Raw genomic sequence first — 51,144 nt, forward strand, 5'->3', positions numbered from 1 at the left:
AGAGCTAAGCAAGGAGCTTAAAAAGTCTACTCAAAGTAAGTTTTCAAAGGCGGCAGCGCGTTATAACACCCATGCAAATGTACAAAAACACGCAGCGAGCGATCTATTTGCGCTCATAAAACCAGGTATTAATAAAAATAAGCTTTGTGTTGATTTAGGCGCAGGCCCACTTGTTAATACACATACCTTACAAAGCGTATTTGCAAGCGTTGTGGCAATGGATTTAAGCTTAAACATGTTGCAAAGTAGTGATTTAACCGTACCTAAAATATGTGCAGATATGGATAATTTACCGCTGCAAGCAAACAGTGTTGATGTTATTTACAGTAACTTTGCCGTGCAGTGGTCTGCAAATTTTTCGGCTTTAATGCAATCGCTTTACAACATATTAAAACCAGGCGGGCAGGCGTACATAAGCACTGTGGTAGAGGGCTCACTAAACGAAATAAAAACAGCTTTTGCAGCGCTTGATTCTAACAGCCATATAAATACCTTTAATAGTGAACAGTATATAAACCAATCAGTCCAAAAAGCAGGCTTTACTATTAATAGTGCTAAAAAACGTATTTACACCGATGAATACACAACACCTTTAAAAGCTATTGCCTCAATTAAGGCTATTGGGGCTACTACGCAAAATCATACCAATACGCGCCAAGGGTTACTTACTAAATCGGCGCTACAAAAAGTATGCAGTGCGTATCCGCTTATAAATAACAAAGCATGTGTGTCTTATCATGTGGTGCTGTTATCATTGGAAAAACACTAAATAAGCCCAAAGACATTAAAGGCAACGCATGAAAGAATTTTTTATAACAGGCACCGACACCGATGCCGGAAAAACCCACGTTACCAGCTTGCTATTAAAGTTACTTGCCCAACACAAAAAACAAGCCATTGGTTTTAAGCCTCTAGCTGCTGGCTGCGAAATGGCATTCGATCAGCTAGTAAACGCCGATGCCCTTATACTAATGGAAAGCGCAACAGTGAGCGCTAAATACGACGTAGTAAATCCGTTTTCGTTTGCACCGCCTATTGCGCCGCACATAGCCGCTGAGCAAGTTGGGGTTAGTATTACTGTAGATAAACTAAGTGATGCTTATAAAAACGTAAAACAACAGGGCGCTGACATTATACTTACCGAAGGTGCTGGTGGTTGGGCATTACCTATTAATAAAAACGATTATTTATACGACTGGGTTAAAGCAGAGCAACTTCCGGTAATACTCGTTGTTGGCATGAAGCTGGGTTGCTTAAATCATGCGTTACTAACCGCTGCGCATATGCAAAGTATGGGAATAAACTGCGTTGGCTGGATTGCAAACCAAGTAGATAAAAACATGGACGAGTACCAAGCAAACCTTGATTCACTTAAAGCACGTTTACCGTTTCCAATACTTGCTATAAGCCCATACAGCGAGCAAACTCCTAAGTTACAAATATACAAAAGCTTGCTTAGTGCGTTATCTATAAACACTTAAGTGGTTTTTAAAAAAAAGTTACTTTTTTAGGTAAATCTTGAAATAGTCAGCCTTAGTACACATATAAACATTTATAAATACATAGCTTGCTTAAAGACAATGTTACTAAGGACATAACGACTATATGACGCACCCATTTATTGAAAACTACGCCCCAGATGCGCACGTAAGCGCTGAGCCAAAAGCACTAAACTATGGCTTACCTAAAAAACGCGTAGGTATAATAGGTGGAGGCACAGCTGGCGCCACAATAGCCATTAGACTTGCTGCGTTAGGGTTAGAGACTTATGTGCTTGAAAAGAAAAAGTCGTTAATTGATGGCCCTCCAATGTGCCATTTGCATGCAGGTGGCAACTTATATCGTGAAATACCCGATGAAGACTGCATAGATTTACTCAAGCAATGTATAGACATTGCGCGCCTTTATCCTCACACCATAGATGTCCGCCCCACAGTATTTGCCGTACCCAAGCGCGATGACGACTCACCGGAGGATTTATTTCCGCGTTTAAATAAATTAGTAAAAGCCTACAGCGAGCTTGTAGAGCAAGATAGCGCTAACAAAGTATTAGGCGAGCCTGAGCATTATTATCAGTTATATAGTTATGAGCATATGCTAAAGCTTGCTAAGCAAAAACAAGTAGCCAAACCCACGTCATTAGATGAGTGGATGATACCCGTTGCTAAGCATTTAGATTTAGATAAGTTAAAGTTTCCGCTTATTGTTGCACAAGAATATGGTTGGAATATATTTCGTTTATCGGCCAGTGCACAACTCGCCCTTGCACAGTACAAACACGCTCATGTTTTAACAAGCACCAGTGTTAAAAACGTATCGCCAGTTATAAATACCAATAATGATAAGCAAACACTTAAATGGCACATTGAATACCAATCAGAGCCAAGCCTTGATGAACAACCTGATACACAAGCCGATTCACAAACCATTGAGGTAGATTACCTAATAAATGCGTGTGGTTTTCAAACCGGTATTATTGACGACCTCGTTGGGGTCGATGTAAAACGCATGGTTGAATTTAAAGCCTCTTACATTACTCATTGGCAAGGTGCTGGTGGGCAAATACCCGAAATAATTATTTATGGTAACCGTGGTACGCCAGAGGGCATGGCGCAGTTAACGCCTTACCCTAACGGGTATTTTCAAATACATGGCATGACTAAAAACATTACATTGTTTAATGATGGCTTAGCTGATGCCACGCCAATGAGCGCACAACCTAAACTTCCCAATAAATACCTTCATTATATTAAAGATGGGTGGGACAAAGCTGCATTGCAAACACGTACCCAAACAGCAATTGATTATGTAGCCGAGTTTGTGCCTGCATTTAAAACTGCTAGCACACAAAATAATGCCTTGTATGGCGGGCAACAAATCCCGGGTGATGACGACACTTTGCGCGTAGCCGATGTAAGTTTATATTCGCATATTAGTTACGCACGGGCCGAAAATGTTAAAGCATCGTCAACGTTAATAGCGGCAGATCAAATAGTGGGTGAGTTTATAAAATTAGGAATAATAAGTAGCGATCCTGCTGTAAATCATCACCGCAGTACCCACCAATGGTCGTATCTTAAACATAATAGCAGCGAAAAAATTGACGAAGTTGCACGCATATTGGCACACGAGCGTGGGTTTCCGATTGATATGGCAGAGCTTAATAACAGCTTGTAAAAAGCTGATCTATAAGTAAACCTCATACTTAAATTTGCTGTAAAACCCTTCTTAAAAAAATTATCAATAAACACATAAATAACACTTGTGTTATGACATAGTTTGTCACAGAATAGCGTTAACGTTATGACATAGTGTGTCATAACGCAGTGATTGCTTTAACCTAATTTAATTTTATGTTCGGTGATCAAACCTATTTTTGTGAGGACAATATGAAACGTATATTTTTGTTTTTATTAACTAACCTAGCGGTTATGTTGGTATTAGGTGTAGTGCTTTCAATAATAATGAGTGCGCTGGGCTTAAGCCATCGTAGCCTTGGCGGAATTTTACTTATAGCCACCGTATTTGGTTTTGGTGGATCGTTTATTTCGTTATTTATGTCGAAATGGATCGCTAAAAAATCAACAGGCGCGCATGTAATTACGCAGCCTCGAAACGAAACCGAACATTGGCTTGTACAAACGGTATGTGCGCAAGCACAAAAAGCAGGCATTAAAATGCCAGAAGTGGCTATTTACGACAGCCCAGAAATGAACGCGTTTGCAACGGGCCCAAGTAAAAACAATTCTTTAGTGGCAGTAAGCACAGGCTTAATGCACAACATGACCAAAGATCAGGCCGAAGCCGTACTTGCCCACGAAGTATCGCACGTGGCTAACGGCGACATGGTAACGCTTACGCTAATACAAGGCGTGGTAAATACCTTTGTAATATTTGCCGCAAAAGTACTGGCAGGCATTGTAGATAACTTTATTAATAGCGATGAAGAAGAGGGCGGTAGTAGCTGGACATACTTCTTATTCGATATGTTATTCCAAGTATTATTTGGCGTGCTAGCAAGCATAGTGGTTGCAAGTTACAGCCGTAAACGTGAATTTGCAGCCGACAGCGGCGCAGCAAAACTAGTTGGTGCTGATAAAATGCGTTCCGCCCTTGAGCGATTAAAGCAAAACCATCCTTCGCAATTAGAAGGCTCAATGATGGCCTTTGGTATTGCAAGTGGCAAAGGTGTTGCTGAGCTGTTTTCATCGCACCCACCGCTTGATGCGCGAATAGACGCACTACGCAAGTAACGATGTAAGTTAGTAAATATTCTAAGCCAGCTTAACTGCTGGCTTTTTTATGTTTACGTTAAAATGCTAAAATCGCATACACTGTATTTATATACAGTGTATTATGTTGCTTTATAAAATCGTTACTTTTTTAAGCTATATGTGTTTACGGGGTTACTAGGTACGAGTAAACTAAAATACCTCAAAGCCAGCAATGCAGCTGGTTTTAATACTTAACATTTAATACTTAACAAGGACGGTTATTGTAGTGGAAAAGGTGCAACACACTAAAGAATGCATTATGTGCTTTAGCGCTATAGATTCACGGGCTAAAAAATGCCCGCAATGCACCTCACTTCAAGCTAAATATTCTAACTTAGAAAACAATCCCATTATTATTGGTGCATTAGCACTTAGTATTGTTGGTATTTTTGGGTTTATTTTTTATCAAAATATTTATGTAGCAGGGCTTGAAGACCAAGCACAAAAAAACTTAATCGCTAATGTAAGCCAAATTCATACTAAAAATGAAAACGATGCATTGTATGTTGCATGCATAGGGCAGGTAAAAAACGTATCAAACTTCGCCTTTAAAAATATAAAGTTTAAGGTCGATTTTTTAACAGATCAAAACACGCTAGTCGATACGTTATCAATAACCGACGAAGACCTAATTATACTTCCTAATGACTCAACAAACTTTAGAGTAAGAGGTATTGCGCAAAAACAAGCGGCCAGTTATAACAATTGCCAAGTAACAATAACCGATGCCTGGGCTTATAAATAAGCTATAAATCACTTACAAATTAATTATTAGCAGTTAGCTAAACCACTCGCTTTTTCGTATGTAATATTAGTTATTAACTTAAAGCCACTAATTCCAAAATTTATATAAGCCATTTTCCTAGAGCGATTAAGAATATGGATGATTTATTACTTTAGCAATCATTTATACACTCCTTGCAACTTGCAAGTGAGGGATCGAAAATGAGCTTGATTGATGAAAGTACAAAGGATTTTGGAAGCATGAGCGTGTTGCTTCACAGCGTAGGAACTGATTGCTACCGCATTGAGTGGAATAGCAGAATGACAGGAGCCTCAATAAGCTTAATTCGTGTTAAAAAAAACGAATACATAGTTGTGCGAAAATGGGCAACCGCCCGAAATATAGATGACGTATCAGCAGAGTTTGATCGGGCTAACCAAGCACTAATTCATTTTTTAAATAATGTAGATGTGATTAAAAGTAAAAACGAAAGTATTGTTGCAGCTAAAGAGCATTGCATAAACTTATTTACCTCAGCTGAGGGCTTAAAACCAATTAGCCATCCGAGCTTACCTACGCCACGCTTACAAGAAGCCATAGGCAAAGAAGTCATTGTAAAATCAAGTTTAGGCAACTACCTAATATCAAAAGGAATGCTATTACAGCTATTAGGTAATCAAGCCGAGATCCAAGTTAATCCCGACCACCTTGACGAAGGCCAATTAAGGCAAAAATTTTATACCAAACAAGTTCATGTTTGCTAGTTAATTGCGCTATCAAAACTCAAAGGCAGCTTTACTTTAATGGTAAAGCCATTTTGTTTAAACACCTTAAAAGTTCCGCCTAATGCCGTAGTGCGCTCATCTATAAATGCTAAACCGTAGTGACCTGAGTTATCTGTTGGGGTTACTAAAGTCCCGTTATCGCTAATTGTTAACTCAATAAATTCGTCGCTGTTTATTATATTTATAACCAGTTTGCTAGCATTGCTGTGCTTCATACAATTGGTTACTGCTTCTTGGCAAATTCGGTAAATAGCTATTTCGTGATCTTTTGAAAGGCTATTATCTAACTTAAATTGTGGCTGATACTTAATATTTGCCTTGTACAGTAAGTTTTTTAGTCGCCCTTGTGTTATTGCCTTTTCTAAACCGAGTTCATCTAACTCACGCGGGCGAAGATAATGCATTAATTGATAAACAGAGTCATACATCGAATTAGCATTGTTTTTTAATGTAGTCACAAACGATTGGGTATCATCGTTACTAAGGTGCGACAAAATAGCTAAATCTGTTTTTAATGCTGTTAGGTTTTGCCCTAATTCGTCATGCAACTCTTGCGAAAGATGCTTTCGCTCGTTTTCTTGCACCGACACCATTTTGGCAGCAAGCGCCGTGTTTTGAGTTAGCTGCTCTTTAAGCTCTTTATTGGTTTGCTTTAACTCGTTGTTTTTACGTTTAAGCTCAGTAATTGCAGCGCCTAAAACCATACTGGTAATTGCGTTTGCTAAAATAAATAACTGGCTAATGTAGGTATTGCTAGGCTCGTGCGTAATGCTTGCTTCAACAATTATTAACGCGTTAATTAGCGCTGCACTGCTTACAGCCCCTAACGAGCCATACTTATACGAAAACCAAATTATAGGTAATAACGATGCAAGCCGTAATAGCGGGTAGGTATCTGGGCGAACCGCATAGACAAAAAATACAATTAATATAAAACACACTAAAGTGGCTACTAGGCCAAATAATTTAGTGAGCCTGACTGTGTTAAAACTGTATTTAGAATCGTAAATTAACATAATAAAAGGGGCAATTAACAACGAGCCAGTAATATCGCCTAAGCACATGTTTAACTGATACTGCAGTAGCTCTTTTGCAACCAATACATTTGTAAATTCAAATGCACTGGCAAACAAAAACCACTTTATAGATGTACTTGCAACACAAAGCAGTATTAACGAAAGTATACCTAGGCTGTCGTTAATGCTTGGCGGCCAACGGCTATTTTTAAACACATAAACAAGCGCTATAAAGCAAAGTTCCTGCCAAAAGCCATGAAATAAATCAAACTCCCAAACCCCACTGTATGTTAAACCAAGCTGCGCAGCTAAAGCGCGTGACACAACCCATAAGGTGAGCCAATAGCGTGTTGGAGTGAGTAAGTAAAACGCAATTTTTACGCCTGCGGGAATAAATATCGCGCTGCTCTCGGGTACGGTTTCAAGGTTTTGGCTAACCCAAAAAGCGGCGAGTGAAGCAATAAAGTAAATTAGCCCCACCAATAACTGTTTAACTACCTCTTTGTATGTGGTAGTAAAACTAACATTAGATAAAGAAGAAGCGTTAGGTAAGTTCATCTAACTGTATTACTCCCGCATCAATTGCAATTTTTAGCAGTTCAAACGAGGTAGTAACATTAAGTTTGCTGTATATGTTTGCTTTGTGTACATGTGCTGTTTTAGGCATTATTTCGAGTATTTGCGCCACTTGTTTAGCGTTTAATCCCTTAGAAAATAACGGAAGGGCTTCAAGCTCTCTGTTAGTAAGCACCGTTAATGCTAAATTTTCGCTACTCATCGAAAAATTTACGTCTTCACTAATGTACCTTTTACCTAAAGCGACCGCTTTAACTGCATCTATTAGTTCATCAGAGGCAGAACGCTTAGACACATAACCCAAAGCGCCTAATCGCAAAGCATTGCTTACATAAGGTTCGTGGTCGTGCATGGAGGCAACAATACTTTTAATATGCGGGAAAAACTCTTCAAGGTACGATAAAAAAGAAAGGCCGGTTTCAGTGCCATTAAGCGATATATCAACAATAAATATATCAGGTTGTTCAAGCTCTACAGCCAGCTTGGCTTCTGTTACGCTGCAGGCTTCAATAATTACTTTCCAATCTGGTTGTAACTCTAAAAGCTTTTTAAAGCTGTCTCTTACTAATTGATGATCTTCTATGATGCCAATGAGCATTTAAATCTCCTTTTATGCTTAAAATACAGCGGGGCGGGTAACTAATTACCTAAAACGTTTTAAATGGGTTACCTCACTTAAAAGCAAGGTAACAAAACCAGTGGTTCTAAATTGGTAATTAGTTGCTGGTGGAGATTACAACTAAGATCTTTTTACAGCAGCTTATTATTACTGAGAAAGAATAATATCAGTAATACCTTCGGCAGATAGTATTTCAATCCAGTAGCCGTCAGGGTCTTTAATAAATGCTAAGCCTTTCATTGAGCCATCATCTGGTTTTTTAACAAACTCAACATCGTATTTTGCAAAGCGCTCACAGGCTTCGTAAACATCCGGTACGCTAATACCAATATGCCCAAATCCTTTAGGTTCTTGGTTACCACTGTGGTAGCCCTCAAAGCTGTCGTCGGTTTCGGTGCCCCAGTTATGGGTTAACTCAATTAGCGCAGGGCGACGAAACACCCATTCTGCTTTAGTTTTATCATCACCTTGTGGCAATTCTTGCTCGTAGCCTAAAAAGTAAAGCGTAAACTTCATACCAGGAAAATCATACTTACCTAACAGCTTCATACCTAATACATTTTGGTAAAATTCAAGCGACGGCTTTGGATCTTTAATACGTAACATAGTTTGTTGCATAACAAAGCCCTGAGTGGCCTGTTCAACTTGTTCTGGAGATTCGTTATAATTAGACATGGTGATCCTTTCAAAAATGATAAAGCGTAAATAAAGATATAATGCTTAAACCATCATAATCAACCGTAGTTTAAATTTAAACTGTCTAGGTCAAATCATATAATAAAAAACAAGGAATTTTATGGCTATAACTATAACCACAGGCACCATTGATGATGTAACCGCAGTGAGTGAATATATCCCTGAACTGCTAACAACCATTGATAGTGACACTTTACGTAACCGTTTAGAAAACAAAAAAGCATTGATATTAGTAGCACATAAAGAAGATACATTAGTTGGTTTTAAAATTGGCTATGAGCTATCTAATACACAATTTTATAGTTGGCTTGGCGGAGTGCATTTTAACTATCGTAGATTAGGTGTTGCTAAAAAATTACTTTTTCAACAAGAAAAGTGGGCTTATGAACAAGGCTTTACCAATATACACGTTAAATCAATGAACCGGTTTCCTCAAATGCTGACTATGCTAATCACAAATGGTTATCACGTTTGTGGCTACGTTGATAAACAAAGCACAGAGCTAAGCAAAATTAAGTTTGTAAAACAACTCACAAAGTAAATGCAGGCACTTTATTCATCGTTATTTAACTTAGTGCCATGTAGGGTTATAAGCAAAAGCTAATTGCCAACTTTAATAGCAAGGAACCACTATGTTTTATGATGATATGCAGGGGTTATTACGTGTACTTACAATAGGTGTACTGGGTTATATTGCACTGGTGTTTTGGCTGCGTATATCGGGTAAACGTACGCTTTCAAAGTGGAACGTGTTCGACTTTATAGTCACCATTGCGCTGGGCTCTATATTAGCCTCGGTGATCATTTCAAAAAGTGTTCCGTTAGCTGAGGGCATACTTGCCTTTGTAGTATTAATAGGGCTGCAATATATTATTACGTGGCTTAGTGTGCGCTCGTCAAAATTTGCAGCGCTTATAAAAGCAGAACCCACGTTATTACTGAGTGATGGTGAATACTGCACGGCTGCACTTAAATCACAGCGCGTAACAAAGTCAGAAATTCGCGCCGCTATTCGTGGCGCTGGTATACTAGCCATAGAAGATGTAGCCGCAGTAGTGCTAGAAACTGATGGCAGTTTTAGTGTACTTAAGCAAAATAACAGCGGGTTAAAAACCGCGTTAAGTGATGTAAGCGGGCATTAAATTAATACGCTAATAGTTATATTAACTAAGGCAGGTATATTACCTGCCTTATTTTGCATTAAAGCTTATTTTTATTTAGCGTGCTGCTCTAATAAACTAAAGGTAGGTAAGCGCCATTTAAAGCGTATTGAGGCCATACGTATTAAGTAGCCTGCAACAAGGCTTACAATAATGCTGATGTTGTCGTCAATATTGTAATGGTGTAGCGCTAAGTACAAGCACGCTACAAGTAACGATACACTCGCGTATAGCTCGTTATGTAATACCAACGGCGCTTGGCGACATATTAAATCACGCAGTAATCCACCAAATACGCCAGTAACAACGGCTGCCACTACACAAATACCGTAATGTAAGCCCATATTTAGCCCCACTTGGCAGCCAATAATACTAAAGGCAGCTAAACCTAGGGCATCTAAGCGCATAAAAATGCCTTTAAATTTAACTACCCATTTAGCAAGCCACGTAGTAACAATACCGGCAATACAGGTAATTAATAAATACTCTGGGTGTTGTACCCACGTAAGCGGGTAATTGCCTAGTAATATATCTCGTACGCTACCACCGCCAATTGCCGTGGCGCTGGCTACTAGCACTACGCCAAACCAATCCATTTTCATTCGTCCTGCGCTAAGTGCGCCGGTCATGGCTTCTGCGGTAATACCAATAATATAAACAACGGTTAGTAACATGAGATAATCACTTAAAATACGTGCGTAAAAATAAGGTGTGGATTGTATAGATAAATTAAGTAAATAACGAATGAAAAATCGTACTAAAAACGGTTAATTCAGATAGAAATAGCTAATGACAAAACCTAGTGTAAACAAGCTGTTAAGCTAGTGGGCGAGTGTGTAATGGTTGGCATGAATTAAAGGACATTTGGCCGTAAATTATAAATAAAATAAGTTGAGGTTTAGTTATTTTATCACGTTTATTTTTGAGTTTATTTTATTAGGTAAAGCGTAAAAATTAACGCAATATGAATATTTGGTTGCATGGTTTTAATTTAGGAACGTATAATAACAAGTGTTAATTAAATGGAATTTGCGTAAAACGCAGCTTAAGCAAAATAGGCGGATACATGCACAAAGGATTGTTAAAGACGTGGAAAACCGACAAAGGTTTTGGTTTTATTAAATCAGACACCCTAGAACACGACACGTTTATACACATATCAGCGCTCAAACACATGAGCCGCAAGCCAAAAGTTGGCGACACCATTTACTTTGAAGTTGCTACACAGCCCGACGGTAAAACCAAAGCAATTAACTGCCGTATAGAAGGCGTTGCAGAGCTTAAAGCCCCTTATCAAAAACACAATCAACAGCCATATCGTATGGCCAAATCTAATTTTGCCAGTAGCTTTTTGGGCAAAGTCGCCTCGATTAGCATTATCGCTGTGCTTGGCTTCATCGCAGTAAATAAATACAACCATTATAAAACTAGCGAGCAATTTAATAACCACACACCTGTTATTACTAACGCCGATTTAGCCACCTTTGATGAACAATACCCAAAAACCGTGATTCCAAAAAACACACAAAACTTTACCTGTGACGGCAGGCAGCATTGTAGCCAAATGAATTCGCGAGCCGAAGCTGTATTTTTTATTAATAACTGCCCGAATACAAAAATGGATGGCGATAGAGATGGTGACCCTTGTGAGAGGGATTCACGGTTTTAAAATGAGTGGTAATTTTAGAAATCGATTAGTCAAAGGTTAAGTTTAAAATAGGTTTTACTGTATGCTGTATATAAATACAGTGTTGTGCAATTTATCCCATAACATTATTAAAATGGGTTATAGGGTTAAATGATAAAGGCTACTGAATGGCAATTGTTATTGTCTAATTATAAACGAGTTGTTTGGTGTAATTATCAATAAATTATTAGATGCCGTTTTGGTACGTTAAATAAGTTATTCTGCCTATTCCATCATAAGGAGATGTAATGAAGTCTAGAGATCTAAAAACTATTCACGATTTAATTGTCAGTGATTATAAAATTGAACCAATCGGTAATGGAAAATTCGTTCACTCCTTTAAACCTGCCACAACAAAAACTGTGTACCAGTTTGAGGCAAACGGTACACCTGAAGTCAAAGAAGGTGAACGGTATAATATTGGCTATTATGATGACGAACATGGTAATAAAATAATAGAAACATCATGTTTATCAAAAAACACCGAAGTTAACCCTATGCTTAGTTACTTATATGCAACTAAGCTATCTGAAGGCAAGCATGAAGTTAATAAAGGTAAAAATGATGACCGTGTCAGCCATACTGCACAGGACGGCTATTATTGGGGTAAAAAGTATGCTTGGCGCGAGTTTGGTTTAGTAATATCTAAAGATGCTTTTTTTGCATATTTAAAAGAAATAAATCATCCTAGAGTAGAGTGTATTACTCGAAACCCTGATATGGGGTTTAGTAATATTGGTGAGCCTTCAACTGCGTATAAAGAAGAAGGTTTAGCTGAAGCTATAAGTGCTTTAATTTCTTCTGCAGTTAAAATGACTAAAGTTCGCTTTAAGTCTCCTTTATATTCCAAGCAATTTGTAATTAAGGGTATTGAAGCAATTACGGATAAAAAATAAACATAATATGCGTTTAGAGCGGCACAAAGGACTGTTGGTTAATTCCGCTTTACTTCATATATTATGGTTTCCGAACGCAGAACCGAATTCTTTAAAAGCTTAGCGTTGATTTAAGAAGATAGTTTAGTGATTTAGGATGATGTAGTTGTTCTACAGCCTAGTTTATTACAATGTGCCTTCTGCTAAAGTTTATATTAATTATTTTAAGGGCAAGTGAGTTATGGATTGGAAGAGTGCATTGAAAATCGCAGGACCATCAGCGATAGCCGCTTGGGTTTTTGTTGAACTGATTAAAAGCTATTTATCTACTTCTGAAATTTTTAAAACGAGTATGTATTTAAATTTCACGCTCCTTATTATCATATTTTCTTTTTGTGTAATTATGGGGTGGTTATGGATACGTAGTAGTAATGAAAAAAATAAGGTAGAACCAACAGAGAAGAAGATTGAAAGGAATGAAATTTGTGATAATGAAGTAGGTAATGATTTATCAGTTGGTAGTATAGATACGAGTATTGTCGACAGCAAAATTTCTAAAAACAAGGTAGAAGGCTCTATAAACATTGGTAGTAAATAATGAGTATACAAGACCAAAATAGATCATTAACTCCAATTTATTCTAAAGATATTTCTGGTAATGAAATTAAAGATAATGATATTGGTGGAGACTTAAATATTGGAAGTACGGTGGTTAAAATTCCATCATATAACATTTCAGTGGGAGCAGAGTCTCTTAAGGTATTAATAAATGAACATGAAAAATTGAAAGAAGAAAGCCTCATTTATCTTTATGTTCTTGAAGAGCTTGAAAGTAAAATTACAGATAGCGAGTCTAGAGAAGTAATTGGGCTAGAAAACAAATTAATCAAAGCAAATAAAGCTGTTTTTCTTGATGAGGCCCTTATATCTAGTCAGAAAGCTTCAAAAATGATTTTAAAGTTTCAGAACATAAAGTCATATCAAATTATATTCAATCATGTTTTAAGCCTTATTATAACAAGGTTTCGCTCACATATAGCCCCTTTGATTAAAGATGGTGTAGACGATTTAACTATTAAAACGATGATTAATACCGTTATTGTTGAGCCCTTAAATCAAGAGGTAAGCTTAGCTGGCGGCTATATCACTACTGAGTTAATTGAAGGGATGTTGTATTTCCTTACAGAAAAGTGTCATGTGGAGTGGGTATAATGATTATTTATCATCCAGCTCACGATGTAAATCATTGTTCTTATAGAATATTGAATATCTTATATGGGGCGAAGAATAATAAAGTACATTGTGACATGCTAAAAATTGTTAGTTTTTATTATGTATACCCTCATCTATTAAAACGCATGGAAAGCTTTCCAAGACCATTAAACTATCAAGCAAAAAAAATTAGTAATATAAGTGATTCATTTGAGTTAACACCAAGCCCAACTAGTCTGTTTTTTGAAATGCATTCAACACACGAAGCAGCAATTTTTTCTTTGTATCAGAGATCTTTAATTAATATTGAACGCAATATTGTAAGTCTCGAAAAACAAAACCTTCCAAATGAACTAATTCAGGAATTTAAAAAAGATAAACTTACAAAGAGTGATCTTTTTAAAATCCTTGTTGAGTGTTTACCTAAAGTTAAATTGGATGGGGATAATGGCCTTAAGGCAAAAAGTGGATTAATGGAATATAAATATGATTAGGTCAAATTTTTTTGTAGAGCGCCTAGTAATCATAAAGTCAGGAAGTAGTGTTTATGATGAAGAGTTTCACCAAGGAATAAATGTTATTAGGGGTGATCACTCTGTTGGAAAAACAACAATATTAGAACTTTTATTTTATGTTCTAGGCGGAGAAATTAAAGACAATCAATGGCTCTATCCTGCAGATCACTGTGATGAAATATATTGTCAGATTAATATTAATGGAACTTCCTTTACAATAAAAAGAGATATTGAAAAGGGTAAAATTCCCCCAATACGAATCCAAGATGGTTCTTATGATGTTACGAGCTTAGATAATCTAGGTTGGAAAAAATTTGGCCCGAGAAGAAGTGAATCTGGTGAACGAGTTTCTTTTTCACAACAAATGTTTGATTTGTTAGGCTGGGACAATCATAAGTCTGATGATTATGCCAATTTGACAATGCACCAAATTCTTAGATTCCTATATGTAGATCAAGAAACTGGATCTACAAAAATTTTCCGTGCAGAAGATAATCCTCGTGGTGATAGTGAAGGTATACGAACTGCAATTGCTGAATTTTTATTGGGCTTAGATAATCTTGACACGCATAAATTGAGACAACAACTTATTTTGGCAGAAAGAGAATTTGATAAGGTAGCTGCTGATTTAAATGCAATGTATAAAGTATTAGGAAGTGATTCAGGTTTAACTCTTGATGTTTTAAATGCACAAGTAATAAATATTTCTGATGAGATTGTATCTTTACAGGATAAAGGCGTTGACTTAAAAGCAACTACTGAAATTGAAGTCGATTCTGCATCTAATTACAAGGATCTAGAAAAGAAAGTCGACCTATTTAGCCGACAACTTCAGTCTTTAAATATTGAAATACAAGCAACAACTGGTGAAATAGTTGATTGTGAACTATTTGGAGACTCACTTGATTTTAGAAAAAAATCATTGCTAGAATCAAAATCTGCTTTTGATTGCATAGGTGCAATGAAGTACACACACTGTCCTTGCTGTTTGGAAGAGATTAATTCTTCTAATGATGATACTTGCCACTTATGTAATGCCCCAAATAAAGCGTCTAATCATTCGAATAATTATATGCAAATTTTGACAGAGCTTGATTTTCAAATTAAAAGCAATGCTAAAGTTTTAGGTGATTACAAAAGTCATTTAAAAGGTCTGAAATCTGCACGTATAATTGCAGAGTCTCACCTAAAAAATTCTCAAAGTGAGTTACAGTCAAGTTCAAAAACTGTAGATATAGAAACTCATGGGTTGATTAAAAGATCAAAGAAGATTGGGTATTTAGAGTCTGAAATTAAAAATATTGAAAAACAAATCAAAATAATCAGCGATTTAGATAAATATAAATCTAAGAAATCCGAGCTAAATATCACAATTACAGATCTCCGTGAAAAAATTGTAGCCGCTGCCGTCTCTAGCAAGAGTAGAAGAGATAAGGTTAATCTAGGAATCTGTGAAAATATGTTACCTATTCTTCACTCCGATTTACGAGATAATGGAAAGCCTTATGAAGAAGTTTTCGCGGCTGCGGGGAGTAATGATATTGAAATTGATTTTTCAAGAGATAGAACATTAATAGATGGAAGGGTGAAATTTTCAGGTAGCTCTAACTATATAAAAAAGAACGCTTTTTATCTTTCTGCTTTACTAGAGTCATTGTCAGATCCGCTTTACAGACTACCGAGATTTCTAATGCTGGATGCCATTGAAAATGGTGGCATGAAAGCTTTTAGAAGTCATAACTTTCAACGTTCCATCGTAGAAATGTTTAAAGATAAAAAAGACTTTCAAATAATACTTTGTACCTCAATGGCTTTAGATGATTTAAATAATGATGAATATGGTGTTGGTCCTTATTACGTGGGGAACGTAATTAATGTTTAACATTTTCACATGAAATACTCACTAAAGACAGCGGGGCCAAATCTTGACTTCATACATCAAAGTTTAATCTAGAAATTAACAAGACACCCATCTTAAATTATTAAAAATAAAGATGGGTGTAAGTCTAAATGAATTGAATGTGTGTCATCCCAATTCTCGTCATAAATAAAGGGGTTTGAGTTTTCCCCATAACATTATTAAAAGGCGTTATGGGGTTAAATAACAAAGGCTACTGGGTAGCAATTGTTATTGTCTGATTATAAACGAGTTGTTTGGTGTGATTTTCAAGCAACGTAAGATACGCCGTTTTGGGGTGTTATAACTCACCAAAGTGGTGTTCGATAAGCTATTAATTTGCACAGGGATATATGAATACGCCTCAAATTTCATTGGAACATGGATATACCATTTTGCTACTTGTAATAATTAACAATGACACCCATCTTAAATTTCAGCTAAGTCAGCAGTGCAGAGCAAGTTTTCGGAGTATTAAAAAATGGACTTTGTTATATGCTTAATTTTATTTTTATTGTTCTATATTTTAGTCAATTATATCCAAAGCATTATTGGGTATTACCCTAAACTAGCTAGAGAATATAAAACGGATTTAATTATTTCTGATTCCTCACTTTTAAAATCAAGCAGTATGTACTTGACGAATGTGGCAGATATTTCTCGTGAGAAAAACAGTGAATATCGGACTTGGCTAAATATCAAATCATTTCAGCAAGGTATATTTATAAGCCAAAAACGGATGTTGATTCTACTATTTCCCAGGAGTTTTTTAATACCATGGGAGCAAATTAGTTTAATAAAAGAAAAAACTAATTTTCTTAAAAATCAATATCTTTATAAAGTCGAATGTAAAAAAGAACCTGTTTATATCATTACGAAATTCGATTTATTAAAAAGCGTAAGTAACAAGAATTTACGAGAATAAATGAAGTCAAATCTTGACTTCATACACCAAAGCTTAACTGAGTTAAATCGCTTTGATATAAGCCATTATCCCCTTTAAAAGCGAAGTGCCTCATAGCCTCTTTGTGAATTAACTTTAGATTACTAAGAGGGAACAAACTAGGGATGCGCTAAGCGTATACATTAAACGCAAAACATCGGCGAATTAGCATCTCTAATACACGCCGATGTTTATAACTTATTTAAATGAGCACATTATTTGTAAGCTATTAAGCCTTAGTCTGCTTTACGGTTAAGGCTTATTAAACATATCGCTAAAAGTAACGTTGCAATCATGCCTGATGCGCCAGCAACACCTGATGGAAGGAATCCATCACGACCAAAGGTAATTAAAATACCATTGGCTAACATTGCAGCTGCGCCTGCAAGGGCTGTAAGGCCGCCAATGGCTTTGCCACCTTTAGCTAAGTAAGACAGGCCAAAAACAAGTGCTGCTAACCCTAATAATACTTTAGCTGCGTAGTAAATCATGAATGATAGAGACACCACGCCACCAATTAAAGGTTGTGCGCCTTCTACTGTGCCTGCAACTTTACCAAATGTAGAAAACAAAGTAAGTCCAACGCTTACCTGCACTATGTTAAGTACTGCACTAAACGCGATAGCCGACCAGCCTAGTTGAGCGTTTTTTGCTTGCACCATAGCTGTGCCTGCAAAGGCAACTAATAAAGTAAATACCAGTGCTTCTAGTCCCCAAGCAACCTGCCTTGAAAAACTAATTTCAGCACTGTAAAGGGCTGAATAAATACCCTGTGATATCGCCAATACCAACAATAACGATGCTGTAATTAGGGTGGTGCGTTTATGTGTAAATTCCATTATGGACCTCTTTTGATTTTATATTTGACGCTTTCAACAGCTGTTGCGGATTTGAATGTATCAAACTGCTTAGTATTTGTATTAAATAGCGTTTATCGTTGTAGGTATAAGACAGGTAAAGCGAGTAAATTATTTCACTTAAACCTATAAAAGTATTAATTAATAACAAACAGGCTCAGGCTTTTAATTAAACCTAAATTTGCAAAGCTGCTTTGGTTTAGCCATGCATGTATCTAAAAGCGCAGTGCCTCATGCCCTCTTAGTAAATCAACATTTGATTACCAAGAGGGAACACATTTTGAGTATGTGGTTAAACGGCTTATTACTTAAAGCGTTAAGATAAAAACGTAAAATGAGACCAGTCACTTAACGCTGTAATAGTTTGTTCTGTGGGAGGGGCAACATAGATTAAACCTGCAATGGCAATAATTGAAGCTAGTGTAATTAACTTATTATCAAAGTCAGCTATTTTTAAAGCGGTGCCGAAAGAGCGTTTAATTCTGACATTACTTAAATCTACACTGTAAATTTCATCCAGCAATAAATGAATTAATCCACCTAATAAAATAAACCCACCCGTTAACCAGGCAAAGACAGCTGCTTGTGTGGTTGATTGGTCATTCAGTTTCCATGTTACTTGAGTCGTTAATAGCGCGCATAACAGTATAAATAGTAAAGAGTGGCAACTACCTCTATGTACTGTGATCCATTCAAAAATTGGTCTAATAATATATTTCATAAACCCGTACACCAATAACGGTACTACGATTAACTCGATAAAGCTAATTTCAATAATGAGCTCGGTGGTTATGTAATGCAGTACCAGTAATACAGCGCTGAGTGCGAATAAGTTAAAAATAGTATCGAGTGATGTTGAGTTATCTGAATCTATGTCGGGTAATAAGCCGCCGATTGAGCCTAAAAACCATAACCAGAGTGCGCCCTTTAATTCAATATGTCCTGCAGATAATAAGGTGGCTGAGGCTAAGCCTGTGATGATTACGGCAGTATTAAGATGAGTATTGAAGTTTGCCATTGTATCTCTTGATGGGAAAAAGTAGGGCATTCTATCAATTGAAAAGTTTATTGTTCAATGTTCTTTAAAAATTGGGCTTAAATAACCTTGGCTCTGCTTATAAATCACTCTCTAGTAGCCATTTTTAGTGCTAACTACGTTGAAAGAGCTCAATTAACCATCTTACTTTTTAAACTCGTCATAAAATGCAATTTGCCCTCGACCTGTTTCTTTTACGTGGTAGAGCATTTTGTCACCATTGATCATTAATTCGAGTAGTTCATCACCATCATTAGGGCCTACTGCAATACCAATGCTTGCACCCACGGCGCATGTTTTATTTTGTGAAATATAAATGTCTTGTTGTAACTTGTTTAGCAAAGCGATTGATTGCTCACGCGTTGCTGCTTTGTTGTAGGTATTAACCTGCCTTGCAACAATAAACTCGTCACCGCCTAGGCGGATGCATATGTCGGTTTCTTGGTTAAAGTGCTTTTTAAATCGGTGTGCTATTTCAATAAGTACTTTATCACCTGCTTCGTGGCCGTAGGTGTCGTTAATGGGTTTAAACTTATCTAAATCAATCATCATTAGTACTAGGTGCTGATTGTGTTTAATGCACTCGCGCAGCGCTTTTTTAAGGCGTTTTTCACCGGCTCGGCGATTAAGTAGGTCGGTAAGTGGGTCGTGATCGGCTTCAAAGCGGGTTTGCTGTTCGCGTTCTGCGCGCTCGGTTACATCGTGTAAAATTACTTCTACTAGCTGCTCTTGTTTGGGGTTTCGTTTGGTATCTCTTTGGTCTGTTAACCTTACAAATAAACAATGAAACCATACCGTTTTATAGCCAACTTTACACTCTACATCTAAGGTGGTTTGTGGTGGGTTTTTAGCAGAGCGAATATCTGCCAGTAGGCTTTGTAATTCGTCTACATTGCTAAGTAACTCAGGAAAATGCAAGGTTGGTAATTCTTCTTCGCCGGGTACGGTAAAGTAATGTTTAAATGCAGGGTTAAAGGTGGTGATAATGTTTTTGTCATCGAGTAAGCAAATACCTGCGCTGGCTTGTTCAAAAATAAGTCTAAACTTAGCTTCTAGCTCTTGAGTTTTTTTACGCAGTGTTTGCTCATTACTAATAGTTAAATGTAGCTCGTGCATTAAGGCATTTATACCTTGGGTTAAACGGCTTATTTCGTCCCGTTTGCCTTGCTTGAAGGTTAGCATTTTTAGGGTTTCTGGCTCGCTTGGATTTATTTTAGCAAAGCTGTCGGTTAGGTTTTGAATTGGCTGTGTAAGCCAGCGCTGAACTACCAGCGATACAAAAAATGCGATAACAATGGATTGAATCAGCATTAAGATAAATTCTTTTATAAGCGCTGACTGTGCTTGTTGTTCAATAAAGTTATCGTCTGGGTATATGGCGAGTACACCTATAAAAGTGTCTTCTATAAAAGGGTGAACTAATTTAATTAAAACAGCTTCATTTTTTTTGTTAGTAGATCCTTTTGCTATAAATAAATCCATCTCTCCTTTAGGGTTTACTTCTCCTTCTAGGCTTGCGCCTTGCACTAAGTCGTTACTGAGTAGGCCGTTAATAATTTCTTGGCTTAATTCTTTGTCATTTAAGTAAGCGGCAATAGCGGCTGTTTTTTTCATTGTTTGCGCTAACTGTTGAACGAGTAGGTAATTTGTGTTTTTTTTCTCTTTAAAGCCTGAGTAATAAGAGAGCATAGACGAGACTAAAGAGACAACAATAGCAACTAACGCAATTGATATAGCGACGCGTATGTAGAGTTTTTGGCTAATAATTTTAATCAAATGTGTATACCACTTTTACTGCATCTGTAACTTGCGATAGCGGAATATAGCCAATTGCAAATTGTGATGCTGCTATTTTATTTATTGCGTCTTCTACCGATGTTGAAGGCGTGGGTGGCTTTGCGCGCCCTGAAAATAAAAGCCTTGCCCAATACGCATTTATTTTTTGCTCGTCTTTATTAACCAGTTTTAAGTAAAAGTCGTTTTTTAATGTTGATTGCGCGGGCAAATCAAGCGGTTTTGAGGTTTCACCATCAGGGAAAGTTAAATACCGGCCCATGTATATATCAATAATTTCTCGTTTTGATAATGCGTTAATCGCATTGCTTTTATTAACCACGACTACAAACTCTGTAGATTTAGCATAAAAGCTCATAAAAAGCAGGCACAAAGGCAGCAATGCAGTTATAAAAAAGTTGCGAGAGCTCATCATTAAAACACCATACTAGCATTTAGACTAAGTATATGTACTTTGTGGCCCTCATCAACATCTGAAGGGTTGCTAAGACTCCATAAGCCAGCGCCTTGAGGCTTAATATCAAAGCGGTCTAACTGGGCTTTTAATGCTATGCGTTCAGACAGTTGCCATTTTACGCCTACGTTAATTGAGTGTTGGTGAACATTGGTAACTTTAACAGCAGACTGACTGGCAACTGCGAGTTGTTGTATAGGCACTGAAAATTGCTCGGGAGTGCTTGGCGGAAAAGCAGGATCGTTTACTTTTATTACGTCATGTCGGTGTTTAGCCGCTGTAAAACCTGTATAAAATATTGCGTTATCTACACGGTAACCTGCACTAATGTAGCCACTAAGAACTGACGGAGCAACTATCCAATCGGATTCTGAAATACCCATCTCAGATTGGATTAGCCAATTGTTGTGATCGTAAGTAAGCCCAAACGCGGCGTATTCTATACTGTTACCTTTGGTGTTAAATTTGTTTGATATTTTTTGCGCTTGCGGCCATATACTTTGTGGTATTGAGTTGAGTGCGGCTAAATACTCATCTAAAGAGGTTAACTTATAATCTCCAAAGTCTGACTTTGATAATGAAAAACGCATAGTCCAAGCATCTAAAGAGTAGGTTGCGCTAAAAGTTGTTAAGTTATCAAAATCAATAAAAAAGTCGTCATTATAGGCTTGTAGCTTGGCTGTTGTACTACCATAAGCAAGTTTTAAACGTAAAAAACCGTCGTTAATTGCTTTGCTGTATTCCACATCTACACCATCGAAATTTCCTGCAATGTTTGCAAACGAGTAGTGCGAATGAGGCGGGCGCACCCATAAATAGGCATATCCTACGTAAGGGTATTCCGATAGTAAGTAAAGGTCGCTATTTAACCTGCCTGCACGAATAGCCCAATGACGGGTAGGGCGATAACGCGCAAAGGCGAGCTCTAAAAAATTATCAAAGCTTTTAAAGGCATGATCTTGAATAACTACTTGAAACACAGAGTCCCAATTTTTTGAGAGTGATATATTAGCCTGCCCACCTAAAATTGAATCTCGCGTTGCCGAAAAACCAGATTCGTTGACATTTGAATAACTCGATGCAAAGCCAATATCTGAATCGTCCGTGTAGCTGAGTGTTAAGGATGCAAAACCGCTAAATTGCACGTCTATGTCGTTTGCATAGGTTTTATTAGCAGCAGAAATTGCCAATATTGCTATGGCAATTGTACCTCGGAACAACATGTTAGCTCGTATTTTTATAAGGTAGATAGTAAAAAGATAGCACAATTTATTAAATTACCAACTTAAGCATTACAGTGGCTTATCAATTAAATACAAAAAAATATGAGACCCCCCCTAAATTTTGTACTATGTTAAGCGAAGTACTGGGACATAAGAAAATCAAGGCGGAAAATTTGTGTTATCTATTGTTATAAGTGGCGACAATATAGATCATGAATAGGGCGGTTTTTTGATATTACTAAACTTAAAACGTGTTGGTTACTGGATGAGCTTTATTTTTATAAGGCTGCTTAAATTAGGCAGCCATTTGTATTTAAAACGTTAAAAGCGCTGACTTAAAACGGTGCATAGCCATCATTTGGTTTATTTGGGTTAGTCCAGCGCTGTTTAGCATCAACAGGAATGCGTGGTGCACCTTGTGCTGGTAATCTACCGCGCTCCCCATACAACCACAATACAAAGTTAGTTCGCTCGCCACTGGTAATAGGCTTGGAAGCGTGTGCAATATTGCCTCGATGTAACATGGCAGTACCAGGCTTAAAGGTAAGTGATTTAATGTCACCTGTGTACGGGTGATAAAAGTCCACTTGTGACCCTGTAAACTCTTCGCCTGGTAAGTTTAAGTTAATGTTAAGCATTACAGCTGATGCGTCGGTATGTGGGCGAATTGACGAATCTGTATTTGGCTCATAATAAATTGAAAAGCCAAATGTTTGTGTATCAAACCCCATAACTTCCGGGAACAGCATACGTGAAATAGGGCGCATATAAGTGTTTAGTATTTCGTTATAAAATGCTTGAAAGCTTGGCGCGGCTAAATAACCTTCTGATCGGCTATCAAGCATGGCACCACGGCGATTTAACACTATGCCGTATGGTGGGCGCATAGGAATTTGCGAATTCCATATTTGTTCTAAATATCCGCGTAATACTGCTAGGCGCTCAGGATCAAAAAATTGAAATTGAAACACATCAGGCGCGACTTCATGTAACAACGCTTTTACGGCTAGCTCTTTTGATGGATCTTCCCATGCTTGTTTTACTGCTTCACGCAGGTTTTTATCAAGTAGTGTGTCGTCTAGCGTAAACGTTGAGCTATCTGTTGATGTTGCTTCCCATTCGCTCCACGCGTTTGTAATTAGGTCAGTGTTGTTTATCCAAAAGTTTTGTACTGCTGGTTCACGGTAAAGCATGGCTTGTCGTGTTGGTAACTCTAGAGCACGCGCTAGTTGTAATTGGTTGCAAACATTTTGTGTAACTCCAGTTGTTGAATTTCGTTTATATCAATCTAGGAGTGCAATTTATTGTATTTGATTTAGTAGATAAACAGCCTGCTTTAGGAAACAGAATATACTATTTATTGATAATGAATCCTAAAACTTAGTATCTTAAGTCAAGCAGTGCTGTCCACTTAAAAGCGAAGTACCACGTATCCTATTTTCTATTTAAGCACTTAGCTTAATTACAAAGGCTTTATGAAATAGACGGTGTATAAATAAACCTTTATTATAAATCCCCTATTTTGGCTATGTTATAGCTAGGAATTAATAGCAATATAAAATGGAGATTAATTGTGGAAGATAAATTAAAAGAAAAAAGTGTGACACAGAAATTTTTTGGTGAATATTCTTGGATGTATCAAGTTTCAGCGTTTCTTGCTTTTATTATGGTTATTTACATTAGCTTTAATGGAGAAGGAAATGTTTGGACACAGCTTGTGAGAGGTGATTTTAATTCTGCTTTGCTTATTAGCATTGTGGGTTACTTATCTGAATTTAGATATCGATTTATTAAAGAATCTCGCAATAACTAAAATATTAAAAAGCTGATAATTAAATCAGCCTTTTAATATTTTACAGTGGATCACCTGATTAAACGCGATTAATGGGTTGTTCTGTCGCCCCAAATTTCTTCTAGGCGGCTGTCGCGACCACAACGCCAACGATAGGTGTTGTATCGGATTGGATTGTTTTTGTAATAATCTTGATGAAAGCTTTCCCTCCCTTTTATAGGGTAAAAGGTGCTTGCGTTTAGTATAGGTGTAACCACAGTTTGGTTAGGAAACTCGGCAGCTACTGCTGCTTTTGTTTTTTCGGCTAATTTACGTTGTTCGTCGTTTTGTACAAATATAGCGCTTAAGTAACTAGGGCCTTTATCACAAAATTGGCCTTTGGCATCAAAAGGATCAATATTAACCCAGTAATGATCAAGTATACCCTGATAGCTTACTATTGCTGGATCGTATGTGATTTCTACGGCCTCGTAATGGCCTTTATGATTACCATTGTATGTCGGGTTTTTAAGTTTACCGCCAGTAAAGCCCGATATTACATCGGTTACGCCTTCGAGCTTTTCAAAGTCACTTTCCATACACCAAAAACAACCTCCAGCTAGAACGGCTTTTTCGGTTTTTTCTGCATGGGAAAATGTACTAAACAAAATAACGGCAGATGTTAATGCAAGCGTAAGTGATTTTTTCATAAAATTATCCATCTGTACTATGAGTTTATAAATACTTATAAAGTTAGACCCGCTAAGTGCTAATACAATTTCATTGTAGAGGGCTGGCCAACTTATCTATGGTGAAAAATATTGTGCTTTGACAAGTTTTATAGGGATAAGGCTAGTAACAAGATCACTATTTAAGTTAGTAGCACGGTTTAATTGGGTTAGCCAAGTATGCGTTATTTAATGGGGTGTTGAATTATGCTTACGTGTTCATTAAAGTGACAACATTCGTGATATAAATTAGCAGGTGATAAATGAACCAGTTAACAGAAACATCAATAAGCTGCCCTTATTGTGGAGAAAGTATAGAAGTATTACTTGATGCAGCAGATATTGATGAGCAATACATAGAAGACTGCCAAGTATGCTGTAAGCCTATTTCGTTTGTGGTATTTGAAAATGATGACGAGCTAAACGTTAATGTTTACAGCGAAGACGATGCATTTTAACTCGTTAATTAGATAGTAGGCTGCAAAATTGCAGCCTTTTTACTGTGTATGTGTTTGGTTAGCTATTTTGCTCACGCGCTAATTGGTTAGGAAGAAGTTCTTCTACTATTTCGCGTGCTGGAAGTGTATAGCGTGTGCCGTCAAACATTACTGAGGTAAACTCGTTAATATTAGTAATGCCTGTTAAGGTCCAGCCTTCGCCGCGCTTTGGGCAATATACTGTGGTAGTGGGTTGTATTACTTTAAAATCGTCACTCATTACGTTATCCACTCTTTTTGCTAAAGATAATGCTTGTTAATAGGGTATGGTAAGTTAATAATGCGTGCCCATAAAGAGCTAATTTAACTAACCACTTAAATAAAATGTTTAACACCACAAAGCTTGAGCGCGTTACGCTACGTTTAGTTACCCACAAACACGCAGCGTGTTTATTTAATATTTTAAATCACCCGCACGTGTCAGAATTTAACGACTACGAAACACCACTTAGCAAAACGCAAATCAAGCAATTAATACAAGATGATATTAGTGCATATTACGAAGGCGAAGTGATTAGAGTCGCAATTGAACATAATATATCTGGAAAGTTAATGGGTACTTGTGGGCTTTATAATTTAACCCCGTGTAAAAGTAGTGCGTTTATAGGATTTGAGCTGCATCCTGACTTTTGGGATAAGGGCGTAATGTTTGAAGTGGTGACCGGTTTTATTGAAACCCTAGTTAAGCATATTCCGCTTAAACATTTGTCTGCTGAGGTGAGTGCACATAATGCACGTTCCCATAATTTACTTATGAAGCTAGGTTTTAGTTTAAGAGAAAATTCTATTTGGCATAAATCACTTTAACTCAAGGCGGCAATTATAAGTGCTTACCTTTTTTCAATCCTCAATCCTTAAAGCTCAGTAAATAAAATACAAAAAATAGCGGCTTTCTATTATAGTTAAGCGTAAGTAAATGAATTTGTTACCCGTGTTTTATTAAACATTTACGCTTAACAAGGATTTTATATGCTAGAAAAACTCTCTCAAGATGCGCTTGTAATTTGGGCGACCATTGACCCAATAGGCACTATGGCGCTGTTTGCTGCGCTTACTTCTCATTTAACTGATCAACAACGCCGTAAAACTGCATTTAAAACGGTACTTTATGCCGGGGGCGTATTATTGGGTTCTATTTTAATAGGGCAACTAATACTTAATGCGATGGGAATTAGGTTGGTGTCGTTTCAGTTAGGGGGCGGAATTATATTGTTTTTGTTTGGCCTGCAAATGATTTTTGGAAACGATTCTAACAAAGCCAAACAAGACCCCGACCACGATATAGCGGTGTTTCCGCTTGCTATACCTGCAACGGCGACTCCTGGCGCTATTTTGGCGGTAATACTACTTACCGATAACCACATACACCCAATTACTACTCAAATAGGCACAGCGCTTGTTACACTTGGTGTGTTGGGTATTACATTAATACTGTTGCTGCTTTCGGGTAAAATTATTAAGCTAATTGGTACTGGCGGCGCGTCTATTTTAACGCGAGTGATGGGCATGATTTTAGCCGCGTTTTCGGTTGAGCTTATTATGACTGCGCTGGAAATAAAGCAATGGGTTAAGCTCGATTAAATAACTCCTAAACATTGAAAGGAATGCCGTATGGCAATAAAAATAACAAAACACTATATTATTAATTTAAGTTTAGCCGTAGTCATTTTTGCTATTGGTATTTTAGCTATACGCTATTACAACCATTATGTATCGGCCTATACAGATGTAACAATTAACTCAAGCGTGCTTAATGAGTCGCGCAAAGTGTTTATAAGATTGCCCGCTAATTATAATCCTAAAAAAGCGTATCCGTTAATTATTAAAACCGATGGTAACTTTAATTTAGATACATGGGATAAAGCACTTACAAAACAAGCTAAGAGCAAAAAAGGGGATAAGGCTATATTGGTGTCTATTCCTAATTTGTTTTTTACAGATACACGTAATCGCGATTTAGTACCTCCTTATGCCCGCCAAGATGTAAATACACAAGCGCGTCCAGAGCATGAAACACTTATTGAACCAAATGGTGAAGCCGACAAGTTTTTAGCGTTTATTGAAACTGAGTTACTCCCTTATTTATCAGCAAAATATAAGCTTAGTAATAACCGTGTATTAAGTGGTTTTTCGGCAGGTGGTAGCTTTGTACTTTATACACTGCATACAAAACCTGAACTGTTTAATGGCTATTTTGCTTTTAGCCCTGCGGCTTGGTATGACGATATGACCGTAGTTAATAATTTAGAAGCGTTTTTAAGTGCTCAAGATAACAAAGTTAAGGCGCCTACTTATTTATATCTTTCGGTGGGTGGGGCAGAGCATCCGTTAATGTTAAAAGCGTTTAGTAATTTAGAGACCGTTTTAACAGCCAACCCTAACAATAACCTTGTGTGGCAAAGTGCTATAAACAAAGGTGCTGAGCATTCAGATAATCCATCAATTAGTGTGGCTAAGGCATTAGCTGGTTATAGTACGTTTATTAAAAAGTAAGCTAGATAGATTTAAGTGTTGACTGTATGCATATACAGTTAACACTGTTTTGTGTATTTAGAATGCTTAATCAGCTTTATAACAATTTACTTAGTTCAATATTATTAACGACTTACAAAAAAAGGTAAGTTTAAATTATTTTTGCACAGCAATTACATGTACTGTTTTTATATACAGTTCACAACTATTAAATTAGAATACCGTCAGTACCCATGAAGCATATACACATCTATTTGTTACTGCTTTTAATCAGCCTTTCGCCTTTGTGATCAGCAATAAGCAGTGTAAGTACTTTGCTATTTCAATATGGTTTTAGCATCTTTTTATACTCTTAATGCAGTTAATATAAATTGGCTGGTGGCTTTATAGCAAAAGAACACATCATACTAGATATTGCTATAACGCTAAACTTAGCAATAAAGTCAAATTAGAAAGAAGTAATCAAAGAGGTAGTCAAAATAATAAAGCCTGCGGTAACTACATCCACTAAAAATATAAATGCCGAGTGTGGACTATGAGTGATTAATTAAAGTTTTCCTCGATCATTGTAATGAGCAGCAAAACGGTAAACGTTAAAAATAGGGGCATCGTGAATGGTACTATTACAAATTAAAAAAGCAGATACCAATGCGGCTGTTAATGCCTTTTTTGAAATAGCCTTAAATGCAAAATTGAGTATTCAAAAAAGTATGGCGGAATAAAAAAAGCCCAGTTAAAAAAGTTAAAAGGGCTAAAAGGGTTGTGCTTAGGGAAGTTGTAGTCGTTTTATAAACTTATATTTAAAACTTATATCTAAAACCAAATGCTATACCGTCATCTTCCGACTGCTCCATTTGTGCTTGTTGATCGTCGTTATCGCTTTCAAAGTCGCTAAAGTCTTTACGCGCTTCTACGTAGGCAATAGTGTCTTCGTCAATTAAGTAGTGAAGGCCAATAACAGCAAACTGACGCTTAAACACATCTTCTGGGTCGGCGTTAAAGTTTGGCTGAATTACGTAATCATCACCGGCATCAAACACGTTGTAGGCAATAAAAGGGCGAAAATCGTTATCAAAGCGGTAAGATGCAAATGTTTCTACACCGATTGCGTCTTTAATTAAGCGACCAATGTTGTCTGTGTCGTGGTTTTTGTTTTTATTTACGTTGGCTGCAACGTATAGGCCGGGCTCATCAATGTTGCCCCACATAATACCTGCACCATAAATTAAATCTTCAACATTACGAGTAGAACCATCGCCAAACGTTAAATCAAACTCACCACGGTTAACACCTGCTGTAAGTGTTAGCATGTCAGTTGGGGTATAAGTTACAGACGCCCCAAATGTGTAATTAAATTCAACTTCTTGGGCTGCACTATCGCCAGAGTTCCAAAGTGCTTCACATTCTTCTTCTGAAATGTCGGTGACGTCACAGGTATAAAATTCGCTGTTTTTAAGCTGCGCTTGTACTGCAAAACTAAAATCGTTATAGCTATTGCGGTACTGCACTAATTTATCTCCACGACCAGTGCCATTAACAGCGCCATCGTCTTTGTTATAGGTGTAAACACCAGCCGCATTGCCATCCCATACAAAGCTATTATTTGTGCCGTAAACTACGTCGTACCATGCACCCCATTGTTTACCAATGGTAAGTTGGCCATATTTTTCGTGCGAAAGCCCTGCGTAACCTAAACGGTTATACAAAAACTCATCCTGGATAGACTCAAAACGATTGTTATAAATAATATCGCTGCTGCCAACAGGGTTTACACCCCATTCTACGAGTGCGAGTGCTGTCCAGTCTTTCTTAAGCTTTCGGGTAAATCCAAAGTTAATGCGCGAGGTACCGTTAACAACTTCGGTTTCGTTTTGTGTATTAATTACACGCACATCAAGATATCCACCAACTTCAACAGTATTTTTGTCATCTTTGTATAATTCTACTGCCGAAACAGCGGGTGCGAATACAATACTTGCGCTAATAAGCGTCGCTAATTTTTTGCTCATCTTGTGTGTTGCCCTGTGTAAATTGGTCAATTTTTTACGTAGGTAAAAATTCAGATTTGAAGACTAACAAAGCAATAAACGGCTCAAAAGTGAAAAATACTCAATAAAAGTAATCGTTAAACTTAACGGATATTCACTAAAGGTTAATTTTGTTTTTCATGTGTTGCAAAAGTTTATGTTTTTAATGATTTGATAGGTAAATAGGATGAGGAATTAGCGATGTGTAAAAATTGTAATTTGAATTAATTTCATCTTGGTTAAAAAGTAGCAACTAGTGTAAAAGCTCTAAAAGTACTTTATTTTCATAAATATAACTTTTTATTATTATAGGGTGAACAAAAATGAGTTAAGTAGACACACAAACACGTTAAAAGTGTTTTTACTCTAATTTGTATTGTAATTTCTAATCTCTTATGCCTGTTTATAAAACATACTTTATGGATTTTAATTAGAATAAGTTGAATAAATATTAACGAAACCATTAAATCTAATCCGTTATTTTTACTACTAACTACATAGCCATAACAAATGGCTAAAACGCAGTGGTTTGCTTTTAAACTTTCATAGAAAAACAGGCCATTTTGGTTTAAACTGCGCGCAATTTAAATACATCATTACTCCTTTGGAGGGTAGCGCTATTATTAGTACAGCTAATGTCACCATGCAATTTGGTGCTAAACCATTATTTGAAAATATCTCAGCAAAATTTGGCGATGGTAACCGTTACGGTTTAATCGGTGCAAATGGTTGTGGTAAATCAACATTTATGAAAATTTTAAGTGGTGAGCTTGAAGCGTCTTCAGGTAATGTAAGTACTGATCCTAACGAACGCGTTGCTAAACTTAATCAAGATCAGTTTGCCTACGAAGAATACTCAGTAATCGATACCGTGATTATGGGCCACAAAGAGTTGTGGGAAATCAAACAAGAACGTGACCGTATTTACTCTTTACCTGAAATGAGTGAAGAAGACGGTATGAAAGTAGCCGATCTTGAAACCGAATTTGCTGAAATGGATGGTTACTCTGCGGAATCTAAAGCAGGTGAGCTTTTATTAGGTGTAGGTATTGGCACTGACCAACACTTTGGCCCAATGTCAGAAATTGCACCGGGTTTTAAGCTGCGCGTGCTACTTGCACAGGTGTTGTTTTCAGACCCAGACATTATGCTACTTGATGAGCCTACTAATAACTTGGATATTTACACCATCAAGTGGTTAGAAGACGTGTTAAATCAGCGCGACTGTACCATGATAATCATCTCGCATGACCGTCACTTTTTAAACTCTGTGTGTACACACATGGCCGACATTGACTACGGCGAGCTTCGTATTTACCCAGGTAATTATGACGAATACATGTTTGCAGCAACGCAAGCACGTGAGCAATTACTTAACGAAAACGCTAAAAAGAAAAACCAAATTGCTGAACTTCAACAGTTTGTATCTCGTTTCTCTGCTAACGCATCTAAAGCTAAGCAAGCAACATCGCGTGCTAAACGTATCGACAAAATCCAATTAGACGAAGTTAAAGCATCTTCACGCCAAACACCGTTTATCCGTTTCGACCAAGAAAAGCAGTTATTCAGAAACGCACTTGAAATGACAAACTTAACACAAGGTTTTGACGACAATACATTGTTTTCTGGACTTGAAGGTTTAGTAGAAGTTGGCGAACGTATTGCTATTATTGGTGAAAATGGTGTTGGTAAAACAACATTACTTAATACATTAGCAGGGCGCTTAGCACCTAAAGCTGGTGAGTTTAAGTTCTCAGAAAATGCTAATATTGGTTACTACGCGCAAGATCACGCTGATGAGTTTGCAACCGACATGAACTTGTTTCAGTGGATGGAGCAATGGCAACAAGAAGGCGACGACGAGCAAGTGGTTCGTAGCTTCTTAGGCCGTATGTTATTCTCTCAAAACGATATTAAAAAATCAGTTAAAGTAATTTCAGGTGGTGAGCAAGGCCGCATGTTGTTTGGTAAAATTATGATGCATAAGCCAAACATATTGTTAATGGATGAGCCAACTAACCACATGGATATGGAATCAATTGAAGCGCTTAACTTAGCCCTTGAAGCTTACGAAGGTACATTGATGTTTGTATCCCACGATCGTCAGTTTGTATCATCTGTTGCAACCCGTATTTGGGAAATTAAAGACGGTAAAGTTATCGACTTTAGAGGCAACTACGCAGAATACCTAGCGAGTAAAGAAGCTTAATTAGCTATTTACCCGTTAACTCTAAAAAGCCATGTTTAAACATGGCTTTTTTTGTTTTTGTGAGTCGCAATTAAACTTGGTTTGGGTATAATACCCGCCTAAAACCGGACATAAGTCCGCTATTTTTAAAATACATTACTGAGGAGTATTTATGACTGTTGGCATTATTATGGGTTCAAAATCAGATTGGCCAACCATGGAACATGCAGCACTTATGCTAGAGCATTTTGGCATTAAGTACGAAACCAAAGTCGTGTCTGCACACCGCACTCCTCAATTACTTGCTGATTACGCAAGTTCAGCCGCAGAACGTGGTATTAAAGTTATTATTGCTGGTGCTGGCGGCGCAGCGCATTTACCTGGTATGGCGGCTGCTTTTACGTCGCTTCCTGTACTTGGCGTACCTGTAAAATCAAAAGCATTAAATGGTGTTGATTCACTTTTATCTATTTGCCAAATGCCTAAAGGCGTTGCAGTAGGTACGCTTGCAATTGGTGAGCCGGGCGCAGCAAACGCGGGTTTATTAGCTGCACAAATTTTAGGATGTCAAAATCCAGAAATTTTTGCAAAAATTGAAGCGTTTCGTAAAGCTCAAACCGACACTATATTAGCTAATCCAAACCCTGCAGAGTAATAATGAATATTTTAATATTAGGTGCAGGGCAACTTGCACGTATGATGAGCCTTGCAGGATCGCCGCTTAATTTAAACGTTGTTTCGTACGATGTAGGCAGTAAACAAATTATGCACCCGCTAACCGGTGACATTTATAACACGTCGCTTGAGCAAGCAATATCAAACGCTGATGCCATTACTGCCGAGTTTGAGCACATTCCTGATGATGTTTTAACCCTTTGCTGTAACAGTAATAAGTTTTACCCAGGAAAAGCCGCTATTAAAACAGGTGGCGATCGCTCGCTTGAAAAGGCATTGCTTGATAAAACAAACGTAACTTGTGCGCCGTACCAATTAATTACGGAAAAAGCGCATTTAGAACTTGCCGTTAAAACTCTAGGTAAACCACTTGTAATTAAAACATGCCAAGCGGGTTACGACGGAAAAGGCCAATGGCGTTTAAAATCTGATGATCAAATAGACGAAATTTGGTCACAAATGGCTGATTTTATTGCATCAGGCACCGAACTTGCGCCACATACAATTATTGCTGAAAAAATGATTCCGTTTGATCGTGAAGTATCTATTATTGGTGCACGCGACAAACACGGTAATGTTGCTATTTATCCGCTAACAGAAAACGAGCACACAAATGGTGTATTAACGCTTTCTATTGCCGGTAAAAATAATCAAAGTGTTGAAGCTCAAGCAAACGATGCATTTACAAAAATAGCAAACGAGCTTAACTACGTTGGCGTATTAGCAATTGAGTTTTTTGATGTAAGAGGCACGTTACTCGTTAACGAAATTGCACCGCGTGTACATAACTCAGGCCACTGGACGCAACAAGGCTGCCATTGCTCACAGTTTGAAAACCACATGCGTGCTGTTGCAGGTTTGCCGCTTGGTAATACAGAGCTTAAACACATTACCGCGATGATAAACGTATTAGGCCAACCAAGTATTCCAAGTGAAGTATTAAAAACGGTTGATGTAACGAGCCATTGGTACGGTAAAACAGCTAAGCCAGGTCGGAAAATGGGCCATATTAATGTATCAGCTGTTAATATGAGTGAGCTTGCAGACAAACTTGGTGAACTTACAGAGTACCTACCAGAGCAAGATTATCCTGGTATTTTAAAAGCAGCTGCCAATTTAGTGCTCAGTGAATAGTTATCATACCTTTATATAAATACCGGCTTTTAAGCCGGTATTTTTTTGTCATAAAAATGGGCTTTGAATATGTAATACTGTTAAAGTCTAATTTTAAATTTGTGAAGTAAAACAATGAAACTAAAAACAATATCTGGTGTGCTAGCCATTACTGCATTATTTAGCTTAAATACATTTGCATCGGAATCTCTTCGTGTTGCAACTTTTAATGTAAGTATGGATGCAACTAATCACACACCTAAAGGTGAGCAAGTTAAAAGTGATGCTTTAGTTAATGCACTTAAAGCTAACCACCAGCAAATTAAGAACATAGCGGAAATTATTCAGCGTGTTCGCCCTGATATTATTTTACTTAACGAATTTGATTACATCCCAAAAGAGCAAGGCATTGAATACTTTAATCAGCATTATTTAAATGTAGGTCAGCAAAAACAAGCCGCTATTAACTACCCTTACTCTTATATTGCACCAGTAAATACAGGCCTAGCTACCGAGTTTGATTTAGATAATGATGGCAAAAAAAATGGCGTGATGGGCGATGCACAAGGCTTTGGCTTTTTTGAAGGGCATTATGGTATGGCTATTTTGTCAAAATACCCAATTAATTTTGATAAAGTAAGAACCCTTCAAACCTTTAAATATAAAGACATGCCAAATGCACAAATGCCTGTAATGCCTAAAACAGGTGAAAACTGGTATAACGCACAAGAATGGCAAGCACTTAGGCTCAGTTCTAAATCGTTTTGGGATTTACCTATTAGCGTAAATGATAAAACAATTCATGTTATTGCATCTCACCCAACACCGCCTGTATTTGACGGTGAAGAGGATAGAAACGGCAAGCGTAACCACGATGAAGTAAGGTTAATTGCCGATTACGTTTCAAATGCTAAGTATATTTATGACGATAAAGGCGAAAAGGGCGGTTTAAAAGTTCACTCTCGTTTTGTTATTTTAGGCGATTTAAATGCAGCCCCTGAGGGGGACAAAGCCCGTACAAATACCACCGACCAATTACTTAAAAACCCACTTATCAACGCAAGCTTTGTTCCAAAAAGCGAAGGTGCTAAAGAGCAGTATGATGTGCCATATGCACAAAATTACAGTGCTAATTGGCAAGCCCGTGTTGATTACGTTTTACCATCAAACTATGGTTTAAAAATTAAGGACGGTGGGGTGTTTTGGCCAACTAAAACCAGTAATGAATATCGTTTAATTAAAGATAGAAACGCATCGAGCGATCACCGCATGGTGTGGCTTGATTTAGTAATTGAATAACGTCTATTACAATTAGTAACTGAGCTTTACCCTGTTTAATGGCTATTTGTCTTAAATAATTGCAATAACTTGAGTGCTTCTGCTTAAATACGGCCTAATTATAATAACCGTATAGAAGCACTATGATTTTTAATTTTTATTCATCTAAAACGTTAGTGGCCTTAGCTGTTGCCTCAAGTGTTATGCTTGTAGGCTGTAGCGCTACCGCTAACACCTCTTCAACACAGCAAAGTGCTTTACCAGCAAGTAAGGTTGCTGCGGTTGTGAACACGCCAGCTGATATCGGCTCACAAAAAATAACGCTAGAACAAGCAATGGCCGACCCTGATTGGATGGGCAATCAGCCAGAGAACGCTTACTGGGCTAGCGATTCGGCCACTATTATTTATGCTCAAAAAGAGCAAGGTAATACACTACGCAATTTATTTAGCCAATCTGTTACTAGCCAAACAGCAGAGCAAGTAGCTCTTAATAAACTTCATACTGTGGGTTCTAATAAAGCCGTTTATTCTAAAAATAAAACAATGGCGGCTTACACATTTAAAGGCAATGTGTTTGTTAAAAACCTAAAAACCGGTGAACTTAAGCAAATTACAGCTACATCAGCAAACGAGTCTAAACCACAATTTTTAAATAATGGCGATTTAGTTTACCGCCAAGGCAATGTGTTTTTTAAAGTTGATTTAAAAACAGGCTTAACGAGCGAGCTTGCTAACTTAAAACTTACTGATGAGCCAAAAGGGATTGAAGAGCCAAGCACGTATATTGCTAAAGAGCAGCATAAATTGATTAAGTTTGTGGCGCTTCAACAAAAAAATAAAAAAGATAAGCAAGCACGCAGTGAGCAAATTAATGAACAAAACGATTCAATTGCTAGCACGGCTTACTACTTAGGTGACGGTAATAAAGTTGCAGAGGCTCAGCTTTCGCCAAATGGTGATGCGTTATTAGTCGTTGTACAAAAGCAAACTGATTGGCGTGGTGATGGCGATATTATGCCAAATTACATCACTAATGATGCAACCATTGAGCCTAAAAAAGCACGCCGCCGTGTTGCAGATGCTAAAGAAGAAACCTCAAAGCTTGTCTACATCAATTTAACTAACAAAGAGCAAACTTCACTTAGCTTTAATACTTTACCGGGCTTTGACGAAGATGTTTTAGCCGCAGTGAAAAAAGAAAATTATGCACGTGATGGTAAAACATATAAGTCTAAAAAGGCGCCTCGTGGCATTAACCTTATTATGGACTGGGGTTTTGAGCAAAGCCCAATAGTATGGAACGATGACGGCTCGCAAGTGGCTATCATGCTCGAAGCATGGGACAACAAAGACCGTTGGCTTGCTACTGTTGATTTTAAAAACAACAAACTTGTGTCGCAACATCGCCTACATGACGATGCATGGATTGCTTATGCGTTTAACGACTTTGGGTGGTTACATAACTCGAACACGCTTTATTACCTATCGGAAGAGTCGGGTTACAGCCAACTTTATAAAAAGCCAGTCAATGGAAGTGCAACTGCGCTTACACAAGGCCAATTTGAGGTTTCCAACTTAACGCTTACAAGTGACGACAGCGCAATTTATTACAAAGCGAATGTTGAACACCCAGGTCTGTACGAAATTTACCGCGTTAACCCGCAAACAGGTAATAGCGAGCAAGTTACTGATTTAAACGGCATGACCGATTACACGTTGAGCCCAGATGAAACTAAGTTACTCCTTAAGCACTCTACAATTACCATGCCTAATGAGCTTTATGTAGCTGACGCACAAGCCAATACAAAAGCAACGCGCTTAACCCATACAGTGTCGGATGAGTTTTTAGCTAAAAAGCTAACTGCACCTAAAATTGTTGCCGTGCCATCTAGCCATACCGAACAACCAATATACGCAAAAGTGTACTACCCAGCTGATTACGTTGAAGGTGAAGTAGGTAAAAACCGCAAAGCGGTTATTTTTAACCACGGCGCGGGTTACTTACAAAACTCACATATGGGATTTTCGGTTTATTTTCGTGAATTTATGTTTCATTCATTGCTCGCTGATGAAGGTTACATAGTAATGGATATGGATTACCGCGCATCTAAAGGTTACGGGCGTGATTGGCGCACCGCGATTTATCGTCAAATGGGAACGCCTGAAACACAAGATTTAGCCGATGGCGTTAAATGGATGGCGCAAAATGCCAACGTTGATACCAAAGCAGTCGGCACTTATGGTGGCTCTTACGGCGGCTTTATGATCTTTATGGCATTGTTTACCGCGCCTGAGTTGTTTCAATCGGGTGCGGCACTTAGACCTGTTACCGATTGGGCACATTACAATACAGGTTATACAGCTAATATATTAAACCATCCTGATGTTGACCCGATTGCGTATGAGCGCAGCTCGCCAATTTATTACGCTGAGGGCTTAAACAAACGTTTATTAATTAATGCCCCAATGGTTGACGATAACGTGTTTTTTCAAGACTCAGTGCGTTTAGTACAGCGCTTAATAGAGCTTGAAAAACAAAATTTTGAAACAGCTATATTCCCTGTTGAACCGCATGGCTTTGTACAGCCTTCAAGCTGGTTAGACGAATACCGCCGTATTCATAAATTATTTAAAGAAACGCTTTAAGCTTTAATTATAAAAACAAAAACGCCGCATTGGTTTAGTTAACTAATGCGGCGTTTTTATTGGGTTGAACAAAATCTAACTTTATTTTTTCTTTTTAAAGAGCTCTATAACCAGTGGTATGGCAAGCAGAGTCCCGCCAATTACACCAATTAAATGTGCATCAATAGCCACAGTGGAGTTAATAAGCTTTCCTATATCAGCATTAGGGCCGCTAAATTGCTCAAACGCTATTTTAATCCATATGCCTATAAATAATAAATAACCCGACTTAAGCCCTACGGTTATATCTTTAACTGCGCCCCAAATAATTACACCATGCAGTAGAGCACTTAATCCGGTGTAAATATGTATGTTTGGGCAAAACCAATAAACACCGAGTCCACACCACAGTGCTAGCGAAATTACATTAAAAGCGTAGCGAGTAGGGGATGTGTATTCGCCATGTAGTAACCATATTAGTAAAACACCACTGGCATTTAATCCCAAATGAGCCCAATTAGCATGAACAAATTGGCTAGAAAAAATTCGCCACAGTTCGCCATCATCAATTAGGCTTCGGTTAAATTCAAGTAAACTATTTAAATCAAATGCAGCAAAAATGGTACTAAAAAGCAGCAAAATAATAGGCGGTAATATATAACGAGGTTGAATAGGTAAATTAAGCATTTTATTATATTTTTTTAGTCAAAATTTTTGCATATTGTGCCCGTTTAACTTTAAGATGCCAAATACAACTACGTAATTAAGTGTTTTTAGTATTTTTATGCATTTTAAACTTAACTCATTATTTGCCATTGGACTGTGCGCAGTATCACTGCCTTCATTTGCACAGCAAACAACTCAAATTGAAACTCGCGAACCTGAAGCTGCTACCGGATTAATCCATAAAAAAGTAGTGCAAGGTTATAAATACATGGTAGCTGCGGCAAATCCATATGCCTCAAAAGCCGGTCAACAAATTTTAGCCCAAGGCGGCAGTGCCGTAGATGCTGCGATTGCTACTCAACTAGTGCTTACTTTAGTTGAACCGCAATCCTCAGGTATTGGCGGTGGTACATTTATGATGTATTACAACAAAGCTAACAATAAATTGACTAGTTTTGATGGCCGCGAAACTGCACCTGCAAATGCAGACGAAACGCTGTTTTTAGATAAACACGGTAAAGCCGTTAAATGGATTGAAGCCGTAGTAGGTGGACGCTCTGTTGGTGTACCCGGTATTTTACATGCCTTTGCAAGCGCACATAAACAATACGGTACATTACCGTGGGAAGCGCTTTTTAAACCGGCTATTGAACTTGCAGAACAAGGATTTGTAGTTTCGCCGCGTTTACATGGCTTATTAGCCCGACAGTTAAACCCTGGCGTGTTGAGCATGCCAATTATTAACGAATACTTTTACCCAAATGGTAAATTAATTGAAGTGGGTAGTGTTAAAAAGAATCAACCACTTGCTGATTTGTACAAAGACATTGCAAAGCAGGGCATTGATGCATTTTACAAAGGCGAAAATGCAAAACAAATGGTTAATGCGGTACAACACTCTAAAATTGCCCCTGGTAAATTAAGCGTACAAGATTTAGCAGATTATAAAAGTAAAGAGCGCGATGCGGTATGTATTCAATACCGTGCTTATAACGTGTGTTCTATGGCACCACCAAGTAGTGGCGGCGTAGCAGTACTGCAAATGCTTGGCTTGCTTGAACATAAAGATATGAGCGCACTTAAGCCAAATGGCGAAAAGGCGATTCATTACTTTAGCCAAGCTTCGCGTATTGCATTTGCCGATCGCGATATGTACATGGGCGATCCCGATTTTACTCAGGTACCTACACAAGAGCTCTTAAACAAAGATTATATTGCCTCACGCGCTAAATTAATTACCGAAACAGACCAAAAAGCCGTAGCAGGTAATCCTGTAGGGTACTTAAGTTATGCAATGGATGATTCATACGAGTTACCTTCTACCTCACATGTATCTATCGTAGATAGTAAAGGTAATGCCGTTTCGATGACAAGTTCAATTGAAATGGCGTTTGGCTCTACGGTTATGGTTAATGGCTTTATTTTAAATAACCAACTAACTGACTTTTCGTTATCGCCACGTAAAAACGGCAAGCTTGTAGCAAACCGTGTAGAGGCTGGTAAACGCCCGCGTAGCTCTATGTCACCGGTAATGGTATTTAATAAAGATGGTAGCTTACGCTTAATCGTAGGCTCACCTGGTGGTAGCCGTATCATCGATTACGTTGCACAAGTTGTTGTGGGTGTTATTGACTGGAATTTATCAGCGCAAGACGCCATTAACTTACCGCGTACAACAAATCGTAACGATTACACCAGCCTTGAAAAAGGCACAACCATTGAAGCCATTGCGCCTGCGCTTACTAAACGCGGCCACAATGTACGTATTATTGATTTAAACTCAGGCTTACACGCAGTTGAAGTTAAAAATAATACCTTATATGGTGGCGCTGATCCGCGCCGTGAAGGTGTTGCGTTATCTGATTTAACTGATAATAACGCCACTATCAAATTTTAAATTATGTATAATATGCATGCGGGCAGTGAAGCCCGCATGTATTTTCTCTCAATGGTCTGACTAGCTTAATTGTCGTTGCAATTAAACCTCTAACACTGATAATAACAGATCATAACTTAAGACTCCGTTAAAGCCTGGAAATATGACAACTAATACTGATCCTAACTACTTATATATTCATCATTCTGGCCCTGGCCTAATTGAAACACCGCTATTAAATAAAGGCAGCGCCTTTAGTAAAAAAGAACGCGAAAATTTCAATCTTGCTGGTTTACTTCCTCCTCGCTTTGAAACAATAGAAGAGCAAGTTGAGCGTTGTTATCAGCAGTATTCTAGCTTTACCGACAACCTTAATAAGCATATTTACTTACGTGCGATTCAAGATAACAACGAAACACTTTACTACCGTTTAGTACGTGACCACCTTGAAGAAATGATGCCAATCATTTACACACCGACAGTGGGCGATGCTTGTGAAAAATTCTCAGACATTTACCGCAGCGCACGTGGTTTATTTATTTCGTATGAAGATCGCTACCAAATTGACGACATTTTACGCAACGCTACCAAAGGTAAAGTAAAAGTTATTGTTGTAACCGATGGCGAGCGTATTTTAGGCCTAGGCGATCAGGGTATTGGTGGCATGGGTATCCCAATTGGTAAATTGTCACTTTACACAGCGTGTGGTGGTATAAGCCCAGCATACACATTGCCTGTAATGCTTGATGTGGGTACTAATAACGAAAAGCTTTTAAACGATCCTATGTACATGGGCGCACGCCATAAGCGTATTGCTCAAGATGAATACGATGAGTTTTTAGATTTATTCATTAAAGCGGTTAAACGTCGCTGGCCAAATGTATTACTTCAATTTGAAGATTTTGCACAGCCAAATGCAATGCCATTACTTAAGCGCTACCGCAATGAAATTTGTAGCTTTAACGATGACATTCAAGGTACTGCGGCTGTAACAGTCGGTTCTTTACTTGCTGCGTGTCGTGTTAAAAATTCAACCCTAAGCCAGCAAAAAGTAGTGTTTGTCGGTGCAGGCTCTGCTGGTTGTGGTATTGCTGAGCAAATTATTAGCCAAATGGTTTTTGAAGGTATTTCAGAAGCTCAAGCGCGTAGCCAAGTATTTATGGTTGACCGTTTTGGTTTGCTTAGTGAGGGTATGGAAGGCTTACGCGATTTCCAACAAGCACTTGCACAACCTACAGGCTCGTTAAGTGATTGGACATACAGCGGCGAGTACGCATCACTGCTTGATGTTATGCACTGTGCTGAGCCTGACATTTTGATTGGTGTTTCTGGTCAACCTGGCTTATTTACAGAACAAGTAATACGCGCTATGCATGCCGGTTGTGAACAGCCAATTATTTTCCCATTAAGTAATCCATCTAAGCAAGTAGAAGCGCATCCTGCTGATGTGATTAAGTGGACTGACGGTAAAGCACTTGTTGCCACAGGTAGCCCATTTGATCCTGTTGAGTACAATGGCGAGATGTTCCCAATCCCACAATGTAACAACAGTTATATTTTCCCGGGTATTGGTTTAGGTGTTATTGCCGCTAAAGCGACACGCATTACAGATGCAATGTTAAGTGTATCTAGCGAAATGCTTGCAGAGTCGTCGCCGCGTGCAAACACAGGTAAAGGTAGTTTATTACCAGCCTTGACTGAAATTGAAACGCTAAGTAAACGTATTGCATTTGCCATCGCTAAAAAAGCAATCGAAGAGGGCGTTGCTCTTGAGATTACGGATGATGCATTATGGGCAGCAATCGACAAAAATTACTGGTTACCAAAATACCGTAACTATAAACGTTGTAGTGTTTAATTAGGTTTATAAGTAATTAAAAGTAAATGGCGTAGTAGCATTAGTTACAATGCTTAACAAAAAACAGGCAATTGCCTGTTTTTTTGTGCTTGTTCATATTTAATTAACCACGTACGGTGTTTACTTGCTTTTACATAATTAAAGGATCGACTTAATGAAAACACTGACTCTTGTTTTAGGTAGTGCACTGGCTTTAAACGTACTTAGCTTTGATGCACTTGCGGCAGCGACTCCCGATGCTCCTCATATTTATGTTAAGGGCGAAGCGACTCTTACTACAATGCCAGATTACGTACAGCTAAGTGTAGGTATTACCGAAGTTGATAAAGACTTAATTGCTGCTAAAAATAAAACCGACTTAACTATCGCCAAGGCAATTAAGCTCGTAAAAGAGATTGGTGTTAAAGAGGGAGATATAAACGCAGGGCAAATTTCAATAAACCGTGATAGCCAATACAACCGCACTACCGGTAATCAAGAATTTAAAGGCTTTAAGGTTTCTCGTACGTTAACAGTAAAACTCAGCGATATAAATAAATACCCAGAGTTACTGCAAAGCTTAGTTAACAACGGTATTAACGAAATTAATCAAACGCAATTTTTAGCAAGCAACTACAACGAGCTGCACAAAAAAGCGCAAAAGTTAGCAATTAAAGACGCACGGGATGCTGCAAAAGAGTTTAGTGAAGATTATGGCGTTGACTTAAAAGGATTGTACAGCGCATCACTGAGTCCACTTAATGTGCAGTCGCAGCCTTATATGCGCGCAGAAAAAGTAATGATGGCTGATAGCGCACCAAGTAACTATGTACCTGATGCCTACCATGCTGGAGAGATTAAAGTAACAGCGTCAAGCTACGCTGTTTACTACATAGATTAAACTTTAATTTTGGTGGTGCTCAAAACGTGCCACCAACTTCTCACCTTGCTCTTGGCTAATACGCGCTATTGAGTTGAGCATATTAGTCACTTCGCGTCTGTCGTATTCATTAGTTACATGCTCATTTATGTCATCAACAATTGCATTTAAATAATTAAATAAACTGTTGCGTGCATCGGTATCTTTATGGGCTACAAACAAAATATTTTTAAATGCCTCAAGCACGTTTGTCATTACGTATGCATCGCCTTTGGCGTAATTACGCAGCGGTGTAAAGTTGTCGTGTAATAACTCATCAAAGCTTGTTTCGTGAAGGTACAACAATGGGGTATTATCACTGTGCTTAAACGAGTAGTTAATATCGTTAATCGAAAGTCGTTGAATAAGTAAAATACTCAGCATATCAATTGATTTAACCGCAGTACCGGGATCGTTTATGCCCGGGCTCATTGCCTTAACTGCAATTTCTGATATTTGCGTTAACCCATAACGGTAATGATCGCTAATGTACTCTTCTATATAAAAAATAAAGCAGTCGAGAATTTTATTTATCAGCTCTTCATCGTTTGCTATATCTTTATTACATTTTAAAAACGGATAGCCTTTAACTGTAAAATAGCCTTGGTTAACAGATATATACACCTTTATATCTTGCTCTGCCAAAACAGCGCACAGCTTATCGGTTTGCACGCCTTTATAATATCCTTCTGTTTTACTGCTAACCGAATGCCACTTGCTAAAGTCTGGAAAGTCTTCAACTGGGTTCTCTTGTTGTCTTTGTATTATTGTTTTAATTTCGTTTTTAGTTTGGCTAAACAAGCCATTTAATACGTTATCAACCTGAATGGCACGAGAGATTGAATGTATAAAAAATACAAACAAACCTAATGAAATCAAACCAAAAATAAGTGCAAACAACACACCAATTGAAGGAATAGCCGTACTGCCACCTTCAAGTTTATTAATATTTATAAGCATAATAATAGAGTAAATTATGCTGCCTAAATAAAAGCCCAAAACCATTTGGTGTGATTTGCGCGTAATAAGCCCAGGCACTACGCGGGGCGATAAACTCGCACTGGCCGAATTTAAAACCACCATTACCATAGAAAAACTAAACACGGTAAGCGAAATAATACTGCCAGCTAAAGTGCTTAAAATAGTACGCGCGTTTTCGGCGCTATCAACAAGTACAACCGATATAAACGATTTTAGCTGCTCAATAGGGGCTAAATATTCAACCGACATAGTTATAATGGCAAATACTAAAAAGCCCACTGAAAGCATCGAAGGGTAAAAGCCAATACTGTTAATCATTTCACGGTAACTGTCGGCTACTTTGCGAGGTACAAACATAAAATCCTTATGTATTTTCTACTAACTTAATACCTCTAGCTTAGCATAGGCAATTATTAAACTTCTGATAATGCTGCTCAAATTTATGTGTTATTATCACGCCCACAATAATAGAGCGCATATTTATGCGATAAAAATAACAGGAAAACGCCGTGATCATTTCAACTTATGCTGCATTACTCGCATTCTTTTACATTTATTTAAGCTTTAACGTAATAAAAGTGCGCCGTGCGGAGCAAATATCACTTGGTGATAACGGTAATGCAACGCTACAACGTGCTGTGCGTGCCCACGCAAATTTTATGGAATACGTGCCATTTGCTTTAATTTTGCTTTTTTTGGCAGAGTACCAAGGGCTTGCTAGCCATTACTGCCATATATTAGGTGGTGCGTTATTAGTAGGGCGTGTGTTTCAAAATTTAGGCATCGTAGAAAAAAGCCTTAAATATCGCCAAATTGGTACTATTACTACATTTTTAGTCATGATTATCAGCGCCTTTGTATTACTAGTAACACGCGGCTAATTAAAGAAAAGTTAATGAGCAAAATATTTATAATAGGTTTACCACGTACCGGCACAACCAGTGTGTGCCATGCATTTTTAGAGCTTGGTATTACAACAGCGCATACCGCGTATACTAATGCCTGTTTTGAAAATGCCAGCGCGATTGCCGACACTCCCATATTTAACGATTTTAAAGCGCTTGATATTCATTATCCTGACTCTAAGTTTATTTATTTAGAGCGCGAACTTGGTTCATGGCTGCCATCAATAAAGCAGCTTTTAACGCGTATGCACACTAATTTAACGCGCGGCGACGGGGGCTTTAATATTCATATAAAACGCTGTTATTTAAACACATTTAGTGAGCTTTCGCTTAATAATATTAGCGACGACAGTTACTTAGCTCACTGCTATGAAACACATTTTAATGATGCTCAAACGTACTTTAATAACCGCGACAACGATTTTTTATCCATTGATATAGCAAAGCCCGATAGCTACAAAAAACTATGCGATTTTTTAGCATTAAAAAGTGACAAAGCTGATTTTGAAAAAATGAATATGGGCGGTAAAGTCACCGCATGGAACGATATTAAACACCCGCTTAAAGTGGAATCTAGCGCTAAAGGGCGCATAGATAAATTACTGCCTTACAAGATTTTTTAAAACAAATACGTTAAAATCCCCGAATTATTATATAAGTTGTACAGAACATGTTTGAATTAAAATACCACACCCCATTTGAATGGACCGAAGTTGTCCTTGCTGACTTTAATACTTTTTTACAAGATCATGCCGCTGCAGAAAAAAAAGCATCGGGTATGGCTATGTCTATGCTTTCGCATTACCCAGACAAACGTAAATTAGTAAAAGCCATGACTGACTTAGCATTAGAAGAATTAATACACTTTAAACAAGTGCTTAAGTTACTTTTAGAGCGCGATGTAAACTTAGGTGACGACAAAAAAGATCCGTACATAAAACAAATTCGTGCACTGTTTAGACATGGTCGTGATGGTTTTTTAATGGACCGATTACTGGTTGGCGGTGTAATTGAAGCACGTGGACACGAACGTTTTTCTTTGGTTGCACAAGCACTTCCTGAGGGTAAAGAAAAAGACTTTTATGTTGCGATTGCCAAGTCAGAAGAAAAACATAAAAACTTATTTGTAGAACTTGCTTACGAATACTTTGATAAAGAAGAAGTTGATACTCGCCTAGAAGAGTTACTTATAGCTGAAGCTAAAATCTGCGAAAGCATCCCGTTTACAGCTGCTTTGCATTAATTATAACTAGCGCAGAGCCTATTTTATTCGCTTTGCGCCACCTACCTCTACTCTCATTTCTTGGTTAAACCCTTCATGAATTATTGATTTGCAATTTGCGAATCAAAATAATAAAACACACTTTCACACATCTTAATGCATTGATAATAAAGCTAAAAGCGTTTGGTCTCATACTTGCTACCTATACATTAAGCAAATTGAGGGAAAGGCTTATGTTAAAATTTACTTTTATACTATTACTAATATCTTTTAGCGCCGTAGACAGTGAAAGTCATTTAGATTATATAGAAAATGCAAATGGTGAACGGGTACAAAAAGTATCACACTTAGTTAAATGGACACATACTCGCTTTGTGTTTACCCGTGATATTTCGCGTATAGCACTTGGCCACGAAACAACGCTTGATGTGAACGTGGTTAATGGTCGCGAGCTACTAATTTTAGCTAAAAAGTTGGGCCGTACATCTATGATGGTGTGGTACGACGATAAAAGCTCGGAAACATTTTTACTTGGTGTTACCGAAGACTATAGCATACTGAAAAATGCCTTAAACGATATTCACCCTGACGTGCAGCTAACTATAGCCCCCGATCGCCATGCTGTTGTATTACGCGGTGAAGTACCTACTATAAATTATCGTCATGCCGCTTACGAGGCTGCAAAAAACTACCTATACGCCAGTAGCTCACAAGCATCACAACCCGTTAGTCGTTATAAATTAGCGTATATTAGTGGAACAGTAATGAGGTAAAACATGAAAAACACTATTGAAAATATGGCTGAAGTTATCGAGTTTAAAGTAACGCCAATAAATAAAACTAAACGACTGCTTTTAGTAGATGATGACTTGCTAATAGAAATAGTAATTAGAAAAATGCTTAACGAAGAAAATATTTTAATAGATTTCGCATCAAGTGCTATAGAGGCGCTACTTATGGTTTCTCAAAATATTTACGATATTATTTTAATGGATATAGTAATGCCGCAATTTACAGGCACCGACGCAATGCTAAAAATAAGAAAGCATGCTGACGCATCAGCAACAAAAATTATCGCTCATACATTTAGTGAAAACGAAAATAGTGATAACAAGTATGTGAAGCTTGGGTTTAACGGCCTGTTATTGAAGCCAGTTAAGCAAAGTGTATTAATAGAAAATATTAGATATTTTTTGGAATGATAAATTTAAACAATAGGGCGGTTAACTATTTTTTATTTAGCCTAGAGCCCAAGTATTACAAGGGTTTGACTTTAAATTATTATAATTTTTGAATAACTAAAAAATACTCATCTTGGGATGGAATTTGCTTTATAAGGTTATATTCCAATTTTATAGTTCACGAAATATTATAATTTTTAAAGTTAACGAGGAGCAAGCATGAGCAAAACACAGTGCGTTACAGTAGAAGGTCATCAAATTGCTTATCAAGAAATGGGACAAGGTACACTTTTATTATTGATACACGGTATTCCGACTAATAAATTTTTATGGCGAAATGTGATGCCAAACTTGCATCAAAATATCGGGTAATAGCACCAGATTTACTTAACTTTGGTGAATCAGATATGCCAAGTAACACTGATGTATCTATAAATGGGCAATGTAGAATAATGTGTAAGTTTATAAAAGAGCTCGGTATTTCTAAAGTTAATATTGCTACACATGATATTGGTGGTGGTGTTGCTCAATTAATGGCTGTAAATCATCCGGATAAAGTAAACGGGTTGGTTTTACTTGATAGTGTATGTTTTGATTCTTGGCCAATACCAGAATTTGAACCTTTGCTAGAACCAGGCGTAGAAGAAAAAACATCTGTAGATGAATTTGTTGATACATTAAGAGATTTCATGCCCAAAGGTGTTTACGACTCGAACGTAATGACTGAAGAGTTGATGAAAATATACTTAATACCATGGAGTAATGAAAAAGGAAAAGCCGCTTTATTTAGTAGCATGCGCAGGCTCAATAAAGAATATACCGAAGCTATTACAGGCGATCTTAAAAGCTTAGCTCATGAAACACTCATAATATGGGGTAAAGAAGACAAGTTTCAAAAGCCAAAGTATGCACCAATGTTAGAAGAAGCAATTCCAAATTCGTCATTGGTTTGGATAGATAAAGCCGCACATTGGGTTATTGATGAACATCCAGATAAAGTGTCTGAGCTTATTAGTGATTTTATGAATGATAAATTATTCTAGTGAATTACTAGGATAATTTAAATCTATTAATTTCAATATGTTAAGTTTGATTGTGTAAAGTAGCTAATAGGCAATCATTGTAATACCGCTTGATTATATTAATAACTAAGCGGTATTTTTATATGTTCAATAAGCTAATACCGTAAATGGGTAAGGCACTAACTATTAAGATAAGTAGGTTAATGCTTATTAAATAGTCAAAATATCGCGTTTATACGTTAATTAATGAAGGTGAGTAACTTAGTTATGTATTTATTTATGCTATTTAACATAATATAAATTATAGGTAGTTAATGTATATATAGAAAGAGCGCTTAAATGCGCCCTCACTATGTCCAATACTAGACGGTATCGGACATTAAGTGTTTTTATTACAATAACTAGTATTACTAATGCAGATACTTTATTTATCAATTTATTTAATCAATACTAAGTAAACGCTCAGCTGTATATTCGTTAGTAATTAATCCACTGATCATGTTTGACCTTACTGCGCCCAAAATGGCTAACACTTTTTCTTCACCAGCAGCTATCGCATAAATCTGTTTGTTAGCATTTGTTTTTAATGGCGTACTTGCTACACGCTGATTAACTGTGCAATCTAAAAGCTTACCGTTTTTATCAAACACCCAACTAATCATTTCACCAACAGCACCAAGATCTTGTAACTCTTTAAGTTCTTGCGCATCAATAAAACCATCTATATGTAATGGCGACTTTTCACCTAAGCTACCAATACCCACAAATGTTACATCGGCATCTTTAGCGAGTTTTAAATTACCGGTAATATTTTGTTGTGCGTGTAACTGTTCTTTTTCTTCAATGCTTCTTGGTAAAACTGGCAATGGCATTGGATAATGTTTTGCATTGGTGTGTTCGGCCATTCTTACTACAACATCATAAGGTGAAGCCGATCCATCCAAAGCCATATTACCTAGCATGGCTACAATTTTATGTTGCGGACAACCAACGGTTCTTAGCTCATCTACACATGAACGTAGAACTCGACCGGTTCCCATAGCAAGTACTTTGGGTTGTTCTGATTTTAAATGACGTTCTATTTCTGCCGCGCCAGCTTGAGCCAAACCTAATGTAGATGATGGTTCAGAAGGATCGCTCGGTACAACTTCACACGAATCTAACCCAAAACGGCTTTTTAATTTTTCGGCCAAATCCATACATTTAGCAATCGGGTGGTCAAGTCTAACTTTAATTAATCCTTGGCTCACAGATAATGCGACCATTCTTTGTGCAGATTGACGAGATATATTTAGCTTTTTAGCAATTTCATCTTGTGTGTTACCGCCAACATAATATAACCACCCTGCTCTGGCTGCATCATCTAGCTTTCTAATTTCTGTATTTGATAGCTTTACCACGTAAACCTCTTATAATAGAAGGAAAACTAAGTCCTTATTTTTATTACATAATTTTAATTATATGTGCTGCTATATAAATTATTTTATTAATTTTTGAGTATCTATTTATTAATTACGTTTTTGTTATTTATAGTTGTAAATATACCATTCCTTAATAAAAAATACCTAGGTTTCATAGGATTATGTAATTAGAATTTAGTTAATAGCACCCTTATAAAGGTGCTATTTAAGGTAATTAAAGATTGGCTCTAGCGAATTGTTAAACCGTTATTATCAAACTTTAATACTTTATCAGCCGGTGCGCTTAGGTAAATACTGTCGCCATATTTTAACGGACAATCACCATCTGCTTTTACTGTTACGGTCCCTTTGCCTTCAATATTTATATGTAAAAAGCTCCGATCCTAAATGTTCAATTACACCTACAGTACCAGCCCACGTTCCTTGCTCAGTAGAGAGTGTTATATGCTCTGGTCGTATACCAATACAACTAACATTCGCATCTTCATTTTGTGGAGCATCTATAAAATTCATTTTTGGAGAGCCAATAAAACCAGCTACAAATTTGTTTACTGGGTTTTTATAAAGCTCTAAAGGTGTTCCTACCTGTTCAATAATACCGGCATTAAATACCGCGATTCTATCTGCCATTGTCATAGCTTCAACCTGATCGTGCGTAACATAAATCATAGTTGTAGCTAAACTTTTATGTAAATAAGATATTTCTAAACGCATATTTACACGTAGTGACGCATCAAGATTTGAAAGTGGTTCATTAAATAAAAATGCCGAAGGCTGACGTACAATTGCGCGCCCTATCGCTACACGCTGGCGCTGACCGCCCGATAATTGCCCAGGCTTTCGGTCTAAATAATCGGTCAAATTAAGAATTTTAGCGGCGTTAGCAATTTTACTTTCGATTTCTGTAGGGCTAACTTTGGCTCTTTTTAAACGAAAAGCAATATTATTACGCACTGTCATATGCGGATACAACGCGTAGGATTGAAACACCATTGCTAAGCCTCTTTTTGCAGGCGGTGTTTTTGTAGCGTCAATGCCGTCAATTTCTATATTACCACTGGTGGTATCTTCAAGCCCTGCGATCATACGAAGTAAACTTGAAAAGTGAGAGTTACCCGTTTTGATAAAAGGTGTCGAATCTTTAAATCAAAACATATAAGAGGCAACTCTCATGCTACATACTAACAATCCAATTATTAAACACAAAGCGGGTTTACTTAATCTTGCAGAAGAACTTGGCAACGTATCAAGAGCTTGCAAAGTGATGGGCGTATCCCGTGATACATTTTATCGATATCAAGAACTCGTCGAAGACGGTGGACTTGATGCGTTAATTGATAAAAGTCGTAGAGCGCCAAACTTAAAAAATAGAGTTGATGAAGCAACTGAACAAGC

Annotated in this window: 50 protein-coding genes and 2 pseudogenes (1 of these 52 running past the window's edge); 35 read left to right on the top strand and 17 right to left on the bottom strand. The window is 37.5% G+C overall.

Annotation, left to right across the window (positions count from 1 at the left end; all coding sequences use genetic code 11):
* The 6 genes from H5087_RS07535 to H5087_RS07560 all read left to right on the top strand — a co-directional run.
* A protein-coding gene (locus H5087_RS07535; protein WP_182671621.1) for a methyltransferase domain-containing protein crosses the window boundary here: on the top strand, positions 1 to 769 show its 3' portion. Its footprint begins 107 nt before the window's first position; only the last 769 of its 876 coding nucleotides appear in the window; its start codon lies beyond the left edge, outside the window; its stop codon occupies positions 767 to 769.
* Positions 770 to 797: 28 nt separating this feature from the next.
* A complete protein-coding gene (gene bioD, locus H5087_RS07540) occupies positions 798 to 1,481 on the top strand; it encodes a dethiobiotin synthase (protein WP_182671622.1) in 684 nt (227 codons plus the stop codon).
* A 124-nt stretch (positions 1,482 to 1,605) separates the two neighbouring features.
* A complete protein-coding gene (locus H5087_RS07545) occupies positions 1,606 to 3,177 on the top strand; it encodes an FAD-dependent oxidoreductase (protein ID WP_182671623.1) in 1,572 nt (523 codons plus the stop codon).
* A gap of 212 nt (positions 3,178 to 3,389) precedes the next feature.
* The gene (gene htpX, locus H5087_RS07550; RefSeq protein ID WP_182671624.1) at positions 3,390 to 4,253 is read left to right on the top strand and encodes a protease HtpX; all 864 of its coding nucleotides are present in this window, start codon (positions 3,390 to 3,392) and stop codon (positions 4,251 to 4,253) included.
* A gap of 247 nt (positions 4,254 to 4,500) precedes the next feature.
* On the top strand, positions 4,501 to 5,019 hold the full coding sequence (locus H5087_RS07555; protein WP_239022717.1) for a hypothetical protein: 519 nt from the start codon (positions 4,501 to 4,503) through the stop codon (positions 5,017 to 5,019).
* 200 nt (positions 5,020 to 5,219) lie between these two features.
* Positions 5,220 to 5,762 carry a hypothetical protein gene (locus tag H5087_RS07560; protein ID WP_182671625.1) on the top strand — a complete coding sequence of 181 codons (543 nt, stop codon included), beginning with the start codon at positions 5,220 to 5,222 and terminating at the stop codon, positions 5,760 to 5,762.
* On the opposite strand, the gene H5087_RS07565 is transcribed toward H5087_RS07560, so the two are convergent.
* The 3 genes from H5087_RS07565 to gloA all read right to left on the bottom strand — a co-directional run bounded on the left by H5087_RS07565 (position 5,759) and on the right by gloA (position 8,669).
* Complete coding sequence (locus tag H5087_RS07565) at positions 5,759 to 7,357, bottom strand: MASE1 domain-containing protein (protein ID WP_182671626.1); 1,599 nt, start codon at positions 7,355 to 7,357, stop codon at positions 5,759 to 5,761. The two genes, H5087_RS07560 and H5087_RS07565, sit on opposite strands and share 4 nt — an antisense overlap.
* Positions 7,344 to 7,973, bottom strand: coding sequence for a response regulator transcription factor (locus H5087_RS07570; RefSeq protein ID WP_024589303.1), 630 nt, complete (start codon positions 7,971 to 7,973; stop codon positions 7,344 to 7,346). The genes H5087_RS07565 and H5087_RS07570 overlap by 14 nt, the downstream gene beginning before the upstream one ends.
* Positions 7,974 to 8,141: 168 nt before the next feature.
* Positions 8,142 to 8,669 (bottom strand): lactoylglutathione lyase, encoded by a 528-nt coding sequence (gene gloA / locus H5087_RS07575; RefSeq protein WP_182671627.1) that lies wholly within the window; start codon positions 8,667 to 8,669, stop codon positions 8,142 to 8,144.
* 121 nt (positions 8,670 to 8,790) lie between these two features.
* On the opposite strand from gloA, the gene H5087_RS07580 reads away from it, so the two are divergent.
* Together H5087_RS07580 and H5087_RS07585 are read left to right on the top strand one after the other, a co-directional pair.
* Positions 8,791 to 9,231, top strand: coding sequence for a GNAT family N-acetyltransferase (locus H5087_RS07580; RefSeq protein WP_182671628.1), 441 nt, complete (start codon positions 8,791 to 8,793; stop codon positions 9,229 to 9,231).
* 91 nt (positions 9,232 to 9,322) lie between these two features.
* Entirely contained in the window at positions 9,323 to 9,832 is a 510-nt protein-coding gene (locus H5087_RS07585) for a DUF421 domain-containing protein (protein WP_182671629.1), read from the top strand.
* A 71-nt stretch (positions 9,833 to 9,903) separates the two neighbouring features.
* Here the strand turns inward: H5087_RS07585 and H5087_RS07590 are convergent, their stop codons facing one another.
* Positions 9,904 to 10,524, bottom strand: coding sequence for a trimeric intracellular cation channel family protein (locus tag H5087_RS07590; RefSeq protein ID WP_007586765.1), 621 nt, complete (start codon positions 10,522 to 10,524; stop codon positions 9,904 to 9,906).
* A 392-nt stretch (positions 10,525 to 10,916) separates the two neighbouring features.
* On the opposite strand from H5087_RS07590, the gene H5087_RS07595 reads away from it, so the two are divergent.
* The 7 genes from H5087_RS07595 to H5087_RS07625 all read left to right on the top strand — a co-directional run bounded on the left by H5087_RS07595 (position 10,917) and on the right by H5087_RS07625 (position 16,961).
* Positions 10,917 to 11,519, top strand: coding sequence for a cold shock domain-containing protein (locus H5087_RS07595; protein ID WP_182671630.1), 603 nt, complete (start codon positions 10,917 to 10,919; stop codon positions 11,517 to 11,519).
* Positions 11,520 to 11,785: 266 nt separating this feature from the next.
* A complete protein-coding gene (locus H5087_RS07600; protein ID WP_182671631.1) occupies positions 11,786 to 12,433 on the top strand; it encodes a hypothetical protein in 648 nt (215 codons plus the stop codon).
* 220 nt (positions 12,434 to 12,653) lie between these two features.
* On the top strand, positions 12,654 to 13,010 hold the full coding sequence (locus H5087_RS07605; protein ID WP_182671632.1) for a hypothetical protein: 357 nt from the start codon (positions 12,654 to 12,656) through the stop codon (positions 13,008 to 13,010).
* Positions 13,010 to 13,624 (top strand): ABC-three component system protein, encoded by a 615-nt coding sequence (locus H5087_RS07610; RefSeq protein WP_182671633.1) that lies wholly within the window; start codon positions 13,010 to 13,012, stop codon positions 13,622 to 13,624. The genes H5087_RS07605 and H5087_RS07610 overlap by 1 nt, the downstream gene beginning before the upstream one ends.
* Positions 13,624 to 14,118, top strand: a complete 495-nt coding sequence (locus H5087_RS07615; protein ID WP_259397751.1) for an ABC-three component system middle component 5 — start codon at positions 13,624 to 13,626, stop codon at positions 14,116 to 14,118. Before H5087_RS07610 ends, H5087_RS07615 begins: the two co-directional genes overlap by 1 nt.
* On the top strand, positions 14,111 to 16,021 hold the full coding sequence (locus H5087_RS07620) for a hypothetical protein (protein WP_182671634.1): 1,911 nt from the start codon (positions 14,111 to 14,113) through the stop codon (positions 16,019 to 16,021). Before H5087_RS07615 ends, H5087_RS07620 begins: the two co-directional genes overlap by 8 nt.
* Before the next feature lie 496 nt (positions 16,022 to 16,517).
* A complete protein-coding gene (locus tag H5087_RS07625) occupies positions 16,518 to 16,961 on the top strand; it encodes a hypothetical protein (protein WP_024598369.1) in 444 nt (147 codons plus the stop codon).
* A 254-nt stretch (positions 16,962 to 17,215) separates the two neighbouring features.
* Here the strand turns inward: H5087_RS07625 and H5087_RS07630 are convergent, their stop codons facing one another.
* From H5087_RS07630 to H5087_RS07655, 6 genes are all read right to left on the bottom strand, one after another.
* Positions 17,216 to 17,818, bottom strand: coding sequence for a thiamine biosynthesis protein ThiC (locus H5087_RS07630; RefSeq protein ID WP_182671635.1), 603 nt, complete (start codon positions 17,816 to 17,818; stop codon positions 17,216 to 17,218).
* Between the two features lie 334 nt (positions 17,819 to 18,152).
* Positions 18,153 to 18,854 carry a metal-dependent hydrolase gene (locus H5087_RS07635; protein WP_007586757.1) on the bottom strand — a complete coding sequence of 234 codons (702 nt, stop codon included), beginning with the start codon at positions 18,852 to 18,854 and terminating at the stop codon, positions 18,153 to 18,155.
* Between the two features lie 162 nt (positions 18,855 to 19,016).
* Positions 19,017 to 20,648 carry a sensor domain-containing diguanylate cyclase gene (locus H5087_RS07640; RefSeq protein WP_182671636.1) on the bottom strand — a complete coding sequence of 544 codons (1,632 nt, stop codon included), beginning with the start codon at positions 20,646 to 20,648 and terminating at the stop codon, positions 19,017 to 19,019.
* Positions 20,641 to 21,081: a hypothetical protein gene (locus H5087_RS07645; RefSeq protein WP_182671637.1), complete on the bottom strand. Its 441-nt coding sequence runs from the start codon at positions 21,079 to 21,081 to the stop codon at positions 20,641 to 20,643. Before H5087_RS07645 ends, H5087_RS07640 begins: the two co-directional genes overlap by 8 nt.
* Positions 21,081 to 22,343, bottom strand: a complete 1,263-nt coding sequence (locus H5087_RS07650) for a hypothetical protein (protein WP_182671638.1) — start codon at positions 22,341 to 22,343, stop codon at positions 21,081 to 21,083. Before H5087_RS07650 ends, H5087_RS07645 begins: the two co-directional genes overlap by 1 nt.
* Positions 22,344 to 22,678: 335 nt before the next feature.
* Entirely contained in the window at positions 22,679 to 23,536 is an 858-nt protein-coding gene (locus tag H5087_RS07655; protein WP_182671639.1) for a 2OG-Fe(II) oxygenase, read from the bottom strand.
* A 380-nt stretch (positions 23,537 to 23,916) separates the two neighbouring features.
* Between H5087_RS07655 and H5087_RS07660 the strand changes: the two genes are divergently transcribed.
* Complete coding sequence (locus tag H5087_RS07660; RefSeq protein ID WP_182671640.1) at positions 23,917 to 24,156, top strand: hypothetical protein; 240 nt, start codon at positions 23,917 to 23,919, stop codon at positions 24,154 to 24,156.
* Positions 24,157 to 24,224: 68 nt separating this feature from the next.
* On the opposite strand, the gene msrA is transcribed toward H5087_RS07660, so the two are convergent.
* A complete protein-coding gene (gene msrA, locus H5087_RS07665; RefSeq protein ID WP_182671641.1) occupies positions 24,225 to 24,824 on the bottom strand; it encodes a peptide-methionine (S)-S-oxide reductase MsrA in 600 nt (199 codons plus the stop codon).
* Between the two features lie 281 nt (positions 24,825 to 25,105).
* Here msrA and H5087_RS07670 point away from each other — a divergent pair, with 281 nt between their 5' ends.
* The gene (locus tag H5087_RS07670; protein ID WP_002962627.1) at positions 25,106 to 25,300 is read left to right on the top strand and encodes a CPXCG motif-containing cysteine-rich protein; all 195 of its coding nucleotides are present in this window, start codon (positions 25,106 to 25,108) and stop codon (positions 25,298 to 25,300) included.
* A 58-nt stretch (positions 25,301 to 25,358) separates the two neighbouring features.
* On the opposite strand, the gene H5087_RS07675 is transcribed toward H5087_RS07670, so the two are convergent.
* Positions 25,359 to 25,559 carry a hypothetical protein gene (locus H5087_RS07675; RefSeq protein WP_002962626.1) on the bottom strand — a complete coding sequence of 67 codons (201 nt, stop codon included), beginning with the start codon at positions 25,557 to 25,559 and terminating at the stop codon, positions 25,359 to 25,361.
* Positions 25,560 to 25,663: 104 nt separating this feature from the next.
* Between H5087_RS07675 and H5087_RS07680 the strand changes: the two genes are divergently transcribed.
* The 3 genes from H5087_RS07680 (at position 25,664) to H5087_RS07690 (ending at position 27,832) form a co-directional block, all read left to right on the top strand.
* Entirely contained in the window at positions 25,664 to 26,146 is a 483-nt protein-coding gene (locus tag H5087_RS07680; protein ID WP_002962624.1) for a GNAT family N-acetyltransferase, read from the top strand.
* 162 nt (positions 26,147 to 26,308) lie between these two features.
* Positions 26,309 to 26,920 carry a MarC family protein gene (locus H5087_RS07685; protein WP_033029579.1) on the top strand — a complete coding sequence of 204 codons (612 nt, stop codon included), beginning with the start codon at positions 26,309 to 26,311 and terminating at the stop codon, positions 26,918 to 26,920.
* Between the two features lie 30 nt (positions 26,921 to 26,950).
* Positions 26,951 to 27,832, top strand: a complete 882-nt coding sequence (locus H5087_RS07690) for an alpha/beta hydrolase (RefSeq protein WP_182671642.1) — start codon at positions 26,951 to 26,953, stop codon at positions 27,830 to 27,832.
* A gap of 779 nt (positions 27,833 to 28,611) precedes the next feature.
* On the opposite strand, the gene H5087_RS07700 is transcribed toward H5087_RS07690, so the two are convergent.
* Entirely contained in the window at positions 28,612 to 29,820 is a 1,209-nt protein-coding gene (locus H5087_RS07700) for a porin (protein ID WP_182671643.1), read from the bottom strand.
* 637 nt (positions 29,821 to 30,457) lie between these two features.
* Here H5087_RS07700 and H5087_RS07705 point away from each other — a divergent pair.
* The 5 genes from H5087_RS07705 to H5087_RS07725 all read left to right on the top strand — a co-directional run bounded on the left by H5087_RS07705 (position 30,458) and on the right by H5087_RS07725 (position 37,740).
* Positions 30,458 to 32,047 carry an ABC-F family ATPase gene (locus tag H5087_RS07705; RefSeq protein ID WP_076914937.1) on the top strand — a complete coding sequence of 530 codons (1,590 nt, stop codon included), beginning with the start codon at positions 30,458 to 30,460 and terminating at the stop codon, positions 32,045 to 32,047.
* Positions 32,048 to 32,198: 151 nt separating this feature from the next.
* The gene (purE, locus tag H5087_RS07710; RefSeq protein ID WP_002962540.1) at positions 32,199 to 32,681 is read left to right on the top strand and encodes a 5-(carboxyamino)imidazole ribonucleotide mutase; all 483 of its coding nucleotides are present in this window, start codon (positions 32,199 to 32,201) and stop codon (positions 32,679 to 32,681) included.
* A 2-nt stretch (positions 32,682 to 32,683) separates the two neighbouring features.
* Complete coding sequence (locus H5087_RS07715) at positions 32,684 to 33,835, top strand: 5-(carboxyamino)imidazole ribonucleotide synthase (protein WP_182671644.1); 1,152 nt, start codon at positions 32,684 to 32,686, stop codon at positions 33,833 to 33,835.
* A 114-nt stretch (positions 33,836 to 33,949) separates the two neighbouring features.
* Positions 33,950 to 35,113, top strand: a complete 1,164-nt coding sequence (locus H5087_RS07720; RefSeq protein ID WP_182671645.1) for an endonuclease/exonuclease/phosphatase family protein — start codon at positions 33,950 to 33,952, stop codon at positions 35,111 to 35,113.
* Between the two features lie 122 nt (positions 35,114 to 35,235).
* Positions 35,236 to 37,740, top strand: a complete 2,505-nt coding sequence (locus H5087_RS07725; RefSeq protein ID WP_182671646.1) for a prolyl oligopeptidase family serine peptidase — start codon at positions 35,236 to 35,238, stop codon at positions 37,738 to 37,740.
* Positions 37,741 to 37,821: 81 nt separating this feature from the next.
* Here H5087_RS07725 and rrtA read toward each other — a convergent pair whose 3' ends face one another.
* Positions 37,822 to 38,406 carry a rhombosortase gene (gene rrtA, locus H5087_RS07730; RefSeq protein ID WP_182671647.1) on the bottom strand — a complete coding sequence of 195 codons (585 nt, stop codon included), beginning with the start codon at positions 38,404 to 38,406 and terminating at the stop codon, positions 37,822 to 37,824.
* 97 nt (positions 38,407 to 38,503) lie between these two features.
* Between rrtA and ggt the strand changes: the two genes are divergently transcribed.
* The 3 genes from ggt to H5087_RS07745 all read left to right on the top strand — a co-directional run bounded on the left by ggt (position 38,504) and on the right by H5087_RS07745 (position 42,999).
* Positions 38,504 to 40,282, top strand: a complete 1,779-nt coding sequence (gene ggt, locus H5087_RS07735; RefSeq protein WP_182671648.1) for a gamma-glutamyltransferase — start codon at positions 38,504 to 38,506, stop codon at positions 40,280 to 40,282.
* A gap of 142 nt (positions 40,283 to 40,424) precedes the next feature.
* Positions 40,425 to 42,119 (top strand): NAD-dependent malic enzyme, encoded by a 1,695-nt coding sequence (locus H5087_RS07740; RefSeq protein ID WP_024604382.1) that lies wholly within the window; start codon positions 40,425 to 40,427, stop codon positions 42,117 to 42,119.
* Positions 42,120 to 42,273: 154 nt separating this feature from the next.
* Positions 42,274 to 42,999 (top strand): SIMPL domain-containing protein, encoded by a 726-nt coding sequence (locus H5087_RS07745; protein WP_007586691.1) that lies wholly within the window; start codon positions 42,274 to 42,276, stop codon positions 42,997 to 42,999.
* A gap of 3 nt (positions 43,000 to 43,002) precedes the next feature.
* Here the strand turns inward: H5087_RS07745 and H5087_RS07750 are convergent, their stop codons facing one another.
* Entirely contained in the window at positions 43,003 to 44,355 is a 1,353-nt protein-coding gene (locus H5087_RS07750; protein WP_182671649.1) for a DUF2254 domain-containing protein, read from the bottom strand.
* Positions 44,356 to 44,507: 152 nt separating this feature from the next.
* On the opposite strand from H5087_RS07750, the gene H5087_RS07755 reads away from it, so the two are divergent.
* The 6 genes and pseudogenes from H5087_RS07755 to H5087_RS07780 all read left to right on the top strand — a co-directional run bounded on the left by H5087_RS07755 (position 44,508) and on the right by H5087_RS07780 (position 48,349).
* Complete coding sequence (locus tag H5087_RS07755; RefSeq protein ID WP_002962524.1) at positions 44,508 to 44,879, top strand: MAPEG family protein; 372 nt, start codon at positions 44,508 to 44,510, stop codon at positions 44,877 to 44,879.
* 14 nt (positions 44,880 to 44,893) lie between these two features.
* The gene (locus H5087_RS07760; RefSeq protein ID WP_182671650.1) at positions 44,894 to 45,526 is read left to right on the top strand and encodes a sulfotransferase; all 633 of its coding nucleotides are present in this window, start codon (positions 44,894 to 44,896) and stop codon (positions 45,524 to 45,526) included.
* Positions 45,527 to 45,573: 47 nt separating this feature from the next.
* Complete coding sequence (locus H5087_RS07765; RefSeq protein WP_002962521.1) at positions 45,574 to 46,146, top strand: tRNA-(ms[2]io[6]A)-hydroxylase; 573 nt, start codon at positions 45,574 to 45,576, stop codon at positions 46,144 to 46,146.
* A gap of 212 nt (positions 46,147 to 46,358) precedes the next feature.
* The gene (locus tag H5087_RS07770) at positions 46,359 to 46,898 is read left to right on the top strand and encodes a pilus assembly protein N-terminal domain-containing protein (protein ID WP_259397752.1); all 540 of its coding nucleotides are present in this window, start codon (positions 46,359 to 46,361) and stop codon (positions 46,896 to 46,898) included.
* Positions 46,899 to 46,901: 3 nt separating this feature from the next.
* The gene (locus H5087_RS07775) at positions 46,902 to 47,327 is read left to right on the top strand and encodes a response regulator (protein WP_010552799.1); all 426 of its coding nucleotides are present in this window, start codon (positions 46,902 to 46,904) and stop codon (positions 47,325 to 47,327) included.
* Between the two features lie 198 nt (positions 47,328 to 47,525).
* Positions 47,526 to 48,349, top strand: a pseudogene (locus tag H5087_RS07780) (alpha/beta fold hydrolase).
* A 419-nt stretch (positions 48,350 to 48,768) separates the two neighbouring features.
* Here the strand turns inward: H5087_RS07780 and H5087_RS07785 are convergent.
* Together H5087_RS07785 and H5087_RS07790 are read right to left on the bottom strand one after the other, a co-directional pair.
* Positions 48,769 to 49,728: a sugar-binding transcriptional regulator gene (locus tag H5087_RS07785; protein ID WP_182671651.1), complete on the bottom strand. Its 960-nt coding sequence runs from the start codon at positions 49,726 to 49,728 to the stop codon at positions 48,769 to 48,771.
* 248 nt (positions 49,729 to 49,976) lie between these two features.
* Positions 49,977 to 50,850 (bottom strand): annotated as a pseudogene (locus H5087_RS07790) (ABC transporter ATP-binding protein); the annotation flags it as partial.
* Between the two features lie 70 nt (positions 50,851 to 50,920).
* On the opposite strand from H5087_RS07790, the gene H5087_RS07795 reads away from it, so the two are divergent.
* A partial coding sequence (locus H5087_RS07795) for a helix-turn-helix domain-containing protein (RefSeq protein WP_182671652.1) occupies positions 50,921 to 51,144 on the top strand: 224 nt, incomplete at its 3' end.

Origin of the sequence: Pseudoalteromonas sp. SR43-7 (assembly GCF_014163785.1) — a bacterium.
GTDB lineage: Bacteria > Pseudomonadota > Gammaproteobacteria > Enterobacterales > Alteromonadaceae > Pseudoalteromonas > Pseudoalteromonas distincta.

Excerpts from the sequence above, each read along its gene's own strand:
- bioD (WP_182671622.1), top strand. The coding sequence starts at position 798 with ATGAAAGAATTTTTTATAACAGGCACCGACACCGATGCCGGAAAAACC.
- H5087_RS07545 (WP_182671623.1), top strand. The coding sequence starts at position 1,606 with ATGACGCACCCATTTATTGAAAACTACGCCCCAGATGCGCACGTAAGC.
- htpX (WP_182671624.1), top strand. The coding sequence starts at position 3,390 with ATGAAACGTATATTTTTGTTTTTATTAACTAACCTAGCGGTTATGTTG.
- H5087_RS07560 (WP_182671625.1), top strand. The coding sequence starts at position 5,220 with ATGAGCTTGATTGATGAAAGTACAAAGGATTTTGGAAGCATGAGCGTG.
- H5087_RS07565 (WP_182671626.1), bottom strand. The coding sequence starts at position 7,357 with ATGAACTTACCTAACGCTTCTTCTTTATCTAATGTTAGTTTTACTACC.
- H5087_RS07570 (WP_024589303.1), bottom strand. The coding sequence starts at position 7,973 with ATGCTCATTGGCATCATAGAAGATCATCAATTAGTAAGAGACAGCTTT.
- gloA (WP_182671627.1), bottom strand. The coding sequence starts at position 8,669 with ATGTCTAATTATAACGAATCTCCAGAACAAGTTGAACAGGCCACTCAG.
- H5087_RS07580 (WP_182671628.1), top strand. The coding sequence starts at position 8,791 with ATGGCTATAACTATAACCACAGGCACCATTGATGATGTAACCGCAGTG.
- H5087_RS07585 (WP_182671629.1), top strand. The coding sequence starts at position 9,323 with ATGTTTTATGATGATATGCAGGGGTTATTACGTGTACTTACAATAGGT.
- H5087_RS07590 (WP_007586765.1), bottom strand. The coding sequence starts at position 10,524 with ATGTTACTAACCGTTGTTTATATTATTGGTATTACCGCAGAAGCCATG.
- H5087_RS07595 (WP_182671630.1), top strand. The coding sequence starts at position 10,917 with ATGCACAAAGGATTGTTAAAGACGTGGAAAACCGACAAAGGTTTTGGT.
- H5087_RS07600 (WP_182671631.1), top strand. The coding sequence starts at position 11,786 with ATGAAGTCTAGAGATCTAAAAACTATTCACGATTTAATTGTCAGTGAT.
- H5087_RS07605 (WP_182671632.1), top strand. The coding sequence starts at position 12,654 with ATGGATTGGAAGAGTGCATTGAAAATCGCAGGACCATCAGCGATAGCC.
- H5087_RS07610 (WP_182671633.1), top strand. The coding sequence starts at position 13,010 with ATGAGTATACAAGACCAAAATAGATCATTAACTCCAATTTATTCTAAA.
- H5087_RS07615 (WP_259397751.1), top strand. The coding sequence starts at position 13,624 with ATGATTATTTATCATCCAGCTCACGATGTAAATCATTGTTCTTATAGA.
- H5087_RS07620 (WP_182671634.1), top strand. The coding sequence starts at position 14,111 with ATGATTAGGTCAAATTTTTTTGTAGAGCGCCTAGTAATCATAAAGTCA.
- H5087_RS07625 (WP_024598369.1), top strand. The coding sequence starts at position 16,518 with ATGGACTTTGTTATATGCTTAATTTTATTTTTATTGTTCTATATTTTA.
- H5087_RS07630 (WP_182671635.1), bottom strand. The coding sequence starts at position 17,818 with ATGGAATTTACACATAAACGCACCACCCTAATTACAGCATCGTTATTG.
- H5087_RS07635 (WP_007586757.1), bottom strand. The coding sequence starts at position 18,854 with ATGGCAAACTTCAATACTCATCTTAATACTGCCGTAATCATCACAGGC.
- H5087_RS07645 (WP_182671637.1), bottom strand. The coding sequence starts at position 21,081 with ATGATGAGCTCTCGCAACTTTTTTATAACTGCATTGCTGCCTTTGTGC.
- H5087_RS07650 (WP_182671638.1), bottom strand. The coding sequence starts at position 22,343 with ATGTTGTTCCGAGGTACAATTGCCATAGCAATATTGGCAATTTCTGCT.
- H5087_RS07655 (WP_182671639.1), bottom strand. The coding sequence starts at position 23,536 with ATGCTTTACCGTGAACCAGCAGTACAAAACTTTTGGATAAACAACACT.
- msrA (WP_182671641.1), bottom strand. The coding sequence starts at position 24,824 with ATGAAAAAATCACTTACGCTTGCATTAACATCTGCCGTTATTTTGTTT.
- H5087_RS07670 (WP_002962627.1), top strand. The coding sequence starts at position 25,106 with ATGAACCAGTTAACAGAAACATCAATAAGCTGCCCTTATTGTGGAGAA.
- H5087_RS07675 (WP_002962626.1), bottom strand. The coding sequence starts at position 25,559 with ATGAGTGACGATTTTAAAGTAATACAACCCACTACCACAGTATATTGC.
- H5087_RS07680 (WP_002962624.1), top strand. The coding sequence starts at position 25,664 with ATGTTTAACACCACAAAGCTTGAGCGCGTTACGCTACGTTTAGTTACC.
- H5087_RS07685 (WP_033029579.1), top strand. The coding sequence starts at position 26,309 with ATGCTAGAAAAACTCTCTCAAGATGCGCTTGTAATTTGGGCGACCATT.
- H5087_RS07690 (WP_182671642.1), top strand. The coding sequence starts at position 26,951 with ATGGCAATAAAAATAACAAAACACTATATTATTAATTTAAGTTTAGCC.
- H5087_RS07700 (WP_182671643.1), bottom strand. The coding sequence starts at position 29,820 with ATGAGCAAAAAATTAGCGACGCTTATTAGCGCAAGTATTGTATTCGCA.
- purE (WP_002962540.1), top strand. The coding sequence starts at position 32,199 with ATGACTGTTGGCATTATTATGGGTTCAAAATCAGATTGGCCAACCATG.
- H5087_RS07715 (WP_182671644.1), top strand. The coding sequence starts at position 32,684 with ATGAATATTTTAATATTAGGTGCAGGGCAACTTGCACGTATGATGAGC.
- H5087_RS07720 (WP_182671645.1), top strand. The coding sequence starts at position 33,950 with ATGAAACTAAAAACAATATCTGGTGTGCTAGCCATTACTGCATTATTT.
- H5087_RS07725 (WP_182671646.1), top strand. The coding sequence starts at position 35,236 with ATGATTTTTAATTTTTATTCATCTAAAACGTTAGTGGCCTTAGCTGTT.
- rrtA (WP_182671647.1), bottom strand. The coding sequence starts at position 38,406 with ATGCTTAATTTACCTATTCAACCTCGTTATATATTACCGCCTATTATT.
- ggt (WP_182671648.1), top strand. The coding sequence starts at position 38,504 with ATGCATTTTAAACTTAACTCATTATTTGCCATTGGACTGTGCGCAGTA.
- H5087_RS07740 (WP_024604382.1), top strand. The coding sequence starts at position 40,425 with ATGACAACTAATACTGATCCTAACTACTTATATATTCATCATTCTGGC.
- H5087_RS07745 (WP_007586691.1), top strand. The coding sequence starts at position 42,274 with ATGAAAACACTGACTCTTGTTTTAGGTAGTGCACTGGCTTTAAACGTA.
- H5087_RS07750 (WP_182671649.1), bottom strand. The coding sequence starts at position 44,355 with ATGTTTGTACCTCGCAAAGTAGCCGACAGTTACCGTGAAATGATTAAC.
- H5087_RS07760 (WP_182671650.1), top strand. The coding sequence starts at position 44,894 with ATGAGCAAAATATTTATAATAGGTTTACCACGTACCGGCACAACCAGT.
- H5087_RS07765 (WP_002962521.1), top strand. The coding sequence starts at position 45,574 with ATGTTTGAATTAAAATACCACACCCCATTTGAATGGACCGAAGTTGTC.
- H5087_RS07770 (WP_259397752.1), top strand. The coding sequence starts at position 46,359 with ATGTTAAAATTTACTTTTATACTATTACTAATATCTTTTAGCGCCGTA.
- H5087_RS07775 (WP_010552799.1), top strand. The coding sequence starts at position 46,902 with ATGAAAAACACTATTGAAAATATGGCTGAAGTTATCGAGTTTAAAGTA.